Origin of the sequence: Blastococcus sp. TF02A-35 (genome assembly GCF_004571075.1) — a bacterium.
In the GTDB taxonomy this organism is placed as follows: domain Bacteria; phylum Actinomycetota; class Actinomycetes; order Mycobacteriales; family Geodermatophilaceae; genus Blastococcus.
The window spans coordinates 1-57,671 of the sequence record NZ_SPQP01000018.1 but is presented as its reverse complement, the minus strand read 5'-3'; the positions used below and the strand labels follow the sequence as shown (position 1 = coordinate 57,671).

The following is a 57,671-nucleotide window of genomic DNA, read 5'->3' as shown; positions in this document are numbered from 1 at the left end:
GACCGGCGTCTCCGCCGCCACCGGCGGCGGAGAGGCCGACGAGACGCTCACCCAGGTCCGCGACCGGGTGCGGGCCACCGGTGACGAGATCGGCGGCCGGCTGCGCTTCCTCGTCGGCAAGCCGGGGCTCGACGGCCACTCCAACGGTGCCGAGCAGATCGCCGTGCGCGCGCGGGACGCCGGCTTCGAGGTCATCTACCAGGGCATCCGGCTCACGCCCGCGCAGATCGTCTCGGCCGCCGTCGAGGAGGACGTGCACGTCGTCGGCCTGTCGGTGCTGTCCGGCTCGCACCTGCAGGTGGTGCCGGCGGTCCTCCAGGGGCTGAAGGACGCCGGTCTGGACGACGTCCCCGTGGTCGTCGGCGGGATCATCCCCGACAGCGACGCGCGCCGGCTGCGCGAGCAGGGCGTGGCCCGCGTCTTCACGCCGAAGGACTTCGGCCTGAACGACATCATGGGCCAGGTCGTGGACGTGATCCGCGAGGCCCACGGCCTCGACGACAAGGTGCCCGCGGGCGTCTGACCCGGTCGTGCGGGGGCGCCGCCCGGCGCCCCCGCACCCGACCGGGTGAACCCGGGCACACCCGGAATGCCGGGAGGGGCCCACGCACTGACCTACGCGTGCAGAACATCTGGGGACTGACGCGGCGTCGCATCGTCGACAACTGCCGCGTCACGGTGGACCGCTGTCGGGGCTGAGACGCCCCCGGCCCCTCCACCCCTCCCCAGAACGGAAACCCCCGTGCTCGCTCGTCTCCGCCGCGTCCCCTTCGCGGCGCAGGTGCTCCTCGCCCTCGTGGTCGGCGTCGCCCTCGGGCTCGTCGCCCGCGAGATCGGCCCCGTCGCCGACGGCTCGCCGAACTGGCTGACCAGCACCCTCCAGACCATCGGCAGCAGCTTCGTGGCGCTGCTCAAGGCGCTGGTGCCGCCGCTGGTCGTCACCGCCGTCATCGTCTCGATCGCCAACCTCAAGCAGGTCTCCAACGCCGCCCGCCTGGCCGGCCAGACGCTGCTGTGGTTCGGCATCACCGCGCTGGTCGCCGTCGCGATCGGCATCGGCCTGGGCCTGCTCACCGAGCCCGGCCGCAACAGCTCGGTCGACGCCGCCGCGGCGACCCCGCCCGGGAAGACCGGCGGCTGGTGGGACTTCCTCACCGGGCTGGTCCCGAGCAACATCCTCGGCCTGCAGGCCTCCGCCGGTGACGACGGCTCGGTCGGGCTGTCGTTCAACGTGCTCCAGCTGATCGTCATCTCGATCGCCATAGGGGTCGCCGTCCTCAAGGTCGGCGCGGCCGCCGAGCCGTTCCTCGGCTTCGTGCGCTCTGCCCTGGCGATCGTCCAGAAGGTGCTCTGGTGGGTCATCCTGCTGGCCCCGGTCGGCACCGTCGGCCTGATCGGCAACGCCGTCGCCAGCTACGGCTGGGACTCCCTCGGCTCGCTCGGCGTCTTCGCCGGCGCTGTCTACGCGGGCCTGGCCCTGGTGCTGTTCGTCGTCTACCCGGTGCTGCTCAAGGCCCACGGCCTCTCGCCGCTGCGCTGGTTCGCCGGCGCCTGGCCGGCCATCCAGCTGGCCTTCGTCTCCCGCTCCTCGATCGGCACCCTGCCGGTGACCGAGCGGGTGACCGAGCAGAACCTCGGCGTCCCGCGGTCCTACGCCTCGTTCGCCGTGCCGCTCGGTGCGACGACGAAGATGGACGGCTGCGCCGCGATCTACCCGGCGCTGGCGGCGATCTTCGTGGCCCAGTTCTTCGGCGTGGACCTATCGGTCACCGACTACCTGCTCATCGCGCTCGTGTCGGTCATCGGCTCGGCGGCGACGGCGGGCGTCACCGGCGCGGTGGTCATGCTGACCCTCACGCTGTCCACGCTGGGCCTCCCGCTGGCCGGTGTCGGGCTGCTGCTGGCCATCGACCCGATCCTCGACATGGGCCGCACCGCGGTGAACGTGGCCGGCCAGGCGCTGGTCCCGACCATCGTCGCCAAGCGCGAGGGCATCCTCGACGTCGAGCGCTACAACTCGACGTCGACGGTGGACCCGCTGGCCAAGGTGGAGGAGCAGAGCGGCGTCGACGCCGACCTGCGCCAGCCCGTGACCGCCTGAGCACGTCGCACGCCCCGACGGGCCCGGACCTCTCGCGCGAGGGGTCCGGGCCCGTCGTCGTCCGCGGGCCGGGTCAGACCAGGACGTCGGCCGCCGGGCGGGGCCGGCCGAAGAGGTAGCCCTGCCCGTACCGGACCCCGCGGGAGAGCAGCGCCTCCCGCTCGGCCTCCTCCTCGACGCCCTCGGCGACCAGGCGGGCGCCGGTCTCCTCGGCGAAGGCGACCATCGCCGAGGTCATCGCCTGGCGCGCGGGGTCGGTGTGCAGCCCCATCACCAGCCCGATGTCGAGCTTGATGACGTCGGGCTGCAGCCGCAGGATGTGCCGCAGGCTCGCGTAGCCGGCACCTGCGTCGTCCACGCCCACCCCGATGCCCTCGTGCCGCAGCCGGGCCGTGGCCGCGAGCACCGCGTCGTAGTCGTCGATCCGGCTGTGCTCGGTGATCTCGACCGCCAGGGCGCAGTCCCGGTGGGCGAGGAGCAGGTCCAGCACCGAGTCGCAGGTGAGCGCCTCGGGGGAGAGGTTCACCGCGAGGGTCAGGCCCTCCGGGAGCCGACGGGCCGCCGCCAGCGCGGTCCGGGCCGAGACCTCCTCCAGCTCCACCCCCAGGCCGACCGCGGCGGCCTCGCTGAACAGCCCCGCGGTGTCGGGGCCCTTCCAGCCGGGGAAGCGGCTGAGCGCCTCGTGCCCGACGACGGCGCCGGTACCCATCTCCACCACCGGCTGGAGGTGCGTGACGACGGCGCCGGTGGCGAGGAACGAGCGCACCCGCTCCTTCCTGGCCGCCAGGTCGCGCGCGGCCGCGGCCGACCCGCTGCGCAGGTGGTCGCTGATGAGGTCGGCCAGCAGTTCCACGGTCCGCGCCGACTCCGAGTCCAGGTGCGTGCCGGGGTCGCGGCTCAGGCAGCAGAGCATGCCCACCGGGCGCTGGTCGGCGTCCCGGACCGGCGCGCCCACGTAGGAGCCGATGCTCAGGTCGGCCGTGACGTCCAGGTCGCGGGTGCGCGGGTCCCGGCCCGCGCCGGTGACCACGGGCGGCAGCTGGCCGCTGAGCACCCGCACGCAGTACGAGCCCTCCAGCGGCGCGCTCATGCCCTCGTGCACGTTCATGGCCGCCAGGTCGCCCACCGCCGAGGTGATCAGCTGCCGTCCCTCGCTGAAGACCGAGACCCACGCGATCTCCATGCCCAGGCGAGCGCGCGCCGCGTCCAGGAGCCAGTGCACCCAGTCGCCCGTGAGGGGCGACCCCTCGCCCACGACCCCCGCAGAGCTCACGTCCACCATTCTCGGTGGTAGTGGCGCCGGTCACCACGTTGCGGGCCGTTTTCTTTCCGGAAGTGCGGGGCGCCGGGCCCCGGGGCGGGCAGGTACCGTCGGCGCCCGTGCGTCTGGTCATCGCCCGCTGCTCGGTCGACTACATCGGCCGGCTCACCGCCCACCTGCCCATGGCGATCCGGTTGCTGCTGGTCAAGGCCGACGGGTCGGTGTCCGTGCACGCCGACGACCGGGCCTACAAGCCGCTGAACTGGATGAGCCCGCCGTGCTCGCTCAAGGAGGAGCTGGCCGACGGCTCCGGCACCTGGACGGTCACCAACAAGGCCGGCGAGCAGCTGGTCATCAGCATCGACGAGGTGCTGCACGACCACGCCCACGAGCTCGGGGTGGACCCGGGCCTGCAGAAGGACGGCGTCGAGGCCGAGCTGCAGCGGCTGCTCGCGCTGCACGTGGAGACCTTCGGCGCGGGCTGGTCGCTGGTGCGCCGCGAGTACCCCACGGCGATCGGTCCGGTGGACCTCCTGTGCCGCGACGCCGACGGTGGGGTCGTCGCGGTGGAGATCAAGCGCCGCGGTGAGATCGACGGCGTGGAGCAGCTGACCCGCTACCTGGAGCTGCTCAACCGGGACCCGCTGCTCGCGCCGGTGCGCGGGGTGTTCGCCGCGCAGGAGATCAAGCCGCAGGCGCGCGTGCTGGCCACCGACCGCGGCATCGAGTGCGTGACCGTGGACTACGCGGTCCTCAAGGGCACCGACGACCCCACCCAGCGCCTCTTCTGAGTTACCGGCGGGTAGCCCCCGCGCGGCCGGAAACAGCAGGTGAGAGACTGCCCGCGATCACCGGCGATGGGAGATGGCAACGTGGCCAGGGAACTGAACGAGGTCGGCGTCGTGGGGCTGGGCACCATGGGTGCCGGCATCGCGGAGGTGCTCGCGCGGGCGGGGCTCTCCGTCACCGCCGTCGAGGTCGACGAGGACGCGCTGGCGCGTGGCCGCAGCCACGTCGAGCAGTCCACCGACCGGGCCGTGGCCCGCGGCAAGCTGGACGCCGCCGAGCGCGACGCGATCTTCGAGCGCATCCGGTTCACCTCCTCGCTGGAGGACCTGGGGAACGCCGAGCTGGTCATCGAGGCCGTGCCGGAGCGGATGGAGCTCAAGGCCGAGCTCTTCGCCAAGCTGGACAAGATCTGCCCGCCGGACACCATCCTGGCGACCAACACCTCGAGCCTCTCGGTCACCGAGCTGTCGGTCGTCACCGGCCGGCCGAGCAAGGTCATCGGCATGCACTTCTTCAACCCGGCCCCGGTCATGAAGCTGGTCGAGGTCGTGCAGACCGTCGTCACCGAGCCGTCGGTGGTCGAGGAGGTCGAGGCGCTGGCCGAGCGGCTGGGCAAGGTCGACGTGACCATCGGCGACCGCGCCGGCTTCATCGCCAACGCGCTGCTGTTCGGCTACCTCAACCACGCCGTCTCGATGTTCGAGAACCGCTACGCCTCCCGCGAGGACATCGACGCCGCCATGCGGCTGGGCTGCGGCCTGCCGATGGGCCCGCTCTCCCTGATGGACCTCATCGGCATCGACACCGCCTACGAGATCCTCGACACGATGTACAAGCAGTCGCGCAACCGGCTGCACGCGCCCAGCCCGATCATCAAGCAGATGATGACCGCGGGCCTGCTGGGCCGGAAGTCCGGGCGCGGCTTCTACACCTACGCCGAGCCGGGCTCGGCCGAGGTCGTCGCGGATGCGCAGACGCCCACCCCGGGCGGTGCCGCCGAGGGCGCCCGCGACGTCCGCACGGTCGGCGTCGTCGGCTCCGGCACGATGGCCACCGGCATCATCGAGGTCGTCGCCAAGGGTGGCTACGACGTCGTCTTCGTCGCCCGCGCGGCGGAGAAGGTGGAGGCCGTGCACAAGGCCCTGGCCAAGTCGCTGGAGAAGCAGGTGCAGCGCGGCCGCCTCGAGGAGGCCGCCCGCGACGAGATCCTCGGCCGCGTCACCGGCACGACCTCGCTGGACGACCTGGCCGACCGCGACCTGGTCATCGAGGCCGTCGTCGAGTCGCTCCCGGTCAAGGAGGCGCTGTTCGCCAACCTCGGCGAGATCGCCAAGCCCGGCGCGGTGCTGGCCACCACGACCTCGAGCCTCCCGGTGATCGAGTGCGCCAAGGCCAGCGGCCGTCCGGCCGACGTCGTGGGCATGCACTTCTTCAACCCGGCCCAGGTCATGAAGCTGGTCGAGGTCGTCTCCACGATCTCCACCGCGCCCGACGTGGCCGCCACGATCCACGCGGTCTCGGCGAAGCTGAAGAAGCACGCGGTCTCCTGCACCGACCGCGCCGGCTTCATCGTCAACGCGCTGCTCTTCCCGTACCTGAACGACGCGGTGAAGATGCTCGAGGCGCACTACGCGACCGCCGACGACATCGACGCCGCCATGAAGGTGGGCTGCGGCTACCCGATGGGGCCCTTCGAGCTGCTCGACGTCGTCGGGCTGGACGTCTCGCTGGCCATCGAGCGCGAGCTCTACACCGAGTTCCGCGAGCCGGGCTTCGCGCCGGCGCCGCTGCTCGAGCACCTGGTCACCGCCGGCTACCTGGGGCGCAAGACCGGTCGCGGGTTCCGGGACTACGCCACCCGCTGACGGGTGCCCCGTCGCCGTCCACGAGCCGGCTCGAGACCTACGGGTCGCGAGCCGGCTCGTCGCGTCGAGGCGGTCGAGGAGGCCGCCGACGGCGACTGGGTCGTCCGCCCCCTCACCGGCTCGGCCACCGGGAAGACCTACCGGTGCCCGGGCTGCGACCAGGAGATCCGGCCGGGCACGCCGCACGTGGTGACCTGGCCGGCCTACGCGCGGAACTCCGACCTGGACCCCTGGGACGTCGACTCCGCGGCGGACTGGCGCCGCCACTGGCACGCGACCTGCTGGCGGGCGCGGTCCCACCGGCGCTGAGCCCGTCTCAGCCCACCCGCACCGCGGTGACGACGACGTTGTCGCGGTAGCTGCCGACCACCGGGTCGAACGGGCCGCCGCAGGTGACGAGCCGCAGCTCGGCGCCGGCCGTGGGGGAGTAGACCTTCTCGGTGGGGAACGCCGCCTTGGCGTACCTGTCCACCGCGGTGACCCGGAAGCCGACGGTGCTGCCGTCGGCGCGGTCCACCAGGACCTCCTCGCCGACGACCACCGCGCCGAGCCGGTGCAGGGTCCCGGGGCGCCCGGCCCAGTCGACGTGGCCGGTCACGACAGCGGGGCCGGTCTCCCCGGGCCGCGGGCCACCGGTGAACCAGCCGACCGTCGCGGGGTCCGCCGGCGGGACGAGCGCGCCGGTGGCGTCGAGGCCGGCGCCGGCCAGCCCGGCGTCGACACCGAGGGAGGGCAGGCGGAGGCGCACCGGGGCCGCGGGCTGGGCCTCGGCACGCGCGGCGGCCGCGGTGAGCGCGGCGACGATGCCGCGCAGGCCCCTGGCGGGCGTCCGGGATCTCCCGCCGGCCTCCACACCGCCGACCGGCCGCACCGAGGGCCCGGCGGCGTCCAGCACGGTGCGCAGCACCGTGCCGTCGGCGCCGTCGAGCACGAGCGCGGTCACCACGGACCCGGCCTGGAGCTCCAGGGCCGGCTCGTCGCGTGCCCCGGTCGCGGCCACGCGGTACCGGCCGGCAGGTACGTCGACAGGTGTCGCGGCGGCACCCGGCGCGAGGCCGGAGGCGAGCACCGGGCCGCCGACCACCGCGACGTCGACGGGGCCGCTCCCCGTCGCGGCGAGGACCCGCACGCGGGCGGCCCCGGCCGGGGGAGCGCCGAGGTCGTCGTCCACGGTGCTGAGCGCGAGGTCGGCGAACGCTCCGCCGACGACCACCGTGCGGGCCTGGCCCGGAGCCACGTCCACGCGCGCGGACAGGACCGGGGCGCCGGTGCCGCCGGCGGCCCGGACGCTCACCGCGTACCCGCCGGGCGGCAGCTCCCGGTAGCCGCCCACGGCGCCGTAGCCCAGGGCCGGAGCCACGACGGGGCCGGGGTCGGTGAGGACCTGCCCGGGAGCGGCGGCCGGCGTCACCGCGACGTCCACCCGCGGGGTGTCGGGGGAGAGGTGGGCGATGCGCAGCAGGCCGGGGCGCGGCTCCTCGGCCGCGGCCGGGGGAGCGGGGAGCGCGACCAGCAGCGCCAGGAGCACGCCCAGGACGACCGACAGCCCGCGGGCCGTCCGGACCGGGTGGTCCGGAGGCACGCGGGCTGTCGTCGGGTGGTGCGTGGGGGTCAGGAGCGGCCCTGGCCCACGGGCTGCTCGATCGCCTGGGTGCTCTCGGCCTGCGACGCGGCGGTCGAGCCGGTGGTCGCAGCCTGGCGGTTCGGCATGGGCAGCTGCCGGGTGGAGGGCTCGCCGGGCCGCTGCGGGGTGGCCGCCGGGAACGTCGCCGTCGCCGGGTCGGTCCGGGTGGGCTGGCGGGCCGCGGCGGCCTCGCCCTCGCCACGGGTGACCTGGACGGCGGGCTGCTGCCCGGTCTGCGGCCCGGCGACCTGCGCCGGCGGCTGGGCCGCGGGAGCGGGCTGGGCCGCGGGAGCGGGCTGGGCCGCGGCGGCGGGCTCGGCGGGAGCCTGCTGCGGCGCGGCCTGCTGCGGGGCGGGCTGCTGCGCGGCGGCCGGGGCCTCCTCGCGAGCCTGCTGCGGGCGGTCGCTGAGGTCGGGCAGGCCGTCCAGCAGGCGGCGGGCCTGCACCAGGCGGGAGGTGAGCTCGTCGCGGACGTCGCGGATGGCCTCGGCGCGGGCCTCGGCCTCGGCGACGAGCTGCGCGGCGTGCTGCTCGGCGGCCGAGATGCGCTGGCGGGCGGCCTGGGTGGAGACGCGCTCGCGCTCCTCCTCGACCCGGGCGGCCTCGGCGCGACGGGCGCGCTGCGCGATGTCGAAGTCCTCCTCGACCTTGGCGCGGCGGGCCTGGGACTCGGCGTCGAGCCGGGCGACGCGCTCCTGCGCCTTGGCGACCAGCTCGTCGGCCCGGATCTGGGCCTTCTGCGCGATCTGCTCGGCGGTGTGGCGGGCCTCGGCGAGCATCCGCTCGACCTCGGCCTGACCGGCGGCGTGCCGCTCGAGCAGGGCGCGCTCCTCGGCGGCGGTCTGCTCGCGGACGGCCATGGCGTCGACCTCGGCGGCGCGGCGGATCTCCGCCGCCTCCTCCTCGGCCAGCTGGAGCATGTGCTGGATGCGCTCGCTGATGTTCTCGAACGTCGGCGCGGCCTGGGTCGCGGCCTTGCGGCGCAGCGCCTCGACCTCGCCGTGCAGCGCGGAGAGCTGGCCGGCCATGTCGGCGGTGCGGGCGACGGCGGCGTCGCGGTCGGCCAGGGCGATCCGGAAGTCGGCCTCGAGCCGCTCGATCGTCTCCGCCACCTGGCTGCGGTCGTACCCCCGCAGGACGACGTCGAACGAGTGCTGGGCCTCGTGCATCGGGAGATCGCGGCGGGGGTCGGTCATGCACTCATCCTCGCAGAAGGGGGAGGCGTCGTCACCGTCCCCCGGGGGTCCAGTTCCCAGCTGTCCCGGACGTCCCTGGTGACACGCGGGGCAGGGGTTCCCGGTGGGGCCGGCGGGTCGCCGGCCCCACCGGAGGGGTCACACGCCGCGGAAGCGGTTGATCGCGTCGATGTGCTTCGCGCGCTTCTCGGCGTCCTTGACGCCGAGGCCCTCCTCGGGGGAGAGGGTCAGGACGCCGACCTTGCCCTGGTGGGCGTTCCGGTGGACGTCGAGGGCGGCCTGGCCGACCTCCTCCATCGGGTACACCTTCGACAGGGTCGGGTGGATCAGGCCCTTGTCGATGAGCCGGTTGGCCTCCCACGCCTCCTTGTAGTTGGCGAAGTGGGAGCTGAGGATGTTCTTCAGGTTCATCCACAGGTACCGGTTGTCGTACTGGTGCATGTAGCCGGTCGTCGAGGCGCAGGTGACGATCGTGCCGCCCTTCTTGGCGACGTAGACGCTGGCGCCGAAGGTCTCGCGGCCGGGGTGCTCGAAGACGATGTCGACGTCCTCGCCACCGGTCAGCTCACGGATCTTCTTGCCCAGGCGCTGCCACTCCTTGGGGTCCTGGGTGTTCTCGTCCTTCCAGAACTTGTAGCCCTCCTTGGAGCGGTCGATGATCAGCTCCGCGCCCATCTTGCGGACGATCTCGGCCTTCTCCGGGCTGCTGACGACGCACACCGGGATCGCGCCGCCGTTGAGCGCCATCTGCGTGGCGTAGGAGCCCAGGCCGCCCGAGGCGCCCCAGATCAGCACGGTGTCGCCCTGCTTCATGTGGGCGCCGTTGCGGCTGACCAGCTGCCGGTAGGCGGTGGAGTTGACCAGGCCGGGGGCGGCGGCCTCCTCCCAGGAGAGGTGCGCCGGCTTCGGCATCAGCTGGTTGCTCTTGACCAGCGCCATCTCGGCCAGGCCGCCGAAGTTGGTCTCGAAGCCCCAGATCCGCTGCTGCGGGTCCATCATCGTGTCGTCGTGGCCGGCCGGGTCCTCGAGCTCCACGGAGAGGCAGTGCGCGACGACCTCGTCGCCCGGCTTCCACTTGTTCACGCCCGGGCCCACGCGCAGCACGACGCCGGCCAGGTCGGAGCCGACGATGTGGTACGGCAGGTCGTGGCGCTTGGTGAGCTCGGAGACCCGGCCGTAGCGCTCGAGGAAGCCGAAGGTCGACACCGGCTCGAAGATCGACGTCCAGACGGTGTTGTAGTTCACCGAGGAGGCCATGACGGCGACGATCGCCTCGCCGGGGCCCAGCTCGGGGGTGGCGACCTCCTGGACGTGGAGCGACTTGCGGGGGTCCTTGTCCCTGGTGGCGACCCCTTCGAACATGTCCTGCTCGTCCTTGCGCACCACCACGGCGCGGTAGGACTCCGGCACAGCCAGGCCGCCCAGCGCGTCCAGCTGGTCGGCGAGGATGGCGTCCCTGATCTCGTTCACGCGTACTCCCGGGTCGTCTGCGGCCGTCGTTCGGCCGGGCTCGGAGGGCCGTGCGGTGGTGCGGGTGGGCAGATGTTACCGATGGGTAACAGCCCGGTGCACTGCGGTCAGTGCGTGGTGCGGGCGGCCGGCTCGACGAGCTCGACCAGCACGCCGCCGGCGTCCTTCGGGTGGATGAAGTTGACGCGGCTGTCCGACGTCCCGCGCTTGGGCACGTCGTAGAGGAGGCGCAGGCCCCGCTCGCGCAGCGTGGCGCTGACGGCGTCGACGTCCTCCACCCGGAAGGCCAGCTGCTGCAGGCCGGGGCCGGAGCGGCCGATGAACTTGGCGATCGTCGACTCGGGGGTGAGCGGCGCGAGCAGCTGGATGCGGGTGTCGCCGTCGCCCACCGCGAGCATCGCCTCGCGGACGCCCTGCTCCTCGTTGGTCTCCTCGTGCACGGAGTGCACGCCGAAGGCCTGGGCGTAGAAGGCGATCGCCTCGTCCAGGTCGGGGACGGCGATGCCCACGTGGTCGATGGTCGTGAACAGGCCCGCGGGCAGGCCCGTCGGGGTGCTGCCGTGATCGGCGTCGTTGGTGGTCACGCGGGCATAGTGCCGTCAAGACGTCTGAGACGACAGCCGGAAGTGGTGCGCCTCACCCCGTCCGCGTGAACTCGGCCTGCCGCACGCCGGTGCACCGTCCTATCCTTCCCCGCAAGGCCCGGCGCCGTGCCTGGTCGCGACCCCTCCGGTCGCGGCCGTTCGCGGTGCGTCCCGACAACGTGGTCGCCACCGGCGGCGGCCCGGCACTGGAGGCAGCATGTCCCGCTCGGTCATCGTCAGCGGCGCCCGTACCCCGATGGGCCGGCTCCTCGGCTCGCTCAAGGACTTCTCGGCGGCCGACCTCGGCGGCGTCGCCATCAAGGCCGCGCTCGAGCGCGCCGGCATCTCCGGCGACCAGGTCGAGTACGTGATCATGGGCCAGGTCATCCAGGCCGGCGCCGGCCAGAACCCCGCCCGGCCCGCCGCGGTCAAGGGCGGCATCCCCATGTCGGTCCCGGCGCTGACCATCAACAAGGTCTGCCTCTCCGGGCTCTCCGCCATCGCGATGGCCGACCAGCTCATCCGCGCCGGCGAGTACGACGTCGTCGTCGCCGGCGGCATGGAGTCGATGACCCAGGCGCCGCACCTGCTGGCCAACTCGCGCACCGGCACGAAGTACGGCGACACCATGCTCGTCGACTCGATGGCCCACGACGGCCTCTCCGACACCTTCGACCAGGTCGCCATGGGCGTGCTGACCGAGCAGGCGAACAGCCGCTACGACCTGACCCGCGAGGAGCAGGACGAGTTCGCCGCCGCCAGCCACCAGAAGGCCGCGCGGTCGCACAAGGACGGCGTCTTCGCCGAGGCCATCACCCCGGTGCTCATCCCGCAGCGCAAGGGCGACCCGATCGAGTTCACCGACGACGAGGGCATCCGCCCCGACACCACCGCAGCGAGCCTGGCCAAGCTGAAGCCGGCGTTCGCCAAGGACGGCACCATCACCGCCGGCACCGCCTCGCAGATCTCCGACGGCGCCTGCGCGGTCGTGGTCATGAGCGCCGCCAAGGCAGCCGAGCTGGGCATCGAGCCGATCGCCGAGATCGGTGCGCACGGCGTCGTCGCCGGCCCGGACGCCACGCTGCAGAGCCAGCCGTCGCGGGCCATCCAGAAGGCCTGCGAGCGCGAGGGCATCGACCCGAAGGACCTCGACGTCGTCGAGCTCAACGAGGCGTTCGCCGCCGTCGCGATCGTCTCCACCCGCGAGCTCGGCATCGACCCGGAGAAGGTGAACCCCAACGGCGGCGCGATCGCCCTGGGCCACCCGGTCGGCATGAGCGGCGCCCGCGTCGTCCTCGACGTCGCGCTGGAGCTGCGTCGCCGCGGCGCCAAGGTCGGTGCCGCCGCGCTGTGCGGCGGCGGTGGCCAGGGCGACGCCCTGATCCTGCACGCGCCCGCCAAGGCGTGACGGACGGCACCGCCGTCCAGACCGACGCCCCCGCCGCTCCCCAGGGGCGGCGGGGGCGTCGCTCCGTCGACGTCCCGACGCTGGTCGAGCGCGCCCGCGAGGGGGACGCGCGGTCGGTGGCGCGGCTGATCTCCCTGGTCGAGGACGCCAGCCCCGCGCTGCGCGAGGTCGCCGCGGCGCTCGCGCCGCACACCGGCAACGCCCAGGTCATCGGCCTCACCGGCTCCCCGGGCGTCGGGAAGTCCACGTCGACGACGGCGCTGGTCCGCGCGCTGCGCCAGGCCGGCAAGCGCGTCGGCGTGCTGGCCGTCGACCCGTCGTCCCCGTTCTCCGGCGGCGCGCTGCTCGGCGACCGGGTGCGCATGCAGGACCACGCCGGCGACAGCGGCGTCTTCATCCGGTCGATGGCCTCGCGCGGCCACCTCGGCGGCCTGTCCTGGGCGACCCCGCAGGCGCTGCGGGTGCTCGACGCCGCCGGCTGCGACGTCGTGCTCATCGAGACCGTCGGCGTGGGGCAGTCGGAGCTCGAGATCGCCTCCCTGGCCGACACCACGCTGGTGCTCGTCGCCCCGGGCATGGGCGACGGCATCCAGGCGGCCAAGGCCGGCATCCTCGAGGTCGCCGACGTCTTCGTCGTCAACAAGGCCGACCGGGACGGCGCCGACCAGACGGTCCGCGACCTGCGCTACATGCAGTCCCTCGGCGGCCGGCACTCCGAGGCCGGCAACTGGCGCCCGCCCATCTGCCGGACCGTCGCCTCGCGCGACACCGACAACGGGGTCGACGGCGTGCTGGAGAAGATCCAGGAGCACCGCGGGTGGCTGGAGTCCACCGGCGAGGGCCGGCGCCGGCGCGCCGAGCGGGCCGCCCGCGAGATCGAGGCGATCGCGCTGGCCACGCTGCGCGAGCGGATCGGTGACATCCGGGGGTCGGCGGCGCTCGAGGCGCTGGCCGGCCAGGTCGTCGACGGGACGACCGACCCCTACCGCGCCGCCGACGAGCTGCTCGCCCAGCTCTGACCCGCCGCCGGGAGGGCGGGCGTCCGCCACCGGGCCGCCAGCCGCTCCCAGGGGAGGATCGACAGGATCGCCACGCAGTGCGGCAGGAAGATGATGGTCACGCCCGCGTAGACCATCAGGTGGAAGCCGAGCAGGAAGAGCACCAGGCCGATCCGTGCCCGGTCGCTGCGGACGAGCAGCATCAGCGGCGCCAGGAACTCCAGGACGAGCATCACCCACTGCGCGGTGCCCAGCAGCCAGGGCAGCTCCAGGGTCCAGTCCGACAGCGGGGTCCCGCGGCGCATCACCGCGCGGGTGAGGGTCGAGCCGGTCGGCCAGTCCCAGCCGCCGAAGCGGACCTTCGCCCAGGCGGCGAGGAAGTACGTGAGCATCACGGTGACCAGGACGGCGGCCATCGCCCAGCCGGCCGCCTCCGACGGCCGCCGGTCGCGGAACCGCGCGCGGCCGATGGTCGGCAGCACCGCGAGGGCCACGAGGAAGGCGATCCGGTCGTGGTCGACCTTGCCGTAGCTCATGGCGATGACCATCCACTCCATGTAGAGGAGGAAGACGGCCGTCCCGAGGAGCCGGGGGGCGCGACCCGTGGCGGCGGCCAGCGCGGCGGCCACGAGCGCCCACTGCACGACCGTCACCACGGTTTCGGTGGGCGTGGGCAGCGGCAGCAGCCGGCCGATGAGCAGCGGCTGGTACCACTCGGTGGGCACGTGGGCGTGTGCCCGGACCCACGCGGTGGTGAGGAAGACGTCGACCGGGATGAAGAGGTAGGCGATCACCCGGAAGACGGCGATGCGCGCCAGCGGGACCGGCCGGAAGAACCAGCCGCTCACGGCGCCGGTGGGCGTGGTGGTGCTCATGCTCCGTCGTCCTCCAGCACGTACTCGACCAGCACGCGGTCGGTGAAGTCGCCGGTCTGCCGGCCGTCGACCAGCTCGAACCGGCGCTGCACGACCTGCACCGCCACCAGCTCGGGCGCCTGCGGGTGCCGCTCGGCGTAGGCCTCGGCCAGCAGGCCGAGCAGCTCCGGCTCCTCCCGGACCCGGGGCACCTGGCCCTCGAACTCGGCACGCCGCAACCCGACCTCGCCCCCGGAGAGCCGGATCTCCTCGCCCTCGGCGGTCAGCCCGACGGTGCGGGTCGAGATGACGGCGGCGTTCGGGTCGGCGCGGGTGGAGTACATCCGGAACGGGCCGAACGGGAACTCGTCGTCGTCACCCCAGACGGTGCCGCCGAGCAGCAGGGCGAGCACGATCCCGGCGGCGACCAGCCGCCAGCGACGGCCGGCCGGGGTCAGCCGCTGCGGCTCGAGGTCCGTCCGCGGGTCCGCGGCGGTCGGGAGGGCTGGCACGCAGCCGAGGGTAGGACCGGCAGGTGCCGGATCGGGCCATCGCGCACCCGCGGGCGCACCGTCCGGCCCACCGCTCCCAGCCGACACAGCGTGCGCGCCGGGCGTGCGGGCGTGTGAGGATCGGCGGATGAGCGGGACGTCGGGACGACCGGATGCCGTCGTGGTCGGGGCGGGCCCCAACGGGCTGGCCGCCGCGCTGCGGCTGTCCGCGGCGGGGCTGCGGGTGCAGGTCGTGGACGCGGGGGACAAGCCCGGTGGCGGGATGCGCACCGAGGAGCTGATCCGGCCCGGGTTCCACCACGACGTCTGCTCCACGGTGCAGCCGATGGCCGCCGCCGCGCCGTTCTTCCGGGAGTTCGACCCCGAGAGCCGCGGGGTGCGGTTCGTGCACCCGGAGGTCAACTTCGCCCACCCGCTCGACGGCGGGGGAGCGGCGCTGTCGTTCCGGTCGCTGGAGCAGACGGCGGACGGGCTGGGCGCGGACGCCGCCGCCTACCGGCGGCTGTTCGAGCCGCTGGTCGAGCACGGCACCGACGTCATCGACTTCTTCCTCTCCAGCCGCCTGCGCTCGCTGCCCACGCGGAGCGTCCCGCAGGTCACGAAGTTCGCCCTCACCGGGCTGCCGAACGTGTCGTGGCTGTCGCACCGGTACTTCGAGACGCAGGAGGCGCGGGCGCTGCTGGGCGGTGCCGCGGCCCACGGCATGCTCGACCTCAGCCAGCCGCTGACCTCGGCGCTGGGGATGCTGCTGGCGATGCTGTCGCACCACGCGGGCTGGCCGCTGATCGAGGGCGGGTCGCAGAAGCTCGCCGACTCGATGGTGACGGCGCTGGAGCAGCAGGGCGGCGAGGTCGTGACCGGTCACCGGGTCACCGACCTGCGCGAGTTCGACGGCGTGCCCGCCGTCCTGCTGGACACCACGCCCGAGGACTTCGTGACGATGGCGGGGGACCGGCTCAACGAGGGCTACCGCCGCTGGGTGGGCCGGTACAAGCACGGCGCCGGCGTCTTCAAGATCGACTGGATCCTCTCCGACCCCGTGCCTTGGGCGAACCCGGAGGTGCGCCGCGCGGGCACCATCCACGTCGCCGGGGACCTGGAGGAGACGATCGCCGGCGAGCGGGCGCCCAACCAGGGCCGGCTCACCGACAAGCCGTACGTCCTCGCCGTGCAGCCGACCGTCCCCGACCCGACGCGGGCGCCGGACGGCGGGCACATCTTCTGGGCCTACGTGCACGTGCCGCACGGCGCCGACGTCGACATGACGGGACCGATCGAGGACCAGATCGAGCGGTTCGCGCCCGGCTTCAAGGACACCGTCCTCGAGCGGCACACGAAGAACGCCGTCCAGATGGAGCAGTGGAACCCCAGCTACCTCGGCGGGGACATCTCCAACGGCCAGGCGACGCTGCGGCAGATGCTGGCGCGACCGGTGCCGCGGTGGAACACGTACCGCACACCCGTGAAGGGCGTGTACATGGCATCGGCGGCGACCCCGCCGGGGCCGGCCGTCCACGGGATGTGCGGGGACCTCGCCGCGCGGACGGCGCTGCGCGACGTCTTCGGCCTGCGGCACGTGCCGCCGCTGCGGCCGGCGCCCCCGGCGTAGGGCGCCGGCGGCCGCGTCAGGCGATGCGGCGGGCGGTGTTGTAGCCGGCCATGTCGACGCTCGTGTACTCCACGCCCGTGGCCTCGGTGCCGGCGTGGACGATCTGGCCGTCGCCGACGTAGATGCCGACGTGGCTGATCGGGTCGTAGTAGAACACCAGGTCGCCGGGCTGCAGGTCGGCGCGGGCGACGGGCGTGCCGACGGTCGCCTGGTCGGCGCTCCGGCGAGGCAGCTCGATGCCCGCGGCGCGGTAGGCGTGGGCGGTCAGGCCCGAGCAGTCGTAGGCGTCGGGGCCGTTGCCGCCGTAGGCGTAGGCCTTGCCGACCTGGGCGCGGGCGTCGTCGATCGCGGCCTGCGCGGCGGGGGTCGGCGCCGGGGCCGAGGTGGCGGCCGGCGTGGGCTCGGCCGCGGACGCCGTCACCGGGGACAGCGTGAGGGTCAGGGTGGCGGCGGCACCGGTGAACAGGCCGGCGCCGAGACGTCGCAGGGTCGGGCGAGTGGTCACCATCTGGTGGCTCTCCTTCCGTTCGCCCGCCGCGGGCGGTCGCGGGCACGGCGCGGCGCACCTCGGCGCGAAGGGCTGGGTGCGTGCGATGTGCTCGCTCACCGGGCGGGCCCGCTCTGCGGGGCGCACCGCACCGGGGCTGCGGCGGTACCGGATCCCGGGGCCACCCTCGTCGGGCGACGACCACCCGGCCGGCTCCTCCACCGTAGGAAGGCAGCTCCCGGGTCACAACCCAGCGGTCGCCATGTCGGGGAGTCGAGGTGTCGACATATCGCCCTGGCCCGCGCGGAGCCTGGGAATACGGGATCCGGATGGCGTGCGTCACATCAGATGACCGTCCGCGCGATCCGGTGACGTGCGGGGGCGCGAATACCGGCGCGGGTGACGACGCTCATGCGTATCCGGGCAGTCCGAGGGCCGAGGCGAGGCGCCCGATGAGTGCCGCGCGATCGTGCAGGTCGGCCGCCGTGACGAAGACGACCGTCCAGCCGGCCGCCGTCAGTGCGTTGAGGCGGCGACGGTCACGGGCGACCTGCTGCGGCCGGCCGTGCCAGACCCCTTCGTACTCGACGGCCACCTTCGCCTCGGGCCAGGCGAAGTCCACCCGCGCGACGAACCGGCCGTCCGCATCCAGGACGGTGTGCTGCGCCACGGGGCGAGGGAGCCGGGAGGCGTGCAGGAGCAGCCGCAGCCGCGTCTCCTGGGGTGACTCCGCGAGGCCGTCGGCGCGTTCCACGGCCCGGCGCACCTGTCGGCATCCCGGACCGACGAGGGTGCCGGCCGCTGTCCGCAGCCCGGGAAGGGTGACCAGCCCGGCGCGCAGGAACTGGTCGACCGCGACCACCGCCTCGTCGCCGGGCTCGATCCGCGCGAGGTCGAGCGCGGCCGGGAGAGGGGTGGTGACCGGCACGCCGAGGTGTCGTGTCACGTCGTCGCCGAGGAGGGTCCGGCGGGTCACCCGGATGCCCCGGACCGCACCGCCGCGGCACTCGAGCGGCACGGTGCACTCGACGTCGTCCTCCGGTCCTGCCAGGTCGACGCCCCACAGCACCGCGGCGCTGCGTCCGCTGACGACGGCCCCCGGCACCGCCAGGTGGGCCGCTGCCCGCGCCCGCCAGGCGTGGTCGAGCGGGATCGATGCGCAGGCGTAGACGTCGGGGAACACCCGCTGCCAGGCGGCGCTTCGCAGCTGACCCTTGGTGATGCGGCCGGCCCGCACCTGCTCCGAGCCGCGGAAGACGCGGCCGCGCAGGGCGGCGGGTCTGGTCGGCGTGCGGGGCACGGGAGGGACTGTGCCGCGTCCAGCGAACCCGGCGGGTTGGCTGTCCACAGGCCGGCTCCGGCCGAGCCCGCTGGCATCCCGCGCGCTTGCGCAGCCGAGCAGGAATCCGCGGGGGGTTGGGCGCTCGCAGGCGCACGCGCGCGCTCGGGCCGACACGGCGGGGGTGCCCGGTAGCGTCCGCGGCATGGTCCGACCGCTGGGGCTGCCCTTCGACCCGATCGAGCGCGCCGGGGAGACGTGGGAGAAGCACTTCGGCCCGTCGTCGGCCATGCGCGCGGCGACGTCGGTCTTCCGGGTGCAGCAAATCCTGCTGGCCCGCTTCGACGAGGTGCTCCGCCCGCTGGGACTCACCTTCGCCCGCTACGAGGTGCTCGTCCTCCTCACCTTCAGCCGGCTCGGCGAGCTGCCGCTCAAGGTCATCGGCAGCCGGCTGATGGTGCACCCGACCAGCGTCACCAACGCCATCGACCGGCTGGTGGCCGCGGGCTACGTGGACCGGCGCCCGAACCCGGCGGACGGGCGCGGGGTCCTGGCGGCGATCACCGACCGGGGCCGCGCCGTCGTGGAGGAGGGCACCCGCGCGCTGACCGAGCTGGACTTCGGGCTGGCCGAGCTCGGGCAGGCCGACCACGAGGCGCTGTTCGAGACGCTGCGGCGGGTCCGGCTCGGCGCCGGCGACGTCGCCCCGCCGGAGGGGAACACGCCGTCGTGACCGTCGACACATGATAGTTGGACGTCCTACTATCTCGGCATGACCCAGGACGCCCGACAGCGGTGGCAGCAGCGGTACGACGCGGCGCCCGCCTCGGGGCGGGTGCGCGACGCCGACTTCACGACGCTGTCGGGCGTCGAGGTGGCCCCGGTCTACGGGCCGGCGGACGAGTCGAGCGTCGAGAACTTCGAGCGGATCGGCTATCCGGGCGAGTTCCCCTTCACCCGCGGGCTGCACGCCACCGGCTACCGCGGGCGGGCGTGGACCATCCGCCAGTTCGCCGGCTTCGGCAACGCGAAGCAGACCAACGAGCGCTACAAGATGATCCTGGCCGAGGGCGGCGGCGGCCTGAGCGTCGCGTTCGACATGCCCACCCTCATGGGCCGGGACTCCGACGACCCGCGCGCCCTCGGCGAGGTCGGGCACTGCGGCGTCGCAATCGACACCGCCGCCGACATGGACGTGCTCTTCGACGGCATCGACCTCGAGGGCACCACGACGTCGATGACGATCAGCGGTCCGGCCGTCCCGGTGTTCTGCATGTACCTCGTGGCCGCCGAGCGCCAGGGAGCCGACATCGGCAGGCTCAACGGCACGCTGCAGACCGACATCTTCAAGGAGTACATCGCGCAGAAGGAGTGGCTCTTCGCCCCCGAGCCGCACCTGCGCCTGATCGGCGACCTCATGGAGTACTGCGCCGAGCACATCCCGGCGTACAAGCCGATCAGCGTCTCCGGCTACCACATCCGCGAGGCCGGCTCGACCGCCGCGCAGGAGCTGGCCTACACGCTGGCCGACGGCTTCGCTTACGTGGAGCTGGGCCTCTCGCGCGGCCTCGACATCGAGCAGTTCGCGCCCGGCCTGAGCTTCTTCTTCGACGCGCACATCGACTTCTTCGAGGAGATCGCGAAGTTCCGCGCCGCCCGCCGCATCTGGGCGCGCTGGCTGCGCGATGTCTACGGCGCCCGGACGGAGAAGGCGCAGCAGCTGCGCTTCCACACCCAGACCGCCGGGGTCAGCCTGACCGCCCAGCAGCCGGACAACAACATCGTCCGGACGGCGGTGGAGGCGCTCTCGGCCGTGCTCGGCGGCACCCAGTCGCTGCACACCAACGCCCTGGACGAGGTCCTCGCGCTGCCCAGCGCCAAGGCGGCGCAGATCGCCCTGCGCACCCAGCAGGTGATCGCCGAGGAGACCGGGGTCATGAACGTCGCCGACCCGCTCGGCGGCAGCTGGTACGTCGAGGCGCTCACCGACGACATCGAGCGGCAGGCGGAGGAGATCTTCGCCCGCATCCGCGACATGGGCAGCGACGGCACCATCACCGCCGGCATCCTGCGCGGCATCGAGGACGGCTGGTTCACCGGCGAGATCGCCGAGGCCGCGTTCGTCTACCAGCGGGCCCTGGAGAAGGGCGACAAGAAGGTCGTCGGCGTGAACACGCTCACCGGCTCGGTCGACGCGCACGACAAGCTGGAGATCCTTCGGGTCAGCCACCAGGTGGAGCTCGACCAGAAGGCCGAGCTGGCCCAGCGAAGGAGCGCCCGGGACGACGCCGCCGCGCGGGCCGCCGTCGCCCGGATGGTCGAGGTGGCGCGCACCGGGGAGAACATGGTCCCGGCGATGCTCGACGCCGTCCGGGCGGAGGCGTCCCTGGGCGAGATCTGCGACGCGCTGCGCGCCGAGTGGGGCACCTACACCGAGCCCGCTCGTTTCTGACACCCCCGACCTGCACCATGCCGGCATGACCGGATCCCAGGGGCAGGACCACGCGATCGACTACGTCGAGCTGACGGTGCCCGACATCGAGGTGACCCAGCGCTTCTACGAGCAGGCCTTCGGCTGGGTCTTCACCGGCTACGGCCCCGAGTACGCGGGCTTCCGCACCCCGGGCGGCGAGCGGGAGGCGGGCGGGCTGCTGCTCGACGCCGCGGGGCCGCGCCCGGGTGGGCCGCTCGTGCTGCTCTTCGCCACCGACCTCGACCGGACCCTCGCCGCGGTGCGGGCGGCCGGCGGCGAGGTGGTCCAGGGCCCCTACCCGTTCCCCGGCGGACGCCGGTTCCACTTCCGCGACCCGGCCGGCAACGAGCTCGGCGTCTGGGCCGAGGGCTGACCGACCCCGAGCGGAGCCGTAACCCGATAGGTGTGTCGTCGTTCACACAGCAACATCCCCGGCATCCGGAGGTCCGCTGTGCGACGCATCGCGATCGTGCTGGCAGCAGGAGCGGTCGTGGCGGCGGGCGCGTTGCCCGCGACGGCCACGCCCGCCGAGCAGCCGGGGGAGTACCCCGGGGTGCGCAACGTCCTCCCCCCGGGCCAGTCCGGGGGGATGACGCTGCCGGGCGCGGCCGGCGCCGTCCTGGGCGACCCGCTCGGCCGGCAGGCGGTCGACGGCCGGAACGCGCCGGAGAACTTCGCCGACCAGCTGGAGATGTACGACGCCCTCAACCACGCCGACCTCGGCGCGCTGACCGAGGAGTCGCTCGGCGACTACTACAAGGACGCGCCGCTCACGCTCACCGACGACGAGGCGGTGAGCATCGACCGCCCCAAGGACGGCGTGGTGATCCGCCGCGACGAGTTCGGCGTCCCCTACATCGAGGCGGAGACCCGCGAGGACGCCGCCTGGGCCTCCGGCTACGCCGGCACGACGGACCGGATGTTCCTCATGGACGTGCTGCGGCACGTCGGCGCCGCCCGGGCGGCGGAGTTCCTCGGCCCGAGCGCGGAGAACATCGCGATGGACCAGGAGCAGCTGCGCACCGCGTACTACACCGAGGAGGAGGCGGCGGCCCAGGTCGAGGAGGTCGCCGCCCGCTACGGCGAGGAGGGGGAGCGGCTGCTCGCGGCGGCCGACGCCTTCATCGCCGGAATCAACGCCGCGCAGCAGGAGCTGTGCCCCGGCCTGGTGCTCGGCCCCGCGTGCCCGGTGGAGTACGCGGCGCTGCAGCGGCTGCCGCAGCCCTGGGACCGCGCCGACGTCGTCTACATCGCCTCGCTCGTCGGCGGCATCTTCGGCAAGGGCGGCGGGGCCGAGTACGCCAACGCCCGCTGGCTCAAGCAGCTCGAGCAGCAGTTCGGTCCCGAGGAGGGGCGCCGGATCTTCGACGACCTGCGCTCCGCCGACGACGCCCACGCCCCGACGACCTCCTCCGAGCCGGCTCCCTACGGCGGCGGCCCGGTCGACCCGGCGAAGCCCGGCGTCGCCCTGCCCGACCTGGACGGCCCGACCGCTCCCGGCACCGGCGACGACGCCGGCGGGGGCGGCATCCCGGCGCCCTCGCTCGGCTCGCTCTCCGGCCGGCTGGCCCCGGCCCCCATGCGCATCACCGGCCCGTTCGGCACGCTCGACCTCGCCGAGGTCGGTGACGGCATGAGCAACGCCGCGCTCGTCTCGGCCGAGCACACCGCCGACGGCCACCCGGTCGCGGTGTTCGGCCCGCAGACCGCCTACTACGCCCCGCAGCTGCTCACCGAGCAGGCGGTGGTCGCGCCCGGCATCCGCGCCCGGGGTGTCTCCTTCGCCGGCACGAACCTCGTCGTCCAGCTGGGGCGCGGCGTCGACTACGCGTGGTCGGCCACCAGCGCCAACAGCGACAACGTGGACACCGTCGTCGTGCCGCTGTGCGACCCGGCCGGCGGGACGGCGACCGTGGAGTCCGAGGGCTATCTCGACGACGGGCGCTGCGTGCCGATGGACAGCCGCGTGCACGAGGAGAAGGCGCTGCCGACGCTGGGCGGCGTCGGGGCACCGCAGGTGCTCCGCTTCCACGTGCTGCGGACCGAGCACGGCATCGTGCAGCTGCGCACCACCGCCGGCGGGAAGCCGGTGGCGGTCGTGACCCAGCGCAGCACCTACCGCCAGGAGCTCGACTCCGTCATCGGCTTCGAGCGCTTCGGCAACCCCGAGTACGTCCGGGACGCGGGCTCCTTCCAGGAGGCCGCCGCGGCGATCGACTACACCTTCAACTGGTTCTACGCCGACGACCGCGACATCGCCTACTACTCCTCGGGCCGGCTGCCGGTCCGTGCCGAGGGGACCGACCCGCACCTGCCCCGGTGGGCCGGCGCGGAGTGGGAGTGGCAGGGCTGGCTGGCGCCGGAGGACCACCCGCAGCAGGTCAACCCACCCTCGGGCTACCTGGTGTCGTGGAACAACAAGCCCGCGCCCGGCTGGGCGGCTGCCGACGACGGCTGGGGCTGGGGACCGGTGCACCGGAGCCTGGCGCTGTCGGACCGGATGGCCGCGCTCACCGGTGCCGGCGGGGTGACGACGCCGGACCTGGTCGCCGCCGTCCAGGACGCCGCCACGGTCGACTCGCGGGCCTTCTACACGCTGCCCGCGCTGCTCGACACGGTCGGCGAGGACCCGCAGCTCGCCGAGGCCACCGCGCTGCTGCGCGACTGGCAGGAGCGGGGCGCCCACCGGCTCGACGGCGACCGGGACGGCGCCTACGAGGACCAGGCCGCGGTCGCCCTCTTCGACGCGTGGTGGGAGTCCTCCGGGGAGGACGGCGCGGTGACGTCGGTGGCGCACGAGCTGCTGCGCGGCACGCTGGGCGACCTGGTCACCGCGCTCCCGCAGCGGCTGGACGACCACCCGCGGCAGGGCCTGGGCTCGGCCTGGAACAACGTGTCCTGGTACGGCTACGTGGTGGAGGACCTCGGTGGGGACGGCGACTGGTCCCGCTCCTACTGCGGCGGTGGGGACACCGTGGCCTGCCAGGAGGACCTGCGCGCGTCGCTGCGGGCGACGGTCGACCGGGTGCTGGCCGAGCAGGGCGTCTCCTCGGTCGGCGAGCTGACCTACGACAAGCACCTCGACGACATCAGGGCGAAGGCGACCGGCGTGGTGGGGGTCCGCGACATCGACTGGCAGAACCGCCCGACGTTCCAGCAGGTCGTCAACTTCACCGGTGGCAGGTGAGCCGTCCGGAGCCGGGTACGGCGGTGCCGTCCGGGATGGGATGATCGAGGTCATGCAGCCCACCCGCCCCGGACGTCCCGACCCGCGCGCGCAGGCGCAGCAGGCGCAGATGGCCGCCGCCATGGCCGGCGCGGTCGACCTGGCCGCCGTGAAGGCGCGCTCCGACGCCGCGGCGCGTGCCCAGGCCGCGCCCCCGCCGAGCGCCTCCGCCCCGGCCGGGGCGCCGGGCGGTGCCGTCGTCGACGTCACCGAGGCGACGTTCCAGGCCGAGGTGCTCGACCGGTCCTTCCAGGTGCCGGTGGTGCTCGACCTGTGGGCCGAGTGGTGCGGACCCTGCAAGCAGCTCTCGCCGGTGCTGGAGCGGCTCGCCGTCGAGGGCGGTGGCTCCTGGGTGCTCGCGAAGGTCGACGTGGAGGCCAACCCGGCGCTGGCCCAGGCGCTGCGGGTGCAGGGCATCCCCGCGGTCAAGGCGGTGTGGCAGGGGCAGCTCGTCGCCGAGTTCACCGGCGCCATCCCCGAGGAGCAGGCCCGCCAGTTCGTGGCCGAGCTGGTGCAGGCGACGACCGGCGGCGCGGTCCCCGGCGGGGCCGGCGCCCAGGAGGTCGAGGACCCCCGGCTAGACGCCGCCGAGGCCGCCCTGGAGCGCGGCGACCTCGCCGCCGCCGAGGCCGCCTACCAGGCGATCCTGGCCGAGGAGCCCGACCACCCCGACGCCGGCATCGCGCTGCGCCAGGTGCAGCTGTTCCGCCGCGCGGAGGAGGCCGGTCCGGACGCGCTGGCCGCCGCCGACGCCGCTCCGGACGACGTCGCCGCCCAGACCCGGGCGGCGGACTTCCTGCTCGGCACCGGCAACATCGAGGCCGCCTTCGACCGGCTCCTCGAGGTGGTGCGCCGCACGGCGGGCGAGGACCGCGACCGCGCGCGCCAGCACCTGGTGGAGCTGTTCGCCGTCGTGGGCGACCAGGACCCGCGGGTCGGCACGGCCCGCCGTGCGCTGATGGCCGCCCTGTTCTGAGTCAGACCCCGACGTCGCACGCGCGGGCGCCCTCGACGAACCCGCCGCGGAAGACGTCGACGAGCTGGAAGCCCGACAGCTCGGCGGCACCGAGGACGTCCTCCTCGACGCCGTAGGTCAGCAGGAACAGCACGCTCTCGTCCAGGTCCCCCGGTGAGATGAGCACGTCGGGGATCTCGCGGTCGAAGAGCTGGGCGCTGAACCAGCCGGTCAGGCAGACGGCGGAGCGGATCGCGTCGGGGTCGGCCGGGTCCAGCCCGAGCTGGTCGCGCGCACCGAGGGCGTAGGGGACGGCGATGGCGGTCGCGACCGCGTAGTCGCCGAGCTCGTAGGCCTCCTCGGTGAGGCTCTCGTCGTACCCGACCACGTTGCCGTCGGCGCAGTAGACCAGCGCGCGGTCCGAGGGCGCGCACTCCGGGGCGGAGCCGGTGAAGGGCTCGATCGGCGGGGCGTCGAAGTCCTCGTCGAACACCTCGGTGAAGGCGCGGTCCCAGAAGGCGGGCAGGGCACCGCTGACCAGCTCCACCAGCTCGTCGTAGGGGGCGTTGCCCTGGGTGAGCAGGTCCTCGTCGCGGAAGGTGCCCTGGGTGAAGACCCGGTCGCGGCCGAACCGGTCCCGGCAGGCCGTCGGGCCGTCGTCGAACCCCTCCTGGAACGCGGAGACCCGGTCGAAGTAGGAGCCGTGCGCCGACTGCTCGGCCGGGCTCGTGCCCACCGGGTCGCGCAGCAGGAAGTAGCCGCGCAGCAGGTCGTCGAGCTCGCTCTCCCGCAGCTGGGAGTGCTCCGCCTCGCCCTCGGCGACCCACGCGCTCCATGCGCCGGCGTAGCAGTCGGCCTGGGTCTCGGTGGCGATGGAGGCGCCCGGGGCGCCGACCCGCGCCTGCACCGCGTGCCCGAACTCGTGCGCCATGACCAGGGCGGGCAGGAACCGGCCGTAGCTGTCGGCGAGCTCGCCGAGGAACGCCCGGTCGTAGGTGATGGAGTCGGAGCTCGGGGCGTCCGGGAACTGGCAGTAGAACGCGTTGTTCTCCGCCTCGCGGGGGTCGCTGCCGCAGCCCACGCCCTGGGGGAAGTCGCCCGGTGCGACGTCGCCCGGGTCGACGCTGAAGTAGCCGCCCTCCAGCGGCTGGAACGGCGGGCCGAACACGTCGGGGAACTCCTCGGACCAGAAGGTCTGGAGGTCGGCGAGCGCGTTCCGCGCGAGGACGTCCACCGGCCCGTCGGTGGCACCGGTGACCGTGACCTCCTCGGGCGGGGCGCCGACCGGCGCCGGGCGGTCGGGGCTGGGGGCGCCGACCACCACGACCCCGCACCCGCTGGTGAGGCCGCAGACCAGCAGGCCGGCGACGACGGACAGCAGGCGCGGCCGGGTCATGGGTGCTCCATCGCCCCGGCGGGGTCGCCGCAAACGTGGCTCACCCGCCGAGGTCGCAGCCCTCCGCGCCCTGGAGGAAGCCGCTGCGGAAGGCGCCGACCAGCTCGAAGCCGGAGGCGTCCACGTTCGGGAAGACGCGGTCGTCGACGCCGTACTGCAGGAGGAACTGGACGGCCTCGTCGATGTCCCCGGGGCTGATCTGGGCGCCCACGACGTCGGCGAAGGCGTCGGCGTACCACTGCGCCTCGTACCAGCCGGTCAGGCAGACGGCCGACCGGGTGGCGGCGGCGTCGTCCACCGACAGCCCGGCCTGGTCCCGGACCGCCAGGGCGTAGGGCAGCGACACGGCGGTGGCCAGCGCGAAGTCGCCGATCTCGTCGTAGGCGGGGATGGCCAGGTCGGTCTCGTCCACGTACACGGTCCGGTCGTCGGCGCAGTAGCCGAGGTCGCGGTCGTCGAGACCGGCGCAGTCGGGGGCGACCTCCTCGAAGCCCTCGACGGCCGGCGCCTCGAACTCACCGCCGAACACGTCGGGGAACACCCCGCCGTAGAAGGCCGGCAGCGTCGCCCCGACCCACTCCACGATGCTCGCGAAGTCGGCGTTCCCCTGCTCGGCCAGGTCCGCCCGCTCGAAGGGCGCGGCGGTGAGCAGCCGGTCCTCCCCGAAGGCGTCGCGGCAGGTCGCCATCCCCGACTCGAACCCGTCGTAGAACGCCGACACCCGGTCGAAGAAGGAGCCGTGCGCGGCGTCGTCGTCGGGGTCGGTGCCGACGTCGTCGCGCAGCAGCAGGAACCCGCGGATGACGTCGTCGAGCTCGGGCTCCCGCAGCGAGACGTGCTCGGCGTTGCCGTCGGCCACCCAGCGCGTCCAGGCGCCGGCGAGGCAGTCGGCCTGCGTCTCGTCGAGGATGCTCCGGCTGGCGAAGCCGAACCGACCCTGCATCGCGTGGCCGAACTCGTGCGCCATGACCACCGGCACCAGGAAGCGCCCGTAGTCGTCGGAGAGCTCCTGCAGCAGTGCGCGGTCGTAGGCGACGACGTCGCACACCGGGTCGTAGAAGGCGTTGCCGGCCACCTCGTCGGGCTCGGTGGGCTGCTCGTCGCAGCCGATGCCGGTCTCGGGGTAGAGGCTCTCGTCGAGGTCGTCGGAGTCGACGGAGAAGTAGCCGCCAGCCAGCGGCCGGTACTCCTCGCCGAAGTACTCCGGGTAGGCCTGCTGCCAGAAGGTCTCCAGGTCCGCCAGCGCGTTGCGGGCGACCTGGTCGATCGGGTCGTCGCTGGCCCCGGTGACGGGGAACTCCTCCTCGGAGACGTCCATCGACGGGTCCGAGGCGGGGGACGCCTGCCCGGTCACGACGTCGACGGCGCACCCGCTCACCAGCACCACGGCGAGAGCGAGCGGTGCGGCCCGGCGCAGGGTCATGGCGTCAGCATGCCCGGTCCTCACGGCGGGGACCACCTCCGGTCACCCCGCGTCGCGGGATGACCGGAGGCCGAGAGGAAGCGGAGGTGCGGCCTCAGCCCTCGTGCAGGAACCAGACGGTGCCCAGCGGGGGAGCGGAGATGGTGGCCGAGTACGGCTGGCCGTGCCACGGCTCGGCCACGGCCTCCACCCCGCCGAAGTTGCCGACGCCGGAGCCGCCGTAGCCCTCCGCGTCGGTGTTGAGCACCTCGCGCCACTGGCCGGGCCGGGGCAGGCCGATCCGGTACTCGTGGTGCGGGGCGCCGGAGAAGTTCACGACGCAGGCCAGGGCGGCACCCGCCGGGGCGACGACCTCGCCGTCGACACCCCCGCCGTCCTCGACCTGGGCGTCCCCCTCGGCGGCGGGCAGCGCCGGGGCCGCCGGGGCCTTGCCGTAGCGCAGGAACGACAGCACGTTGCCCGAGGCGTCGTTGGCGTCGATCCACTGGAAGCCGGACGGGTCGACGTCCAGCGACCAGAGCGCGTCGTACTCCTTGTAGCGCGTGTTCAGGTCGGTGACCAGCTGCAGGACACCGCGGTGGGCGGGGTCGTCCAGGTGCCACCAGTCCAGGGAGCGGCTCTCCGCCCACTCGGAGTCCTGGGCGAACTCCGAGCCCATGAACAGCAGCTGCTTGCCGGGGTGGGCCCACATGTAGGCCAGGTAGGCCCGCAGGTTGGCCAGCTGCTGCCACCGGTCACCCGGCATCTTCCGCAGCAGCGAGCCCTTGCCGTAGACGACCTCGTCGTGGCTGATGGGCAGCACGTAGTTCTCGGCGTAGGCGTAGTGCATCGAGAACGTCAGCTGGCCGTGGTGGTAGCTGCGGTAGACCGGCTCCCGCTCGACGTAGGCCAGCGAGTCGTGCATCCAGCCCATGTTCCACTTGAAGCCGAAGCCCAGGCCGCCGAGGTGCGTCGGTCGCGTGACGCCGGGCCACGCCGTCGACTCCTCGGCGATCGTCATGATGCCGGGGACCTCGCGGTAGACGGTGGCGTTGAACTCCTGGAGGAAGGCCACCGCCTCGAGGTTCTCCCGGCCGCCGTACTTGTTGGGCAGCCACTCGGAGCGCGAGTAGTCCAGGTAGAGCATCGAGGCCACGGCGTCCACGCGGATGCCGTCGACGTGGAACTCCTTGGCCCAGTAGAGGGCGTTGGCCACGAGGAAGTTGCGGACCTCGGAGCGGCCGAAGTCGAAGACGTAGGTGCCCCAGTCCAGCTGCTCGCCCCGGCGCGGGTCGCCGTGCTCGTAGAGCGGCGTGCCGTCGAAGCGGGCCAGCGCCCACTCGTCCTTGGGGAAGTGCGCCGGGACCCAGTCGACGATGACGCCGATGCCGGCCCGGTGGGCGCGGTCGATCAGGTACCGCAGGTCGTCCGGGCTGCCGAAGCGCGAGGTCGGCGCGTAGTACGAGGTGACCTGGTAGCCCCAGGAGCCACCGAAGGGGTGCTCGGCCAGGGGCATGAACTCGATGTGGGTGAAGCCGGCGTCCTTCACGTACTCGACGAGCTCGTCGGCGAGCTCGCGGTAGGACAGCCCCTGCCGCCAGGAGCCGGCGTGCACCTCGTAGACGCTCATCGGGCGCTCGTGCCAGCCGGCCTCGGCCCGCTGCGCCAGCCACTCGTCGTCTTCCCACTCGTAGGTGGACTCGGTGACGATCGAGGCGTTCAGCGGGGGGACCTCGGTGGCGAAGGCCATCGGGTCGGACTTCTCGCGCCAGGTGCCGTCGGCCCCGAGCACGTGGTACCGGTAGCGGGTGCCGGCCTGGGCGCCCGGGATGAAGATCTCCCAGACGCCGGAGGAGCCGAGGTGCCGCATCGGGTAGGCGCGTGCCTCCCAGTAGTCGAAGTCGCCGGTGACCTTGACGCCCTGCGCGCTGGGCGCCCACACGGCGAAGGAGACGCCTTCGACCGTGCCGCGGGGCGTCTCGTAGCGGCGGACGTGGGCGCCGAGCACCTCCCACAGCCGCTCGTGCCGGCCTTCACGGATCAGGTGCTCGTCCAGCGGCCCGAGGGTGGGCAGCCAGCGGAAGGGGTCGTCGACGGTGTGCGTCGTGGTGCCGCCCTCGCCGTCGCCGTAGACGACCTCGATCCGGTAGTCACCGGGCTGGTGGGGGAGCGCGGCCTCGTAGATGGCCCCGGCGAGCAGCTCCCGCATCTCGTACCGGCTGCCGTCCTCGTCGACGACGGCCACGGAGACGGCGTCGGGGCGGAGCGTGCGGACCGCCCAGCCCTCGGCCGTGCGGTGCGCCCCGAGCACCCGGTGCGGGTCGCGGGACCAGCCGTCGACGATCGCCCGCAGGTCCTCCTCGGAGAACTCCTCGATCGCGGCGTCCTCGCCGGCGCCGGCCGTGGTGCCACCGGATGGGGTGGTGGCCTCGGGGGCAGCCGGCTCCTGGGTGACCTCGCGGACGGGGGCCGCCGGTTCGGCGGCCCCCGGGGCGGTGCTGGCGTCGGCGGTGCCGGCGGGGGGACCGCCGGCGTCCTCCGGCGCCTGGGGGTTGTCGGGCTCGGCCGGGTCGGGGTCCGGCGCCACCGGCTGGCCGGCGGGAGCACCCGTGCCGTCGCCGGGCTCGGCGATCGGCGCGGGGGCGACCACCGGGTTGGCGGTGATCTCGGTGTCGTCGCTGCCGGGCTCGGGGGTGGCCTCGGTCGCGGTGGGGGCGGCGGCGGCCTTCTTCGCGGTGGCCCGCGTGGCCGACGTCGCCTTCGCGGCAGCGGCCTTCTTCGCCGGCGCGGCCTTCTTGGCGGCGGGGGCCTTCTTGGCCGCCGCCTTCTTCGCCGGTGTCCCGCCCTCGGCGGTCGCCTTCTTCGTGGCCCGCTTGCGGGTCGCGGGAGCGGCGTTCACCGGCGGCTCGCTCCCCGCTGCCGCCTCGGCCTGCGCGACCTTCTGCTCCACGGCGCGCTGCAGATCGTCCTTGCTCTGCACGGGGCTCTCGCCTCGGTCGTCGGTCGTCATCGTCTCGCCGTCCTCGTCAGTTCTGGTCTGCTCTGTCCGTGGGTGCGGTGCTCAGTCGCGGTGGGCGATCCTGGACAGCGACTGGAGCGGGATCATGAGCCAGTGCGGTCTGTTCCGTGCCTCGTAGACGCACTCGTAAACCGCCTTGTCGGCCTCGAACGCCCGAAGGAGTGGTGACTCACCGCAAGGGTCCAGGCCGCTGGCCTCCGAGTAGCCGGTGCAGAACGCCGTGCGGTTGCGGGCCGCCCACTCCTGGGCGCGGTAGGCGCGCTGCGGGTCGTCGGGCTGCTCGACCAGCATGTGGCGGGCGGCGTAGTCGAAGCTGCGCAGCATGCCGGCGACGTCGCGCAGCGGGCTGTCCAGCTCCCGGCGGTCGGCCAGCGGGCGGGCCGGCTCGCCCTCGAAGTCGAGGATGATCCAGCCGGTCGCGGTGCGCAGCACCTGGCCCAGGTGGAGGTCGCCGTGCACCCGCTGGCGGACCACCCGCTCCTGGCTGTCGGCGACGGCGGCGTAGACCGCGCGCAGCCCCTCGGCGTGCTCCTCGAGCTGCGGCACGACCTCGATGGCGGCGTCGAGCCGTTCGGTCATCTGCCGGGCGAGCGTGGCGTACCAGTCGGGCGAGGCCTCCTCGGTGGGGAGCACCTCCGCCATGTCCGCGTGCACCGACGCCGTCGCGGCGCCCAGCCGCTCGCTGTCGGCGGCGAAGTCACCGCCGACCTCGTCGGCGTGCAGGTCACCCTCGGCGTAGAGGTCGCGGACGCTCGCGGTCGCCAGGCGCCAGCCGTCGCTGGCGTTGGGGACGAAGGTCTGCAGCATCGCCACGGTGGCGGGCTCGCCGCCGCCGGCGTCGTCGATCTCGATGTGCCCCAGCAGCGGGGCGATGTGCTCGTTCTCCACGCGGCGCAGGGCGCTGTGGATCTCCACGTCGGGGTTGAGCCCGGGCTCCAGCCGCCGGAAGAGCTTGAGGATCGCCTCCTGGCCGTACACCAGCGAGGTGTTGCTCTGCTCGGTGGAGACGATGTCGCCCGGCAGCCCCTCGGGGATGTGGCCCTCCCCGGCGGGGGAGAAGCGCATCGGACCGACGGTGGACCCCTGGCTCAGGTGGATCAGCCAGGGCGCGGTCGACTCGCGGTCGCGCATCGCGTCGTAGGCGAAGGACTCGCGCCCCTCGTTGGACACGGCCCCGACGAACGCCGACTCCAGGTCCTCGGCCGGGTGGTCGCGCCAGGACAGCGGCACCAGGTAGGTCTCCCGGACGCCGTCGGTGTACTCGATCCGCACGCGGTGGACCGACAGCACCGGGTTGCCCCGGTCGAGGAAGAAGCCGTCCTCGGTCACGTCGGCCCACTCGCGGCCCTTGCCGCCGAACCACCGCTGCTGCGGGATCCACTCGCGGAACAGGTCGGTGAGCGCCTTCATCGGTTGCCTCCGGACTCGTCGGTCGGGGTCTCGTCGGCGTCGCTGACCACACCGGCGGCCAGCAGGTTCTCGGCCACGGCGCTGGACGTCGCGCTGGTCCAGTCCTCGGTCTCGTCGGCGGCCGGCTCGGTGGGCTTCTGCAGCTCGAACCAGTAGAAGCCGTGCCCGGCGAGGGTGAGCATGTACGGCAGGACGCCGATCTGCGGGAACTCGACCCGCCCGGTCAGCTCGACCGGGGTGTAGCCCTCGAACCGGCGCAGGTCCAGCTCGACCGGCTGCGGGAAGCGCGACAGGTTGTTCACGCAGAGGACGACGTCGTCGCCGAACTCGCGGACGAAGGAGAGCACGGTGGGGTTGCGCGAGCCGATCTCGGCGTAGCTGCCCAGGCCGAACGTCGGGTGCTGGCCGCGCACCTGGATCATCCGGCGCACCCACTGCAGCAGCGAGTTGGTGTTGCGCAGCTGCGACTCGACGTTGGTGACCTGGTAGCCGTAGACCGGGTCGGCGTTCAGCGGCAGGTACATCCGCTGCGGGTCGGCGCTGGAGAAGCCGCCGTTGCGGTCCGGGGTCCACTGCATCGGGGTGCGGACGCCGTCGCGGTCACCGAGCCAGATGTTGTCGCCCATGCCGATCTCGTCGCCGTAGTACAGGACCGGCGACCCCGGCAGCGACAGCAGCAGGGCGTTGAACAGCTCGAGGGTGTTGATGTCGTTGTCCAGCAGCGGGGCCAGCCGCCGGCGGATGCCGATGTTGGCCTTCATGCGGGGGTCCTTGGCGTACTCGGCCCACATGTAGTCGCGTTCCTCGTCGGTGACCATCTCGAGCGTCAGCTCGTCGTGGTTGCGGAGGAAGACGCCCCACTGGCAGTTGTCGGGGATGTCCGGCGTCTGCGCCATGATCTCCGAGATCGGGAACCGCTGCTCCCGCCGCACCGCCATGAACAGGCGCGGCATGACCGGGAAGTGGAAGGCCATCTGGCACTCGTCGCCGTTCTCGCCGAAGTACTCGACGACGTCGGCGGGCCACTGGTTGGCCTCGCAGAGCAGCACCTTGTCGGTGTAGTTCTCGTCCACGACCTTGCGGACGTGCTTGAGGAACTCGTGGGTGCGCGGCAGGTTCTCGCCGTTGGTGCCCTCCTCCTCGAACAGGTAGGGCACGGCGTCGAGCCGGAAGCCGTCGACGCCGAGGTCCAGCCAGAACCGCAGCGCGTCGATGATCGCCTCGCGCACCTTCGGGTTCTCGAAGTTGAGGTCGGGCTGGTGGGAGAAGAACCGGTGCCAGAAGTACTGCTTGCGCACCGGGTCGAACGTCCAGTTCGAGCTCTCGGTGTCGACGAAGATGATCCGCGCGTCGGCGTAGCCGGTGTCGTCGTCGGCCCACACGTAGAAGTCGCCGTACGGGCCGTCGGGGTCGCTGCGGCTGGCCTGGAACCAGGGGTGCTGGTCCGAGGTGTGGTTCATGACGAAGTCGATGATCACGCGCATGCCGCGCGCGTGGGCCGCGTCGAGGAACTCGTGGAAGTCCTCGATGTTGCCGAACTCCGGCAGGACCGCGGTGTAGTCGCTGACGTCGTAGCCGCCGTCGCGCAGGGGCGAGGCGAAGAACGGCGGCAGCCAGAGGCAGTCGACGCCCAGCCACTGGAGGTAGTCGAGCTTGTCGATCATGCCCCGCAGGTCGCCGACGCCGTCGGCGTTGCTGTCGGCGAAGCCGCGGACCAGCACCTCGTAGAAGACGGCGCGCTTGTACCACTCGGGGTCCGTACCGGGCGGCGGGAGAGCGGAGCGGGCGGCAGGGGAGTCGGGGACGGGAACGGTCATCGACGCGTATGCCTCGTTCGGGGTCGCAGGTGCGGTCGGGGAGAACCGGTCGTCAGTCGACCGGAGGGGGGAACTGCACCGGCCGCGGGAAGCTGATCCCGAAGACGTGCGCCGGCTCCCGGTAGGGATCGAGCTCGACGTAGTTGAACTGGCCCCAGTCGTACCGGGCGCCGGTCAGCTCGTCGGTGACCGCGAATCGTTCGTGCCAGTCCAGGCCGAGCGTCGGCAGGTCCAGCGCCGTCGTCCCGATCTGGGTGTTGTGGCTCGAGAGGTTGACGACGACGAGGACGGCGTCGTTCGAGCCGGGGTCGGTCTTGGTGAAGCAGAGCAGGTTCGGGTTGTCCACCGGGTGGAACCGCAGCGTGCGCAGCTGCTGCAGGGCCGGGTGGGCGCGCCGGATCTCGTTGAGCCGCTTCAGGTAGGGCGCGAGGCTGCGACCGCTCGCCTCGGCACCGGCCCAGTCACGCGGGCGCAGCTTGTACTTCTCGCTGTCGAGGTACTCCTCGCTGCCCGGCTTCACCGCCACGTGCTCGAAGAGCTCGAACCCGGAGTAGACGCCCCAGGTGGGGCTCATCATCGAGGCGAGCACCGCGCGGATCTTGAACATCGGCGGGCCGCCGAACTGCAGCGACTCGTGGAGGATGTCCGGGGTGTTCACGAAGAAGTTGGGCCGCATGTAGTGCGAGTTCGAGGCGAGCTCGCGCCCGTACTCCTCGATCTCGGTGCGCTCGGTCCGCCACGTGAAGTACGTGTAGGACTGCGTGAAGCCCAGCCGCGCCAGCTGGTGCATCATCGCCGGCCGGGTGAACGCCTCGGCCAGGAACAGCACGTCGGGGTCGGTCCTCTTGACCTCCCAGATCAGCCAGTGCCAGAAGTTCAGCGGCTTGGTGTGGGGGTTGTCCACGCGGAAGATCCGGACACCGGCGTCCATCCAGTGCCGGACGACCCGCAGCACCTCGGCGTAGAGGCCCTCGGGGTCGTTGTCGAAGTTGATCGGGTAGATGTCCTGGTACTTCTTCGGCGGGTTCTCCGCGTAGGCGATCGTGCCGTCGGGCTTGGTCGTGAACCACTCGGGGTGCGCCTCGACCCACGGGTGGTCGGGTGCGGCCTGCAGGGCCAGGTCGAGCGCGACCTCCATGCCCAGCTCGCGGGTGCGGGCGACGAAGGCCTTGAAGTCCTCGAGCGTGCCCAGCTGCGGGTGGACGGCGTCGTGCCCGCCCTCGTCGCTGCCGATGGCCCAGGGGGAGCCGACCTCCTCCGGGCCGATGTCGTGCGGGTTGCCGCCGGGGAACTGGGCGGAGTTCGGGCCCTTGCGGTTGACCTTGCCGATCGGGTGGATCGGCGGGAGGTAGACGACGTCGAAGCCCATGTCGGCGATCGCGGGGAGGCGGTCGCCGGCCGTGGTGAACGTGCCGTGGGTGGGGACGCCGCCGACGACGGGGCCCTCCGAGCGCGGGAAGAACTCGTACCAGGAGCCGTAGAGCGCCTCGCGGCGGTCGACCCACACCTCGTAGGCGGGGGACTGCGTCACCAGCTCGCGCACGGGGTGGTCGTGCAGGTAGCGCTGCAGACCGGAGGCCAGCGCCGGGGCGATCCGGACGGTGAGCTCCTGCGAGGTGTCCCGCAGCGCCTCGGCGGCGGCGGTGACGCGCCCGCGCCACTCGTCGTCGGCCTCGGCGGCCACGCGCTCCAGCAGGCGGGCGCCCTCCTCGAGGTCGTTGGCGAGCTCGTCGGCGCCCTGGCCGGCCTCCACCTTGACCTCGACGGCGTGCTTCCAGGTGGCCAGCGGGTCGCTCCACGCCTCGACGCGGAACGTCCAGCGGCCCTCGCGGTCGGGCACGACGGTGGTGAGCCAGCGGTCGGGCTCCTGCCCGTACTTCTCCAGGCGGCGCAGGGGGCCGGGGTCGGCCTCCTCGCCGGGTGGGACCCACACCACGTTCGCCGCGACGGCGTCGTGGCCCTCGCGGAAGACGGTGGCGGTGATCGGCAGGTGCTCACCGACGACCGCACGGGCCGAGAAGGACCCGCAGGACACGACAGGGGCGACATCGGTGATGCCGAGGCGGAGATCAGCGCGGCCAGTCATCGCCGCCCACGCTACTGAGCTGCCGCCTCACCAGCATCTCGGCAGATGATCTGCCCCTCCCGTCTCACCCGTTGGGGCTGCGGGCCGGGCTGCCGACGGGGCTGCGGGGGGCGTCCCAGGAGTTCACCCGGACGCCCTGACGAACGGCGCGAGTCTGGTTAGTCTCGGCCGGTGCGAGCTCTCCGACGCTTCACCGTCCGCGCGGCTCTGCCGGAGCCGCTCCTGCCGCTGAGCCAGCTGGTGATGAACCTTCGCTGGTCGTGGCACCCCGAGACCCGGGACCTCTTCGAGACCCTGGACCCCGCGCTGTGGCAGCGCTGCGGCGGGGACCCGGTGCGCGCGCTGGGGGAGGTGTCGGCCGAGCGGCTGGCCCAGCTGGCCGGTGACCGCCGGTTCGTGCGCCGGCTGACCGACGCCGTCGACGACCTGGACGAGTACCTCTCGACCCCGCGCTGGTACCAGTCGCTCGGGGCGGAGGCGCCGCAGACCATCGCCTACTTCTCCGCCGAGTTCGGCATCACCGAGGTCCTGCCGCAGTACTCCGGCGGGCTCGGCATCCTGGCCGGGGACCACCTCAAGGCGGCCTCGGACCTCGGGGTCCCGCTGATCGGCGTCGGGCTGCTCTACCGCGCCGGGTACTTCGCGCAGGGCCTGTCGGCCGACGGCTGGCAGCTGGAGCACTACCCGTCGCTGGACCCGCACGGGCTGCCGGTGAAGCTGCTGCGCCAGCCCGACGGCGCGGCCGTCGTCATCAACGTCCCGCTGCCGGAGGGGCGCACGCTGTACGCCCACGTCTGGCGCGCCCAGGTCGGCCGCGTGACGCTGCTGATGCTCGACAGCGACATCGAGGAGAACGCGCCGGCCGAGCGCGGGGTCACCGACCGCCTCTACGGCGGCGACGAGGACCACCGCCTGCGCCAGGAGATGCTGCTCGGGATCGGCGGCGTGCGGGCGCTGCGCGCCTACTGCTCGCTCACCGGCACCCCGATGCCGGAGGTCTTCCACGCCAACGAGGGCCACGCCGGCTTCCAGGGCGTCGAGCGCATCCGGGAGCTGACCGAGGCGCACGGGCTGACCTTCGCCGAGGCGCTGCAGGCGGTCCGGGCCGGGACCGTGTTCACCACGCACACCCCGGTGCCGGCCGGCATCGACCGGTTCCCCAAGGCGCTCATCGAGCGCTACTTCGCCGGCTTCGGCGTCCCGCTGGAGCACTTGCTCCCGCTGGGCGCGGAGGAGGACCCGTCGAAGTTCAACATGGCGCACATGGGCCTGCGGCTGGGCCAGCGGGCCAACGGGGTGAGCCAGCTGCACGGGCACGTCAGCCGCGGCATGTTCCGCGGGCTGTGGCCGAACTTCGACGAGAGCGACGTCCCGATCGGCTCGATCACCAACGGCGTGCACGCGCCCACCTGGACCGCGCGCGAGCTGGTCGACATGGGCACCCAGAGCTCCAGCCAGGGCGACCCGGTCGAGGTCGACGGCGAGGTGCACTTCGACGGCGTCGACCGCATCCCCGCCGCGGACCTGTGGGCCGTCCGGCGGACGCTGCGCGGCCGGCTGGTCGAGGAGGTGCGCCGGCGGATCCGGGAGACCGCGCTCTCCCGCGGCGCCACCGAGGCGGAGATCGGCTGGACCGAGACCGCGTTCGACCCCGACGTCCTCACCATCGGGTTCGCGCGGCGGGTGCCGTCGTACAAGCGGCTCACCCTGATGCTGCGCGACCCCGCCCGGCTGAAGGCGCTGCTCCTGGACCCCGAGCGCCCGGTCCAGCTGGTGATCGCCGGCAAGAGCCACCCGGCCGACGACGGCGGCAAGAAGCTGATCCAGCAGATGGTGGCGTTCGCCGACGACCCGGAGATCCGGCACCGGATCGCGTTCCTGCCCGGCTACGACATCGGCATGGCGCGCTACCTCTACTGGGGCTGCGACGTCTGGCTGAACAACCCGCTGCGGCCGCTGGAGGCCTGCGGCACCTCCGGGATGAAGGCGGCGCTGAACGGCGGGCTGAACCTGTCGATCCGCGACGGGTGGTGGGACGAGTGGTTCGACGGCCAGAACGGCTGGGCGATCCCGACCGCCGACGGGGTGCAGGACGCCGACCGGCGGGACGAGGTGGAGGCGCGGGCGATCTACGACCTGCTCTCGACCCAGGTGCTGCCGCGGTTCTACGAGCGCGACCGCGACGGCGTCCCCGGCCGCTGGGTGGAGATGGTCCGGCACACGCTGCGCGAGACCGGCCCGAAGGTGCTGGCGACGCGGATGGTGCGCGACTACGTGCGGGACCTCTACGTCCCGGCGGCGGGCTCGGCCCGGACGATGGCCGCCGACGGCTACGCGCCCGCCCGCGCCGAGTCGTCGTGGCGCGCCCACCTGCTGCACCACTGGCACGACGTGCGGGTGGCGCACGTGGAGGCGACCGGTGCGGGGGACACCCCGGAGATCGGCTCGACCCTCGCGCTGCGCGCGGAGGTGGAGCTGCCGGGCCTCGAGCCGTCCGACGTCGAGGTGCAGGCCGCCTACGGGCGGGTGGACGACGCCGACGGTCTGCACGAGGTGACGACGGTGCCGATGCGGCACGAGCACACCGACGGCTCCCGGCACTGGTTCACGGCCACGGTTCCGCTGGAACGCACCGGCGCGTTCGGCTACACCGTGCGCGTGCTCTCGTACTCTGAGTACCTCGCCGATCCGGCGGAGCTGGGGGTCGTGAGCACCGCCTGACCGCGACTCATCGGGAACTCCGGTCACAGGCGTCCCGGTGACCTCGTCGCGCCCCGGCGTGGCGGTGCGCCCGGGGCGCCGAGACCGCCCGGGGATCACTAGGCTGGGTGACATGCCCGACCGCTGTGAAGTCCTCCCCGGAGATGCCGTCGTCGCCCGCGGTGGCGGCGGCCTGCTGTGGGTCGACGCTCCCGGCTCGCCTGCCCTCGTGTCCGCCCTGCACGCCTGCCTCGGTGTGTCGGGGCCGGGTGCCGACCGCGTGCTGGCCGCTGTGGCCGGCCAGGTGAGCTCCCTCGCCTCGGGTGGGGCGTCCTTCGCCCTCGTGCTCACCGACGACTCCGGCTCCGGTGTCGCGCTGTGGGCGGGCAAGGGCCAGCCGGCCGTCGACGGTGTCCCCGTGTCCGGTTCGTCGGTCGAGGGCGGCACGCTCGCCTCCGGCTTCTCGCTGGGCCAGTCCCTGTACGTGGGCCCCGGCCAGTCCGCGCCGCGCACGCCGCCGGGGGTGAGCTTCGACCTCGTCGAGGGCACCGTCCCCGGTGGGGGCGCCACGCTGCACCTGGCCGCGGCCGCTCCGTCCTCCTCGGCCGCCGCCCCGGCCGCGTCGTCGTTCTCCGCGTCCTCCGACTCCGGCTTCGGGTCCTCCCGCGGCTCGTCGGCGTCGTCGGCCGCGGCGGCGCGTCCCGAGTCCGGCGAGCAGACGGCGTTCTGGCGGCCGGACACCGACGCCGCCGCGCCGATCCTGCGCTTCGACGACGGCATGGTCATCACCGTGGACGAGGACCTGGTGCTCGGCCGCCGTCCCGACAACCACGAGATGGTCACCAGCGGCTCGGCCCGCGCCGTGCCGATCGCCGACACGCAGAACGTGCTCTCCTCGGCCCACGCCGCGCTGACCCGCTCGGGCCGCGAGGTCTCGCTGGTCGACCTGGGCTCGCTCAACGGCACCCACGTCGCCGGCCCCGAGGCCACCGAGTGGACCCAGCTCGAGCCGGGTGTGGCCCACCCGCTCTCCGACGGCGACCGCCTGCTCCTGGGCTGGACCGTCATCACCTTCGAGCAGCCGCAGGACTGACGCACCACCCCTGGCACGTCGAGAGCCCCGGTCCGGTCGGACCGGGGCCCTCGTGCGTCCCGGGACCGTCAGGGACGGCGCTCGACGCGCAGCAGCCAGACGCACCGGCCCGGCAGCTCCACCGTCCCGGGCGCGAGGAGCGTCGGCTCCGGGGGAGCGCCCCGCGGGTACTCGGTGGAGAGCACCAGCTCGTAGGCGTCGGCCCACGGTGGCCCGGGCAGCTCCACGGTGACCGGGTCCGGCCCGGCGTGCAGCTGCACCAGGTAGGAGTCGTCCACCAGCGGGTGGCCGTGCTCGTCGCGGTGCCGGATGCCGCGGCCGTCGAGGTACATCCCGACCGTCTGCAGCCCGGTGTCGAACCAGTCGGACGTGGTGAGCTGCCCGCCGTTCGGCGCGAACCAGGCGAGGTCGCGGGTGCCGTCGGTCCCCGGCAGCTCGTGCCCCTCGAAGAACGCCTCCTGCCGCAGCACCGGTGCCCCGCGGCGCAGGCGGACCAGGTGGGTGACGAACGCGAGCAGGTCGTCGTCGACGCTCTCCCAGTCGATCCAGGAGATCTCGTTGTCCTGGCAGTAGGCGTTGTTGTTGCCCTGCTGGGTGCGGCCGAGCTCGTCGCCGGCGGTCAGCATCGGCACGCCGGTGGAGAGCAGCAGCGTCGTCAGCAGGTTGCGCACCTGCCGCCCGCGCAGCTCCAGGACGGCCGGGTCGTCGGCGGGGCCCTCCACGCCGCAGTTCCAGTTCCGGTTGTGGCTCTCGCCGTCCCGGTTCTCCTCGCCGTTGGCCTCGTTGCGCTTGTGCTCGTAGCTGACCAGGTCGGCCATCGTGAACCCGTCGTGCGCCGTCACGAAGTTGATGGAGGCGAACGGGCGGCGGCCGTCGGAGCGGTAGAGGTCCGAGGAGCCGGTCAGCCGGTAGGCGAGGTCGCGCACGCCGACGTGCGCGCCGGACCAGACGTCGCGCACGGTGTCGCGGTACTTGCCGTTCCACTCCGTCCACGGCGGCGGGAAGTTCCCCACCTGGTAGCCGCCGGGGCCGACGTCCCACGGCTCGGCGATGAGCTTCACCTGGCTGACCACCGGGTCCTGGTGGACGACGTCGAAGAACGCCGACAGCCGGTCGACGTCGTGCATCGACCGGGCCAGCGCCGAGGCGAGGTCGAAGCGGAACCCGTCGACGTGCATCTCGGTGACCCAGTACCGCAGCGAGTCCATGAGCAGCCCGAGGACGGCGGGACGGCGGACGTCGAGGGTGTTCCCGCAGCCGGTGTAGTCGGTGTAGCGCGCGCGGTCGGCGCCGTCGAGCCGGTAGTAGCCGGCGTTGTCGATGCCCTTGAACGACAGGGTCGGGCCGCTGTGGTCGCCCTCGGCGGTGTGGTTGTAGACGACGTCGAGGATCACCTCGATGCCGGCGGCGTGCAGCTCCCGCACCATCGTCTTGAACTCGGTGACCTGCCCGCCGCCGCTGCCCGCGGAGCTGAAGCCGGCGTGCGGGGCGAAGTAGCCGAGGGTGTTGTAGCCCCAGTAGTTGGTCAGCCCGCGGCGCAGCAGGTGTGGCTCGCTCACGAAGTGGTGCACCGGCAGCAGCTCGACGGCGGTCACGCCCATCGCTCGCAGGTGCTCGACGAACGCTGGGTGCGCGAGCCCGGCGTAGGTGCCGCGCAGGTGCGGGGGGATGTCGGGGTGCCGCGCCGTCGCACCCTTGACGTGCACCTCGTAGATGACGGTGTCCGACCACGAGCGGCGCAGCGGGCGGTCGCCGTCCCAGGGGAACGGGTCGTGGACGACGACGCCGCGCGGAACGAACGGCGCGGAGTCCTGCTCGTCCGGGTGCGGGGAGTCCGGCGTCTCGTAGGGGTGGCCGAACAGGGCGGTGTCCAGCCGCAGCTCGCCGTCGACGGCGCGGGCGTAGGGGTCCAGCAGCAGCTTCGCGGGATTGAACCGCAGACCGGAGAACGGGTCGTAGCCGCCGTGCACCCGGTAGCCGTAGCGCTGCCCGGGCCCGACGCCGGGGAGCCGCCCGTGCCAGACCTGGTGGGTGGTCTCCTCCAGCCGGTGGCGGTGCTCGGTGCCGTCGGTGTCGAACAGGCACAGGTCGACCGCCGAGGCCCCGCCGGACCACAGCGCGAAGTTCGTCCCGCGCCCGTCCCAGGTGGCCCCGAGCGGCGCGGGAGTGCCCGGCAGCGGTCGGGAGTGATCGGTCACGGCGCGATCGTGCCCCGTCCGGTGCCGGACGTGCCGCAACGTCGTCGGGACGGAGTTGATTGGATGGGGTCGTGTCGAGCGCAGACGCCTCCGCGGGGGCCGTCGTACGGATGACCGGGGTCGACGTCGTCCGGGGGCAGAACGACCTGCTCAAGGGCGTCGACTGGCGGGTGGAGCCGGACCAGCGGTGGGTGGTGCTGGGGCCCAACGGGGCCGGCAAGACGACGCTGATGCAGCTCGCCGCCGCGCTCATGCACCCGACCCGCGGCGAGGTGCGGCTGCTCGGGGAGACCCTGGGCGCGGTCGACGTCTTCGAGCTGCGTCCCCGGATCGGGATCACCAGCGCCTCGCTGGCCCAGCGCATCGACCCGAAGGAGAAGACCGGCGACGTCGTCGTCTCCGCCGGCTACGCGGTGGTCGGGCGGTGGCGGGAGCGCTACGACGTCCACGACCTGACTCGCGCCGGGATCCTCATGCAGCAGTGGGGCGTGGCGCAGTACGCGCACCGTCCGTTCGGCACGCTGAGCGAGGGCGAGCGCAAGCGCGCCCAGATCGCCCGTGCCCTCATGCCCGACCCCGAGCTGCTGATCCTCGACGAGCCGGGCGCCGGCCTCGACCTGGGCGGCCGCGAGGACCTCGTCGCCCGCCTGTCGGACCTGGCCAGGTACCACTACGCGCCCGCGCAGGTGCTGGTCACGCACCACGTCGAGGAGATCCCGCCGGGCTACACCCACGCCCTGCTGCTGCGCGACGGCGAGGTGGTCGCCTCCGGTGCCGCCGACGACGTGCTGACCGCCCCGGTCCTCTCCGACACCTTCGGCCTCCCGCTGTCGCTCACCCGCACCGACGGCCGCTTCACCGCCCGCCGCGCCTGACGGCCGCCGTCAAGGACTCGGCCCGAGCGGAGCGAGGGTGGAGGACACGGGGGTGCTTATAGGGTGCGACGCATGTCTGGAGCGCCCGAGTTCGTGACCCTGCAGGTGGAGGACGGGGTGGGCACGATCCGCCTCGACCGGCCGAAGATGAACGCGATCGACGAGCAGCTCCACATGGAGGTGCGGGCCGCGGCGCTCGAGGCCGGCGAGCGGGACGACGTCCGCGCCGTCGTCATCTACGGCGGGGAGCGGGTCTTCGCCGCCGGCGCCGACATCAAGGCGATGTCGCAGCTCGACGCCACCGGCATGCAGGCCTGGGGCAAGGAGCTGCAGGACTCCTTCCGCGCGGTCGCCCGGCTCCCGAAGCCGGTCATCGCCGCGGTCACCGGGTACGCGCTGGGCGGCGGCTACGAGCTGGCGCTGTGCGCCGACTTCCGGGTGCTGGGTGCCGGCGCCAAGATCGGCCAGCCGGAGATCCTGCTGGGTGTCATCCCCGGGGCCGGCGGCACGCAGCGCCTGGCCCGCCTCGTCGGCCCGGCCAAGGCCAAGGACCTGGTCTTCACCGGCCGGCACGTGGGTGCGGAGGAGGCGCTGGAGATCGGCCTCGCCGACGCCGTCGTCCCCGACGCGGAGGTGTACGAGACCGCGGTCGCCATGGCGAAGAAGTTCGCCGCGGGCCCGCCGCTGGCCCTGGCCGCGGCGAAGCGAGCCATCGACGAGGGCCTCGACGGCTCGCTCGATGCGGGGCTGGACCTGGAGAGCGAGCTGTTCGCCGGGCTCTTCGACACCGAGGACCAGAAGACCGGCATGCGCTCGTTCCTGGAGAGCGGGCCGGGCAAGGCCACGTTCACCGGCCGCTGAGGCGTCCGGCGTGACCGCCTCCGTCGTCGACCGCTCGGACCCCGCGGGCCGCGCCTGGGTGGACCAGGCGGTCGCCATCGTCGAGGCCGACGCCCGGCGCAGCGCCGACACCCACCTGCTGGTCTACCCGCTGCCGCCGGAGTGGGGTGTCGACCTCTACCTCAAGGACGAGTCCACCCACCCGACCGGCAGCCTCAAGCACCGGCTGGCCCGGTCGCTGTTCCTCTACGGGCTGTGCTCCGGCCAGATCCACGAGGGCAGCACCGTCGTGGAGGCCTCCAGCGGGTCGACGGCGGTGAGCGAGGCGTACTTCGCGCGCATGCTCGGGCTGCCCTTCGTGGCGGTCATGCCGCGCTCGACCAGCCCCGAGAAGATCGCGCTGATCGAGTTCCACGGCGGCCGGTGCCACTTCGTCGACCGGGCGCCGGACATGTACGACGAGGCCCGGCGGCTGGCCGCGGAGTGCGGCGGCCACTACCTCGACCAGTTCACCTACGCCGAGCGGGCCACCGACTGGCGGGGCAACAACAACATCGCCGAGTCGATCTTCGAGCAGCTCTCCGCCGAGCGGCACCCGGTGCCCGAGTGGGTCGTCGTCGGTGCCGGGACCGGCGGCACGAGCGCCACCATCGGCCGGTACCTCCGCTACCGGCGGCACCCCACCCGGCTGGCCGTCGTCGACCCGGAGAACTCCGCCTTCCTGCCGGGCTACGCGGCCGACGAGCCGGGCTGGACGACCGGCATGCCGTCGCGGATCGAGGGCATCGGCCGGCCCCGGGTGGAGCCCTCGTTCGTGCCGACCATCGTCGACCGGATGGTCGGCGTCCCCGACGCCGCCTCCCTCGCGGCGATGCGGCACCTCGAGCGGGTCACCGGCCGCCGCGCCGGCGGCTCCACGGGCACCAACCTGTGGGGCGCCTTCGGCCTCGTCGCGGAGATGGTCGCGGCCGGGCGTCGCGGCAGCGTCGTCACCCTGCTCTGCGACGGCGGCGAGCGGTACGCCCACACCTACTACTCCGACGAGTGGGTGGCCGCGCAGGGAATGGACCTCGCCCCGGCGACGGAGACGCTGGCCAGGTTCACGGCGACGGGGGAGTGGGCACCACCCCGCGGAAGTGCGTGACGGGGGTCACCCGCCCCTCCGTCCGCCACCGCGTTACTGCGCAGTAACCTCCATGATCGGTGCAGATCTCGTATGAGTGCATGCGGGCACCCGTGCCCGCACCCCTGACCCCATCGCGGAGGTAGGTCTGGCGATGAACATCGTCGTTCTGGTCAAGCAGGTCCCCGACTCCGGCAGCGAGCGCAAGCTGGACCCGGCGGACAACACCGTCGCCCGCGCGTCCGCGGACAACGTCATCAACGAGATGGACGAGTACGCCATCGAGGAGGCGCTCACCATCAAGGAGGCGCAGGGCGGTGAGGTGACCGTCCTGACCGTCGGTCCCGACGGCGCCACCGACGCCATCCGCAAGGCCCTGTCCATGGGCGCCGACAAGGCCGTCCACGTCAGCGACGAGGCCATCCACGGCTCCGACGCCTCGCAGATCAGCGCCGTCCTGGCCGCTGCCCTGCAGCAGATGGAGTACGACCTCGTCGTCTGCGGCGCCGAGGCGACCGACAGCCAGATGAGCGTCATGCCGGCCCTGCTCTCCGAGCGCCTCGGCATCCCGCAGCTCTCCGGCGCCCGCAAGGTCACCATCGACGGCGGCACCGCCAAGGTCGAGCGGCAGACCGACGGCGGCTACTGGGCCCTCGAGGCCCCGCTGCCGGCGATCGTCTCCACCTGGGACACGATCAACGAGCCGCGCTACCCCTCGTTCAAGGGGATCATGGCCGCCAAGAAGAAGCCGGTCGAGACCAAGACGCTGGCCGACCTCGGCCTCGACGCCTCCGCCGTGGGCCTGGCCAACGCCGCCACGCAGGTGCTCGACTTCGCCGGCCGCCCGCCGAAGGGCGAGGGCGTCAAGGTGACCGACGAGGGCGACGGCGCGCAGAAGTTCGTCGACTTCCTCGCCAGCCAGAAGATCGTCTGAGCCCGGCCCGGATCGAAGGAAGAGGAGAAACCCATGGCAGAGGTCCTTGTCCTGGCCGAGCTGAACCCGGCCGGCGGCGGCGTCCGCAAGACCACCCTGGAGGCACTCACCGCGGCCCGCGCGCTCGGTGAGCCCTCCGCCGTCGTCCTCGGTGCGCCCGGCACCGCGGCCGGCGTCCGCGACCAGCTCGCGGAGTACGGCGCGGCCACGGTCTACGTGGCCGAGTCCGCCGACATCGACGACTACCTCGTGGCCCCCAAGGCCGAGGTGCTGGCCCAGCTGGTGAGCGAGAAGTCGCCGGCCGCCGTCGTGATCCCCTCCTCCCCGGAGGGCAAGGAGATCGCCGCCCGCCTGGCCGTCAAGACCGGCAGCGGCTTCCTCACCGACGTCACCGAGATCGCCGCCGACGGCACCGCCACCCAGGCGGCGTTCGCCGGCGCGACGATCGTCCACTCGAAGGTCACCACCGGGACGCCGATCTTCACCCTCCGCGGCAACTCGGTCACCCCCGAGGCGGCTCCCGCCGCCGGTGCCGAGCAGTCGGTGTCGGTGTCGATCAGCGACGCGGCCAAGCAGGTCCGGGTCGTCGAGCGCGTCGTCGAGCAGAAGAGCAACCGCCCCGAGCTCACCGAGGCCTCGATCGTGGTCTCCGGTGGTCGTGGCGTCGCCAGCGCCGAGAACTTCTCGATCATCGAGGCCCTGGCCGACTCGCTCGGCGCCGCCGTCGGTGCCTCGCGTGCCGCGGTCGACTCCGGCTTCTACCCGCACAGCTTCCAGGTGGGTCAGACCGGCAAGACCGTCTCGCCGAACCTGTACGTCGCCGTCGGCATCTCCGGTGCCATCCAGCACCGCGCCGGCATGCAGACCTCGAAGACCATCGTGGCCATCAACAAGGACCCCGAGGCCCCGATCTTCGAGCTGGCCGACTTCGGTGTCATCGGCGACCTGAACACGGTCGTCCCCGCTGCCACCGAGCAGATCAACGCGCGCAAGTAGGAGCACCGGTCGAGCGCCGACCCCTCCGGGGGTCGGCGCTCGACGCATGTCCGGGGCCGGGAAGCCCCCGGCCACCCGGAGGGTTGGCCACGGCGTGGAGACCGACCAGCAGCCCGCGTTGTTCGACCGGGCGCACCGGCTGACCACCGCCGGCCTGCTGATGCTGGTCACCTTCGTGGCCTTCGAGTCGATGGCCGTGGCGACGGCGATGCCGACCGCTGTGGCCGAGCTCGACGGGCTGGCCTGGTACGCCTGGCCGTTCAGCGCCTTCCTGGTGGCGTCGGTGCTCGGCATGGTGCTCGGCGGTGACCTCGGCGACCGCCGCGGCTCGCGCGTCGCGCTGCTGACCGGTGTCGCGGTCTTCGCCGCGGGGCTGCTCGCCGGTGGCCTGGCCGGGCACATGGGGGTGCTCGTCGCCGCGCGGGCGCTGCAGGGCGTGGGTGGCGGGATCATCTCGGTGGCGCTCTACGTCGTCGCCGGGCAGGCGTTCGACGTCCGTCTGCGACCGCGGCTGTTCGGGGCCTTCTCGGCGGCCTGGGTGGTGCCCGCGCTGGTCGGGCCGACCATCGCCGGGCTGCTCACCACCCACCTCACCTGGCGGCTGGTGTTCCTCGCGCTCCTGCCGCTCATCCTCCTGGGCCTCGGCCTCGTGCTGCCGGCCGTCCGCGCGCTGCCCCGGCCGGCCGACGGCGTGGTCGTCGCCCGGAGCCGGCGCTGGTGGGCGCTGCTGGCCGGGCTGGGCATCGGCGCGCTCCAGTACGCCGGCCAGCGCCTGGACCTCGTCGCGCTCGCGCTCGCCGTCGCCGGGCTCGTGGCGCTGGTGGCCGGTCTGCGCCCGCTCGTGCCGCGCGGCACCGCGGCCGTCCGGCCGGGGCTGCCCGCGGTGGTCGCCGGCCGCGGCCTCCTCGCCGGCGCCTTCTTCGGCATGGACGTGCTGCTCCCGCTGGCCCTGACCGAGCTGCACGGGTACGAGGCGGCCGTCGCCGGGGTGCCGCTCACCGCCGGCGCGCTGGGCTGGGCCGCGGCGTCCCAGCTGCAGGGGCGCAACCCCCTGTGGTCGCGGGTCGCGCTGCTCCGGGCCGGGTTCCTGCTCCTCGCCGCGGGGCTGCTCGCGACCGCGCTCGTCGCCGTCCCGGGCGTCGGGGGGTGGCCCGCCTACCTGAGCTGGGCGGTCGCCGGTCTGGGGATGGGGCTGGGCATGCCGAGCCTCAGCGTGCTGCTCCTCGACCGGTCCTCCGACGAGACCAGGGGCGCGGACTCGGCGGCGTTCCAGATCGCCGACGTCACCGGCAGCGCGGCCTGCATCGGCGTGGTCGGCGTCCTCGTGGCCGCCGCGGCCGCCGGGACCTTCGCCCTGGCCACCGCGGTGCTGGCCGGGGTGGCGGTCCTCACGGCGGTGGCGCTGACCGGCGCGGTGCTGGCCCCGCGGGCGGGGGCGGACCCGGCAGCGGCGACGGACCCGGCGGTCCGCGCGACTACCCTGAGCGCGTCATGACCTACACGGAGCCGGTCTACCTGGACCACGCGGCGACCACGCCGGTGCTGCCCGAGGTGCTGGCCGCGATGACCGAGCAGCTGGGCCGGGTCGGCAACGCCTCCTCCCTGCACGCCAGCGGCCGGTCCGCCCGCCGCGCTGCCGAGCAGGCCCGCGAGCGGCTGGCCGAGGCGCTGGGCGCCCGCCCCTCCGAGGTGCTGTTCACCGGTGGCGGCACCGAGAGCGACAACCTCGCCGTGAAGGGGCTCTTCTGGGCCCGCCGGCAGGCCGACCCGCGCCGTCGCCGGATCGTCGTCAGCCCCGCCGAGCACCACGCCGTCCTCGACAGCGTCGAGTGGCTGGCCACGCACGAGGGCGCGGAGGTCACCTGGCTGCGGGTCGAGCCGTCCGGGCGGGTCACACCGGAGGCGCTGGCCGACGCGCTCGGCGACGGCAGCGACGTCGCCGTCGCCAGCGTCATGTGGGCCAACAACGAGATCGGCACGGTCAGCGACATCGCCGCGCTGGCGGCCACCGCGCACGACGTCGGGGTGCCCCTGCACACCGACGCGGTGCAGGCGGTCGGCCAGGTGCTGGTCGACTTCGGCGCCACCGGCGTGGACGCGCTGACCATGACCGGGCACAAGCTCGGCGGCCCGATGGGGGCCGGTGTCCTGCTGCTGCGCCGCGAGGCCGAGTGCACCCCGCTGCTGCACGGCGGCGGCCAGGAGCGCGACGTCCGCTCCGGCACCCTGGACGTCGCCGCGATCGTCGGCCTGGGCGTCGCCACCGTGGCCGCGGTGCACGGCCGGGTCGAGCGTGCCGCCGAGCTGGCCCGGCTGCGCGACCGGCTCGTGGCCGGCGTGGTGGAGCGCGTGCCCGACGCCCGGCTCAACGGCGCCCCGCTCGACGACGTCGTCCGCTCGGGCCCCGGGCGGCTGCCCGGCAACGCCCACCTGTCCTTCCCCGGCGCCGAGGGCGACGCCCTGCTGATGCTGCTCGACGCCCGGGGCATCGAGTGCTCCACCGGGTCGGCCTGCAGCGCCGGTGTCGCCCGGCCCAGCCACGTGCTGACGGCGGTCGGCGCGGACCCGGACCGCGCACGCAGCTCGCTGCGGTTCAGCCTCGGGCACACCAGCACCGACGCCGACGTGGACGCGCTCCTCGAGGTCGTCGCCCCGGTGGTCGAGCGCGCCCGGCGCGCGGGGATGGGGCGACGGTGAGGGTCCTCGCCGCGATGAGCGGGGGAGTGGACTCCGCCGTGGCAGCGGCGCTGGCGGTCGACGCCGGCCACGACGTCACCGGGGTGCACCTGGCCCTCTCGCCGGACCGGCAGACGCTGCGCAGCGGCGCCCGCGGGTGCTGCAGCGTGGAGGACGCGCACGACGCGCGCCGCGTCGCCGACGAGCTGGGCATCCCGTTCTACGTCTGGGACCTGGCCGACAGGTTCCGCGAGGACGTCGTCGACGACTTCGTGGCCGAGTACGCCGCCGGCCGCACGCCCAACCCGTGCCTGCGCTGCAACGAGAAGATCAAGTTCACCGCGGTGCTGGACCGGGCGCGGGCGCTGGGGTTCGACGCCGTCGTCACCGGCCACCACGCCCGGCTGGCCGACGGCGAGCTGCGCCGCTCGGTCGACGCGGCCAAGGACCAGTCCTACGTGCTCGGCGTCCTCACCCCGGAGCAGCTCGCCGCGGCGATGTTCCCCCTGGGCGGCATGACCAAGGAGCGGGTGCGCGAGATCGCCGCCGAGCGCGGCTTCGCCGTCGCGACCAAGGCCGACTCGCACGACATCTGCTTCATCCCCGACGGCGACACCCGCGGCTTCCTGGCCCGGAAGCTGGGCAGCCGGCCGGGCCCGCTCGTCGACGCCGCCACCGGTGCCACCGTGGGGGAGCACGACGGCACCTACGGGTTCACCGTCGGCCAGCGACGCGGCCTCGGGGTCAGCGTCGGCGACCAGCAGCCGCGGTACGTGCTGGGCATCGAGCCGGTCAGCCGGACGGTGACCATCGGTACCGCCGACCTCGCCGGCGTCGACGAGGTCGCCACGGCCGCCGCCACGTGGACCGGACGGGCCCCGGGCCTGCCGCTCCGGGCGCAGGTCCAGCTGCGGGCGCACGGCCGGCCCGTCGGCTGCGAGGTCGTCGCCGGCGACGACGGCGGGCTGGTCCTCCACCTCGACGAGGTGCAGCGCGGGGTCGCGGCCGGGCAGTCCGCCGTCCTCTACGAGCCGGACGCGGAGCGGGGCGACCGGGTCCTCGGGCAGGCCGCCATCCGGCTGTCGCGCAAGCGGCAGGAAGCGGTTGGTCACTGAGCCCGGTGCCGACCACCGGCCCGGTCGACGTCGACGTCCCGGCCCACTCGCCGGAGGGCTCCGCCGGCTGCGGACCACGGCAGGCAGATCGGCTGACAGAGCCGCAGGACGCGGCGGCTACCGTCGCCGCGTGAGCACCGACAGCACCGACCCGAGGCCGGTCCCCACCACGTGGGGGCCGGCCTCCGGCGTCGGGTCCCTCCCGGGGACCGACCCCGCCGAGGCGCTGCGCACCGTGGTGGGGGAGCTGCCAGAGTTCGCCCACCTGCCCGAGCTGCCCGGGCGCGGTGCCGGCGCCGACATGCTCGGGCGCAGCGCGGCACTCCTGGTCGACCTCTCCGTCGACCTGACGCCGGCCGGCTGGCGGCTGGTGCCCCGCTCGGGCATCGACCAGCAGCGGGCAGAGGAGTTCCTCGCCCGTGACCTCGACGCGCTGCACGACGTCGCCGAGGCCTGGACCGGGCCGTTCAAGGTGCAGGCGGCCGGCCCGTGGACGCTGGCCGCCGGCCTGGAGCGCACCCGCGGGGACCGCGCCGTCGTCGACCCCGGCGCCCGTCGGGACGTGGGGCAGTCGCTGGCCGAGGGCCTGGCCGCCCACGTCGCCGCGGTGCAGGCGCGGGTGCCCGGCGCGCGGGTCGTCGTCCAGCTGGACGAGCCGTCGGTCCCGGCGGTGGTCCAGGGCGGCCTGCCGACGGCGAGCGGCTTCGGCAAGCTCGCCGCGGTGCCGGAGGACGTCGTCGAGCAGGAGCTGGCCGCGGTCGTCCGGGCGCTGCCCGGTCCCGTGGTCGTGCACTGCTGCGCCCGCCGCATGCCGCTGGGGCTCTTCCGGGCCGCGGGTGCCGCCGGGCTCTCCTTCGACCTGGGCCTGGTGCAGGACCTCGACGCGGTCGGGGAGGCCGTCGACGCCGGCGTCCACCTGCTGGCCGGGGTCGTGCCCGGTACCGACGCGCCGCTGCCGGCCGCCAAGGCCACCGCGTCCCGGGTGCAGGCCTGGTGGCGGGAGCTCGGCTTCGCCGCCGAGCAGCTGCCGTCCGCGGTGACGCTCACCCCGTCCTGCGGCCTCGCCGGTGCCACGCCGGCCTACGCCCGCGCCGCCATGCGGCACGTGCGGGAGGCGGCGAAGTACCTGCTCCCGGAGTAGCTCAGGCCAGCGCCGCCAGGAGGCCGGCCACTCCGGCCAGGAGAGCCAGGACGGCGAGGGCCTGCAGCACCGGGGCGATCCGGGCGAACGCCGGTCGCGCGCGGAGGACGGCGAGCAGCACCGAGCCCGCGACGCCGCCGACGACGAGGAACGGCGCGGCGAGCAGCCCCAGGAACTGCGCGCCGTCGGCCGGGGTCAGCGAGCAGCCGAAGCCGATGCCCTCGCACTGGCCGCCCGCGTTCTCGTCGGGGAGCAGCAGGGTGCCGGCCACCACGAGCAGGAGCGGCACCAGCCACAGCACGCCCAGCAGGTAGGCGTACGCGCGCGCTCCGGCGCCCGGCTCGCCCGACGGGGTGGACACGGCTGCATCCTGCACCAGCCCGTCGGCTCCCGGCCCTACCCTGCCGCCGTGATGACGACCTCCGTCGACGGTGTCCCGGTCTTCGCCGCCGAGGGCCCCCCGCCGCTGAGCGCGGGGCTGGTGTTCGGTGTCGGACGGCGGGACGAGGCGTTCGTCCAGGGCGGGGTGACGCACCTGGTCGAGCACCTCGTCATGCGCGCCGTCGGACGGAGCGCTGCCGACGCCAACGCCTCCGTCGACATGACCGCGACCGAGTTCACCGTCAGCGGGCCGCCGGACCGGGTCGCGGAGCTCCTGCAGGCCGTCTGCGAGGCGCTGGGCGACCTGCCGACCGCGGACCTGGCGGTGGAGGCCGACGTGCTGCGGGCAGAGGGCGGCAGCGTCGCGCCCCCGGCGGTCGCGCTGCTGCTCGGCGAGCTGTACGGCACCTCCGGGGTCGGCCTGGCCGCGGCCGGCGAGCCCGCGCTCCGCGCCCTCGGCCCCGACGAGGTGCGCGCGTGGGCGGCGCGCTTCTTCACCCGGGCCAACGCGGCGCTGTGGCTCACCGGGCCCGTGCCGGACGGTCTGCGGCTGCCCCTCCCCGAGGGGGTGGCACCGGAGCGCCCGGCGCAGCCGCGGCTCTCGCCGCGCACCCCCGCCTGGGGGCAGATCCCGGTCGAGGCCCGGGTCACGGTCGGCGCCGAGGTGGCGCAGCAGCCGGCGCTGAACGCCACGCTGGGTGTCCTCCGCGCGCGGCTCGAGGACGAGCTCCGCCACCGCCGGGGGGTGGCCTACTCCGTCGAGGCGCACAAGGTCGCCGTCGACGAGAGCGCCCGCGTGGTGGTGCTGACCAGCGACGTCCGCGCCGGCCAGGAGGTGCTCGCCGCGCAGCTGGCGTGGCGGGAGCTGGACCGGCTCGCCGAGCAGGGCCCGACGGAGGCGGAGCTCGACCGCGAGCGGGCCGAGGTGGCGTCCTACCTCGACGACCCCCGCAGCGGCCTCGAGGAGGCCCGCGCCGCCGCGCACGCGGCCGTGACCGGCATCCCGGCGGCCCGCTCGGCCGACCTGCGTGCCGACGTCGCCGAGGTCACCGCCGACGCCGTCCGGCAGGTCGCCGGCACGGTGCGCGACGGTGCGCTCCTGCTGGTCCCGCAGGACGTGGAGCCGGCCGGCACGGGACTGGGCCGGCTCCCCGCCTGGTCGGAGTGGACGGTGACCGGCCGGGCCTTCGAGCGCAGGCGGCTGGGCGGTGCGCCGAAGGGCGCGCAGCTCGTCGTCGGGGAGGAGGGCGCGACGCTCCTGCTCGGCGAGGACCGCCGGATCACCGTCCGGTTCGCCGACGCGGCCGGCCTCGTCCGGCAGGGGCCGGGCGAGTGGCTGCTGGTCGGGCACGACGGCTTCACGCTGCCGCTGGCGGAGGACGACTGGCGGGACGGGGCGGAGGCCGTCGCGCTGGTCACCGCGGCCGTCCCGGCGGAGCGCCAGGTGGTCGACGACGACGCGGTCGACGACGGCGTGCTGCTGCTCCGCGCTCCCGCCCACCGGGTCAAGGAGGCGGTGGCCTACCAGCGCTACGGGGCGCGGCTGCTGTCCAACGGCGAGTGGACGGTGGTCGTCCCCGACGACGGGCGCTCCCCGGAGTCCGTCGCCGACGACCTGTCCGCCGTCCTCAGCCGGTCGACGACGGGCCTCGTCCTGCGCCGGTCGCACGTCGAGCTCGGCTACGTGCTGATGCGCGGCGGGAAGCAGGTGGACCGGCACCAGTGGGGGGTCACCACCGGCGACCCGGCCCTCCTGGCCCGGGCGACCGAGCGCCCCGAGGACCGCCTGGCGTCCCTGCTGCTCCTGGAGGGCAGCCACGACGAGGTGGTGGGGCACGCCGTCGAGGCGCTGGGCCTGCCGCCGGAGGTCCCGGGGCTCCTGCACGGCCGGCAGCCGCCGGGGACCGAGCGCGTCGAGGGCCTGGGGTTCCGCGGCGGGGCGCGTGCCTCGATGCGCGGCGACTTCGTGGCGCCCGCCGGCACCGGGGGCGTCGTCGACCGGTGGCTGCGGAACTCCCGCACGCGGCCCGGCTGGTACCGCGCGGCGAACGTCCTGTGCGCGCTGGTGTCCGCGGCGATCATCTGGCTGCTCGTCACCGTGCGCGAGCTCGACGGCGGCGCGGGTGAGGCGGTCGTCTGGGTGCTCGCCGTGTCCGGGCTGGCGAGCGGCCTGTGGGAGGCGCGGCCGCCCGGCCGCCAGGACCCGGCCGGGGAGACGGCCGCGGACCGGGAGGCGTCCCCGACCGGGTGAGCGCCGGTTGGCCGTCGTACCCGCCGGATACCGTCTGGGCGTGACGAGCGAGGCCGGGGTCGAGGAAGCCAGCGTGGAGCAGCTGCCGGTCGGGGCGCCGACCGACCGCGAGGACCTCACCGAGGTCCCAGACGACGCCCGCACCCGGCACCGCGACCTCTCCGAGGAGCTGGACCGCTACGCCTTCGCGTACTACGTGCGCGACGAGCTGCTGATCAGCGACGGCCAGTACGACGAGCTCATGGGCGAGCTCAAGGCGATCGAGGCCGCTCACCCGGCGCTGGTCACCCCGGACTCGCCCAGCCAGAAGGTCAACGGCGGGTTCACCGCGACGTTCGCCCCGGTCCAGCACCTGGAGCGGATGCAGAGCCTGGACAACGCGTTCAGCAGCGACGAGCTCTCCGCCTGGGCTGCCCGCGCCGAGCGCGAGGGCGCCGCCGGCGCGAGCTACCTGTGCGAGCTGAAGGTCGACGGCGTGGCCGTCGACCTGGTCTACGAGAGGGGGCGCCTGGTCCGGGCCGCCACCCGTGGCGACGGCGTCACCGGTGAGGACGTCACCGCCAACGTCCGCACCATGGGCGACGTCCCCCAGCAGCTCGCGGGGGACGACGTCCCCGAGCTGCTCGAGGTACGGGGGGAGATCTACTTCCCGATCGCGGGCTTCGCCGACGTGAACGCCGGCATGGTCGAGCAGGGCAAGGCGCCGTTCGCCAACCCGCGCAACGCCGCCGCCGGCTCGCTGCGGCAGAAGGACGCCCGGGTCACCGCCTCCCGCCCGCTGCGCCTGGTCGTGCACGGCCTGGGCGCGCGGAAGGGCTTCGAGCCCGAGCGCCAGTCCGACGCCTACGAGCGGCTGCGCGCGCTCGGGCTGCCGGTGAGCGACCGGTTCGAGGTGGTCGAGGACCTCGAGGGCGTGTGGGCCTACATCGAGCGCTACCGCGAGCAGCGGCACTCGGTCGAGCACGAGATCGACGGCGTCGTGGTGAAGGTCGACCAGGTGGCGCTGCAGCGCCGGCTGGGGTCGACCTCGCGCGCACCGCGCTGGGCGATCGCCTTCAAGTACCCGCCGGAGGAGGCGACGACCAAGCTCCTCGACATCCGGGTCAACGTGGGCCGCACCGGCCGGGTGACGCCGTTCGCCTACATGGAGCCGGTGAAGGTCGCCGGGTCGACCGTCCAGCTGGCGACCCTGCACAACGCCTCGGAGGTCGTGCGCAAGGGCGTGAAGATCGGCGACACCGTCGTCATCCGCAAGGCCGGCGACGTCATCCCGGAGGTGCTCGGCCCCGTCGTCGCGGCCCGCACCGGCGACGAGCGCGACTTCGTCATGCCCACGCACTGCCCCGAGTGCGGCACCGAGCTGCGGCCGGAGAAGGAGGGCGACGCCGACATCCGCTGCCCGAACGCCCGGTCCTGCCCGGCCCAGCTCCGGGAGCGGGTCTTCCACGTCGCGGGCCGGGGCGCCTTCGACATCGAGGTGTTGGGCTACGAGGCGGCCATCGCGCTGCTGCAGAGCCACCTGCTGTCCGACGAGGGCGACATCTTCTTCCTCGACGAGGAGCAGCTGCAGCGCTCGCCGTTCTTCACGAAGAAGAACGGCACGCTGTCGGCCAACGGCGCGAAGCTGCTGGCCAACCTGCAGACGCGCAAGGACGTGCCGCTGTGGCGGGTCCTCGTCGCGCTGTCGATCCGGCACGTCGGCCCGACCGCCGCCCAGGCGCTGGCCCGGGACTTCCGGTCGATGGACCGCATCATGGCCGCCACCGAGGAGGAGCTGGCCGCTGCCGACGGCGTCGGCCCGACCATCGCGCGGTCGGTGCGCGACTGGTTCACCGTCGACTGGCACCGCGACGTCGTCGAGAAGTGGCGGCAGGCCGGCGTCCGGATGGCCGACGCCGCCGAGGACGCGCCGCCCGGACCGCTGACGGGCGTCACCGTCGTGGTCACCGGGTCGCTGCGCGACTTCAGCCGGGACCAGGCGATCGCCGCCATCCAGGAGCGCGGCGGCAAGGTGACCGGCTCGGTGTCCAAGAAGACCGGCTTCGTCGTCGTCGGTGCCGACCCGGGCAGCAAGTACGACAAGGCGGTGCAGGTGAAGGCGCCGATCCTGGACGACGACGGCTTCCGGGTGCTCCTGGAGGACGGGCCCGACGCCGCCCGCGAGGTCGCCACCATCGGCGACGGCAGCGAGGCGTAGCGGCTCAGTACGGCGGGGGAGCGGTGGTCGCGACCAGGCCGCTCGGCGTGCTGACGGTGAGCGTCCCGTCCGGGGCGAGCTCGTGCCGCCAGCCCGGCGCCTGGTGCTTGCCGCGGTGGTGGCCGGTGCAGTAGCCCGCCAGGTTCTCGGCGACGGTCGGCCCGCCCGGGTAGGGGCGGTCGTGGTCGAGCTCGCCGCCCAGCGGCACGCGGCGGCGGCAGCCGGGGAACCGGCAACGGCGGTCGCGGGCGCGCACGAACCGGTCGAGCGCCCGCCCCGGCCGGTAGCCGTCGGTCGGTCCCGGGGGGGCGAGACCGAGGTCCCCGGCCGCCCGGCGGCGCAGCTCCGCGCAGTCGGTGAGCGCGAGGAGCGTGCCGCTGAGCTCGTCGACCACGGCGATGCGGGGCCGGTCGACCAGCGAGCCGCCGGCGCCGGCCTCCAGCAGCGCGGCGAGCGCCTCGCGCATCGGTCGGCCGGCCGACGCCAGCGCGTCCAGGTCTGTCGGCGCGGCGGTGACCCGTCCGGCCGGGCTGCGCTGCCAGGCGCTCTCGTCCCTCCTGTCCGCGCGCTCGGCCTCGGCCACCGCGCGACGGGCACGGCCGAGCGACCGGTCCAGCTCGAGCAGCGCGGTGCCCGCCTCGTCCACCGCTGCGTGGGCCCGCGCCCAGGCGGGACCCGCCGGCGCCTCGGACCGAGCCGGGTCTCGTGCGACGGCCGCGTCCAGCGGCACCGGTGGCCGGGGGTCGGAGCCGCCCTTCAGCGCCCACCAGCGGGCGAGCTCCTCGGCCGGCGGGTCCTCCTCGCCACCCCACTCGCCTCGCAGCGCCCGCGCCTCGACCTCCGCCCACCAGCGCTCGTCGGCGGCCCGCCAGGTCTCCGGCCAGGTCTCCGGCGGGCACCCGTCGGGCGTCGTGCCGGCCGGTTCCGGGGCCGGCGTGGTCGCAGGCCCGGGGAGCAGCCCGAGGGCGCGGGCGAGGGAGCGGACCACCTCCGCGGGCACCGGCTCGCCACCGACCTCCCCGGGCTGGTCCCCACCCAGCAGGCTGCGGACGCCCGCGACCACGGTGAGGTGCGCCCGCACCGGCGGGAGGCCGTGCTCGTCGGGCCGCAGCACCAGGTCCAGCAGGCAGTCGGCCATCCGCTGACCGCGGGTCCGGCGGTCGTCGGGCCCGTCGAGCGCGTCGGCGTACCGGCCCAGGGCGTCGAGCAGGGACTGCGCCTCCGGCACCGTCAGCAGGGCGTCGAGCACCGCCATGCCCTCGCGCCGGTCGGCCCGGACCGAGACCCCGCGCTCGCGCAGGGCAGCGGCGAGCCGGTGTGCCTCGTCGCG

Annotated in this window: 43 protein-coding genes and 1 pseudogene (1 of these 44 running past the window's edge); 26 read left to right on the top strand and 18 right to left on the bottom strand. The window is 73.9% G+C overall.

The window, feature by feature from the left end; all coding sequences use genetic code 11:
- Both E4P43_RS10670 and E4P43_RS10665 read left to right on the top strand, forming a co-directional pair.
- Positions 1–523 carry the final stretch of a protein meaA gene (locus E4P43_RS10670; protein ID WP_135145426.1) on the top strand. 1,496 nt of this gene lie to the left of the window's left edge, so only the last 523 of its 2,019 coding nucleotides appear in the window; its start codon lies beyond the left edge, outside the window; the stop codon is at positions 521–523.
- Positions 524–742: 219 nt separating this feature from the next.
- Entirely contained in the window at positions 743–2,101 is a 1,359-nt protein-coding gene (locus E4P43_RS10665; RefSeq protein ID WP_135145425.1) for a dicarboxylate/amino acid:cation symporter, read from the top strand.
- A 73-nt stretch (positions 2,102–2,174) separates the two neighbouring features.
- Here E4P43_RS10665 and E4P43_RS10660 read toward each other — a convergent pair whose 3' ends face one another.
- On the bottom strand, positions 2,175–3,374 hold the full coding sequence (locus E4P43_RS10660) for an EAL domain-containing protein (protein WP_135145424.1): 1,200 nt from the start codon (positions 3,372–3,374) through the stop codon (positions 2,175–2,177).
- Between the two features lie 107 nt (positions 3,375–3,481).
- Between E4P43_RS10660 and nucS the strand changes: the two genes are divergently transcribed.
- From nucS to E4P43_RS10645, 3 genes are all read left to right on the top strand, one after another.
- Positions 3,482–4,153: an endonuclease NucS gene (gene nucS / locus E4P43_RS10655; RefSeq protein ID WP_135145423.1), complete on the top strand. Its 672-nt coding sequence runs from the start codon at positions 3,482–3,484 to the stop codon at positions 4,151–4,153.
- Positions 4,154–4,234: 81 nt separating this feature from the next.
- Complete coding sequence (locus tag E4P43_RS10650; protein ID WP_135145422.1) at positions 4,235–6,016, top strand: 3-hydroxybutyryl-CoA dehydrogenase; 1,782 nt, start codon at positions 4,235–4,237, stop codon at positions 6,014–6,016.
- Positions 6,017–6,019: 3 nt separating this feature from the next.
- Positions 6,020–6,325, top strand: coding sequence for a hypothetical protein (locus E4P43_RS10645; protein ID WP_135145421.1), 306 nt, complete (start codon positions 6,020–6,022; stop codon positions 6,323–6,325).
- A gap of 7 nt (positions 6,326–6,332) precedes the next feature.
- Here the strand turns inward: E4P43_RS10645 and E4P43_RS10640 are convergent, their stop codons facing one another.
- From E4P43_RS10640 to mce, 4 genes are all read right to left on the bottom strand, one after another.
- Positions 6,333–7,598 (bottom strand): class F sortase, encoded by a 1,266-nt coding sequence (locus tag E4P43_RS10640; protein WP_135145420.1) that lies wholly within the window; start codon positions 7,596–7,598, stop codon positions 6,333–6,335.
- 29 nt (positions 7,599–7,627) lie between these two features.
- Entirely contained in the window at positions 7,628–8,836 is a 1,209-nt protein-coding gene (locus tag E4P43_RS10635) for a hypothetical protein (protein ID WP_135145419.1), read from the bottom strand.
- Between the two features lie 138 nt (positions 8,837–8,974).
- Entirely contained in the window at positions 8,975–10,306 is a 1,332-nt protein-coding gene (ccrA, locus tag E4P43_RS10630) for a crotonyl-CoA carboxylase/reductase (protein ID WP_135145418.1), read from the bottom strand.
- Positions 10,307–10,413: 107 nt separating this feature from the next.
- Positions 10,414–10,890, bottom strand: coding sequence for a methylmalonyl-CoA epimerase (gene mce, locus E4P43_RS10625; protein ID WP_135145417.1), 477 nt, complete (start codon positions 10,888–10,890; stop codon positions 10,414–10,416).
- Positions 10,891–11,107: 217 nt separating this feature from the next.
- Between mce and E4P43_RS10620 the strand changes: the two genes are divergently transcribed.
- Both E4P43_RS10620 and meaB read left to right on the top strand, forming a co-directional pair.
- On the top strand, positions 11,108–12,298 hold the full coding sequence (locus E4P43_RS10620; RefSeq protein ID WP_135145416.1) for an acetyl-CoA C-acetyltransferase: 1,191 nt from the start codon (positions 11,108–11,110) through the stop codon (positions 12,296–12,298).
- Positions 12,295–13,317 (top strand): methylmalonyl Co-A mutase-associated GTPase MeaB, encoded by a 1,023-nt coding sequence (gene meaB, locus E4P43_RS10615; protein ID WP_245159068.1) that lies wholly within the window; start codon positions 12,295–12,297, stop codon positions 13,315–13,317. Before E4P43_RS10620 ends, meaB begins: the two co-directional genes overlap by 4 nt.
- On the opposite strand, the gene E4P43_RS10610 is transcribed toward meaB, so the two are convergent.
- Both E4P43_RS10610 and E4P43_RS10605 read right to left on the bottom strand, forming a co-directional pair.
- Entirely contained in the window at positions 13,281–14,171 is an 891-nt protein-coding gene (locus tag E4P43_RS10610) for an MFS transporter permease (protein WP_135145415.1), read from the bottom strand. The two genes, meaB and E4P43_RS10610, sit on opposite strands and share 37 nt — an antisense overlap.
- A complete protein-coding gene (locus tag E4P43_RS10605) occupies positions 14,168–14,662 on the bottom strand; it encodes a hypothetical protein (RefSeq protein WP_135145414.1) in 495 nt (164 codons plus the stop codon). Before E4P43_RS10605 ends, E4P43_RS10610 begins: the two co-directional genes overlap by 4 nt.
- 127 nt (positions 14,663–14,789) lie before the next feature.
- Here E4P43_RS10605 and E4P43_RS10600 point away from each other — a divergent pair, with 127 nt between their 5' ends.
- Positions 14,790–16,271, top strand: a complete 1,482-nt coding sequence (locus tag E4P43_RS10600) for an NAD(P)/FAD-dependent oxidoreductase (protein ID WP_135145413.1) — start codon at positions 14,790–14,792, stop codon at positions 16,269–16,271.
- A 16-nt stretch (positions 16,272–16,287) separates the two neighbouring features.
- Here the strand turns inward: E4P43_RS10600 and E4P43_RS10595 are convergent, their stop codons facing one another.
- On the bottom strand, positions 16,288–16,779 hold the full coding sequence (locus E4P43_RS10595) for a C40 family peptidase (protein WP_135145412.1): 492 nt from the start codon (positions 16,777–16,779) through the stop codon (positions 16,288–16,290).
- A gap of 388 nt (positions 16,780–17,167) precedes the next feature.
- On the bottom strand, positions 17,168–18,058 hold the full coding sequence (locus E4P43_RS10590) for a DUF559 domain-containing protein (RefSeq protein ID WP_135145411.1): 891 nt from the start codon (positions 18,056–18,058) through the stop codon (positions 17,168–17,170).
- A gap of 184 nt (positions 18,059–18,242) precedes the next feature.
- Here E4P43_RS10590 and E4P43_RS10585 point away from each other — a divergent pair, with 184 nt between their 5' ends.
- From E4P43_RS10585 to E4P43_RS10565, 5 genes are all read left to right on the top strand, one after another.
- Positions 18,243–18,770 (top strand): MarR family transcriptional regulator, encoded by a 528-nt coding sequence (locus E4P43_RS10585; RefSeq protein ID WP_135145410.1) that lies wholly within the window; start codon positions 18,243–18,245, stop codon positions 18,768–18,770.
- 39 nt (positions 18,771–18,809) lie between these two features.
- Positions 18,810–20,489, top strand: a complete 1,680-nt coding sequence (locus tag E4P43_RS10580; protein WP_135145409.1) for a methylmalonyl-CoA mutase family protein — start codon at positions 18,810–18,812, stop codon at positions 20,487–20,489.
- Between the two features lie 25 nt (positions 20,490–20,514).
- A complete protein-coding gene (locus tag E4P43_RS10575; RefSeq protein ID WP_135145408.1) occupies positions 20,515–20,883 on the top strand; it encodes a VOC family protein in 369 nt (122 codons plus the stop codon).
- Between the two features lie 78 nt (positions 20,884–20,961).
- Positions 20,962–23,697: a penicillin acylase family protein gene (locus tag E4P43_RS10570; RefSeq protein ID WP_135145407.1), complete on the top strand. Its 2,736-nt coding sequence runs from the start codon at positions 20,962–20,964 to the stop codon at positions 23,695–23,697.
- 52 nt (positions 23,698–23,749) lie between these two features.
- Entirely contained in the window at positions 23,750–24,712 is a 963-nt protein-coding gene (locus E4P43_RS10565) for a tetratricopeptide repeat protein (RefSeq protein ID WP_209313830.1), read from the top strand.
- 1 nt (position 24,713) lies between these two features.
- Here the strand turns inward: E4P43_RS10565 and E4P43_RS10560 are convergent, their stop codons facing one another.
- The 6 genes from E4P43_RS10560 to E4P43_RS10530 form a co-directional block, all read right to left on the bottom strand.
- On the bottom strand, positions 24,714–26,087 hold the full coding sequence (locus tag E4P43_RS10560) for a hypothetical protein (RefSeq protein ID WP_135145406.1): 1,374 nt from the start codon (positions 26,085–26,087) through the stop codon (positions 24,714–24,716).
- Positions 26,088–26,127: 40 nt separating this feature from the next.
- Entirely contained in the window at positions 26,128–27,510 is a 1,383-nt protein-coding gene (locus E4P43_RS10555) for a hypothetical protein (protein ID WP_245159067.1), read from the bottom strand.
- Between the two features lie 94 nt (positions 27,511–27,604).
- Positions 27,605–30,499, bottom strand: coding sequence for a 1,4-alpha-glucan branching protein GlgB (gene glgB, locus E4P43_RS10550; protein ID WP_209313829.1), 2,895 nt, complete (start codon positions 30,497–30,499; stop codon positions 27,605–27,607).
- A 51-nt stretch (positions 30,500–30,550) separates the two neighbouring features.
- Positions 30,551–31,918, bottom strand: coding sequence for a hypothetical protein (locus tag E4P43_RS10540; protein ID WP_135145405.1), 1,368 nt, complete (start codon positions 31,916–31,918; stop codon positions 30,551–30,553).
- Positions 31,915–33,735 (bottom strand): maltose alpha-D-glucosyltransferase, encoded by a 1,821-nt coding sequence (gene treS, locus E4P43_RS10535; RefSeq protein ID WP_135145404.1) that lies wholly within the window; start codon positions 33,733–33,735, stop codon positions 31,915–31,917. The genes E4P43_RS10540 and treS overlap by 4 nt, the downstream gene beginning before the upstream one ends.
- A 52-nt stretch (positions 33,736–33,787) precedes the next feature.
- Positions 33,788–35,821 (bottom strand): alpha-1,4-glucan--maltose-1-phosphate maltosyltransferase, encoded by a 2,034-nt coding sequence (locus tag E4P43_RS10530; protein WP_135145403.1) that lies wholly within the window; start codon positions 35,819–35,821, stop codon positions 33,788–33,790.
- Between the two features lie 171 nt (positions 35,822–35,992).
- Here E4P43_RS10530 and glgP point away from each other — a divergent pair, with 171 nt between their 5' ends.
- Both glgP and E4P43_RS10520 read left to right on the top strand, forming a co-directional pair.
- The gene (glgP, locus tag E4P43_RS10525; protein WP_135145402.1) at positions 35,993–38,542 is read left to right on the top strand and encodes an alpha-glucan family phosphorylase; all 2,550 of its coding nucleotides are present in this window, start codon (positions 35,993–35,995) and stop codon (positions 38,540–38,542) included.
- Between the two features lie 112 nt (positions 38,543–38,654).
- Positions 38,655–39,614 (top strand): FHA domain-containing protein, encoded by a 960-nt coding sequence (locus E4P43_RS10520; RefSeq protein ID WP_135145401.1) that lies wholly within the window; start codon positions 38,655–38,657, stop codon positions 39,612–39,614.
- A gap of 68 nt (positions 39,615–39,682) precedes the next feature.
- Here E4P43_RS10520 and glgX read toward each other — a convergent pair whose 3' ends face one another.
- Complete coding sequence (glgX, locus tag E4P43_RS10515) at positions 39,683–41,812, bottom strand: glycogen debranching protein GlgX (protein ID WP_135145400.1); 2,130 nt, start codon at positions 41,810–41,812, stop codon at positions 39,683–39,685.
- Positions 41,813–41,883: 71 nt separating this feature from the next.
- On the opposite strand from glgX, the gene E4P43_RS10510 reads away from it, so the two are divergent.
- The 9 genes from E4P43_RS10510 (at position 41,884) to E4P43_RS10470 (ending at position 51,512) form a co-directional block, all read left to right on the top strand.
- Positions 41,884–42,687 carry an ABC transporter ATP-binding protein gene (locus E4P43_RS10510; protein ID WP_245159066.1) on the top strand — a complete coding sequence of 268 codons (804 nt, stop codon included), beginning with the start codon at positions 41,884–41,886 and terminating at the stop codon, positions 42,685–42,687.
- A gap of 72 nt (positions 42,688–42,759) precedes the next feature.
- Complete coding sequence (locus E4P43_RS10505; RefSeq protein ID WP_135145399.1) at positions 42,760–43,548, top strand: enoyl-CoA hydratase-related protein; 789 nt, start codon at positions 42,760–42,762, stop codon at positions 43,546–43,548.
- Positions 43,549–43,558: 10 nt separating this feature from the next.
- Positions 43,559–44,671, top strand: a complete 1,113-nt coding sequence (locus tag E4P43_RS10500) for a PLP-dependent cysteine synthase family protein (RefSeq protein ID WP_135145398.1) — start codon at positions 43,559–43,561, stop codon at positions 44,669–44,671.
- Between the two features lie 133 nt (positions 44,672–44,804).
- Entirely contained in the window at positions 44,805–45,584 is a 780-nt protein-coding gene (locus E4P43_RS10495; protein ID WP_135145397.1) for an electron transfer flavoprotein subunit beta/FixA family protein, read from the top strand.
- Between the two features lie 33 nt (positions 45,585–45,617).
- The gene (locus E4P43_RS10490; RefSeq protein ID WP_135145396.1) at positions 45,618–46,580 is read left to right on the top strand and encodes an electron transfer flavoprotein subunit alpha/FixB family protein; all 963 of its coding nucleotides are present in this window, start codon (positions 45,618–45,620) and stop codon (positions 46,578–46,580) included.
- A 94-nt stretch (positions 46,581–46,674) separates the two neighbouring features.
- Positions 46,675–48,075 (top strand): MFS transporter, encoded by a 1,401-nt coding sequence (locus tag E4P43_RS10485; RefSeq protein ID WP_245159065.1) that lies wholly within the window; start codon positions 46,675–46,677, stop codon positions 48,073–48,075.
- Positions 48,072–49,277 (top strand): cysteine desulfurase family protein, encoded by a 1,206-nt coding sequence (locus E4P43_RS10480; RefSeq protein WP_135145394.1) that lies wholly within the window; start codon positions 48,072–48,074, stop codon positions 49,275–49,277. Before E4P43_RS10485 ends, E4P43_RS10480 begins: the two co-directional genes overlap by 4 nt.
- Complete coding sequence (gene mnmA, locus E4P43_RS10475; RefSeq protein ID WP_209313828.1) at positions 49,274–50,371, top strand: tRNA 2-thiouridine(34) synthase MnmA; 1,098 nt, start codon at positions 49,274–49,276, stop codon at positions 50,369–50,371. The genes E4P43_RS10480 and mnmA overlap by 4 nt, the downstream gene beginning before the upstream one ends.
- 130 nt (positions 50,372–50,501) lie before the next feature.
- Entirely contained in the window at positions 50,502–51,512 is a 1,011-nt protein-coding gene (locus E4P43_RS10470) for a methionine synthase (protein WP_135145393.1), read from the top strand.
- 1 nt (position 51,513) lies between these two features.
- Here E4P43_RS10470 and E4P43_RS10465 read toward each other — a convergent pair whose 3' ends face one another.
- Complete coding sequence (locus E4P43_RS10465) at positions 51,514–51,873, bottom strand: hypothetical protein (RefSeq protein ID WP_135145392.1); 360 nt, start codon at positions 51,871–51,873, stop codon at positions 51,514–51,516.
- A gap of 51 nt (positions 51,874–51,924) precedes the next feature.
- Here E4P43_RS10465 and E4P43_RS10460 point away from each other — a divergent pair, with 51 nt between their 5' ends.
- Together E4P43_RS10460 and ligA are read left to right on the top strand one after the other, a co-directional pair.
- The gene (locus tag E4P43_RS10460) at positions 51,925–54,144 is read left to right on the top strand and encodes an insulinase family protein (RefSeq protein ID WP_167759149.1); all 2,220 of its coding nucleotides are present in this window, start codon (positions 51,925–51,927) and stop codon (positions 54,142–54,144) included.
- Positions 54,145–54,184: 40 nt separating this feature from the next.
- Complete coding sequence (ligA, locus tag E4P43_RS10455; RefSeq protein ID WP_135145390.1) at positions 54,185–56,341, top strand: NAD-dependent DNA ligase LigA; 2,157 nt, start codon at positions 54,185–54,187, stop codon at positions 56,339–56,341.
- A 4-nt stretch (positions 56,342–56,345) separates the two neighbouring features.
- Here ligA and E4P43_RS19890 read toward each other — a convergent pair.
- A pseudogene (locus E4P43_RS19890) lies at positions 56,346–57,671 on the bottom strand (HNH endonuclease); the annotation flags it as partial.

Bases quoted from the DNA above. Each gene is read 5' to 3' on its own strand.
- E4P43_RS10635 (WP_135145419.1), bottom strand. From the start codon at position 8,836: ATGACCGACCCCCGCCGCGATCTCCCGATGCACGAGGCCCAGCACTCG.
- E4P43_RS10620 (WP_135145416.1), top strand. From the start codon at position 11,108: ATGTCCCGCTCGGTCATCGTCAGCGGCGCCCGTACCCCGATGGGCCGG.
- E4P43_RS10610 (WP_135145415.1), bottom strand. From the start codon at position 14,171: ATGAGCACCACCACGCCCACCGGCGCCGTGAGCGGCTGGTTCTTCCGG.
- E4P43_RS10600 (WP_135145413.1), top strand. From the start codon at position 14,790: ATGAGCGGGACGTCGGGACGACCGGATGCCGTCGTGGTCGGGGCGGGC.
- E4P43_RS10595 (WP_135145412.1), bottom strand. From the start codon at position 16,779: ATGGTGACCACTCGCCCGACCCTGCGACGTCTCGGCGCCGGCCTGTTC.
- E4P43_RS10585 (WP_135145410.1), top strand. From the start codon at position 18,243: ATGGTCCGACCGCTGGGGCTGCCCTTCGACCCGATCGAGCGCGCCGGG.
- E4P43_RS10580 (WP_135145409.1), top strand. From the start codon at position 18,810: ATGACCCAGGACGCCCGACAGCGGTGGCAGCAGCGGTACGACGCGGCG.
- E4P43_RS10575 (WP_135145408.1), top strand. From the start codon at position 20,515: ATGACCGGATCCCAGGGGCAGGACCACGCGATCGACTACGTCGAGCTG.
- E4P43_RS10565 (WP_209313830.1), top strand. From the start codon at position 23,750: ATGCAGCCCACCCGCCCCGGACGTCCCGACCCGCGCGCGCAGGCGCAG.
- E4P43_RS10560 (WP_135145406.1), bottom strand. From the start codon at position 26,087: ATGACCCGGCCGCGCCTGCTGTCCGTCGTCGCCGGCCTGCTGGTCTGC.
- E4P43_RS10555 (WP_245159067.1), bottom strand. From the start codon at position 27,510: ATGACCCTGCGCCGGGCCGCACCGCTCGCTCTCGCCGTGGTGCTGGTG.
- glgB (WP_209313829.1), bottom strand. From the start codon at position 30,499: ATGACGACCGACGACCGAGGCGAGAGCCCCGTGCAGAGCAAGGACGAT.
- E4P43_RS10540 (WP_135145405.1), bottom strand. From the start codon at position 31,918: ATGAAGGCGCTCACCGACCTGTTCCGCGAGTGGATCCCGCAGCAGCGG.
- treS (WP_135145404.1), bottom strand. From the start codon at position 33,735: ATGACCGTTCCCGTCCCCGACTCCCCTGCCGCCCGCTCCGCTCTCCCG.
- E4P43_RS10530 (WP_135145403.1), bottom strand. From the start codon at position 35,821: ATGACTGGCCGCGCTGATCTCCGCCTCGGCATCACCGATGTCGCCCCT.
- E4P43_RS10520 (WP_135145401.1), top strand. From the start codon at position 38,655: ATGCCCGACCGCTGTGAAGTCCTCCCCGGAGATGCCGTCGTCGCCCGC.
- E4P43_RS10505 (WP_135145399.1), top strand. From the start codon at position 42,760: ATGTCTGGAGCGCCCGAGTTCGTGACCCTGCAGGTGGAGGACGGGGTG.
- E4P43_RS10495 (WP_135145397.1), top strand. From the start codon at position 44,805: ATGAACATCGTCGTTCTGGTCAAGCAGGTCCCCGACTCCGGCAGCGAG.
- E4P43_RS10490 (WP_135145396.1), top strand. From the start codon at position 45,618: ATGGCAGAGGTCCTTGTCCTGGCCGAGCTGAACCCGGCCGGCGGCGGC.
- E4P43_RS10480 (WP_135145394.1), top strand. From the start codon at position 48,072: ATGACCTACACGGAGCCGGTCTACCTGGACCACGCGGCGACCACGCCG.
- E4P43_RS10460 (WP_167759149.1), top strand. From the start codon at position 51,925: ATGACGACCTCCGTCGACGGTGTCCCGGTCTTCGCCGCCGAGGGCCCC.